This is a genomic window from Pseudomonas fluorescens (genome assembly GCF_001307275.1).
Lineage (GTDB): Bacteria > Pseudomonadota > Gammaproteobacteria > Pseudomonadales > Pseudomonadaceae > Aquipseudomonas > Aquipseudomonas fluorescens_AA.
Window position 1 is genome coordinate 2,984,974 of the sequence record NZ_CP012831.1, and the last position, 55,571, is coordinate 3,040,544.

Sequence of the window (55,571 nt, forward strand, 5' to 3'; positions counted from 1 at the left end):
CTCGCGATTGGGCATGACCGTTGAAAACCGTATCGGCTGGACCACCGCTATCGCGAGCAAGCTTTGCTCCCACGGGTCAACTGACAGTGGCTGTCATCACCGGATGATTTCACGCTTGGGCAAATACGGCGGCAGGTACAGCCCCAGGTACGCATCGAACACCCGCATGCCTTCTTCGGCCATGCGCGGGGTGATCTGGCCGTGCTGCTGTATCGAGCGGGCGTAGACGCGATCGCCCAGCTCCATGGCCAGGGCGAACACATCGACGTCGCCGGGCAGGGGCGGCAGGGCGAAATGGTGGTCGAACACCTTGTGCATCAAGTCACTCAGCTCGAGGTCGTGTTGGCGGTCGGCCTGGGTGACTTCGGTCAGGCCGTGCTGGGCCAGGATCAACTGGCGCGCGGCGGCGTCCTGGTTGTAGATGGCGAGCATGCGCTGCTCCACCAGCCGTGACAGGTCGTGCCAATGGTTCAGCGCCGCATGATCGATCGGTGCCTGCAGGCCAGCGCGAAAAGCGGCGTGGACGTCGGCGGTCAGGGCTTCGAGCAGGGCCGGGACGCTGGCGAAGAAGTGGTACACGGAAGAGGGCGGGATCCCGGCGCGCTCGGCGACGCTGTAGATCGACAGGCTGGCCACGCCTTCGGCGGCAAGCAGCGTACGGGCGGCATCGAGAATGGTGTCGATCCGGGCCTGGCTGCGTGCGCGGGGTTTGCGGGGTGTGGCGATGCGTGTCATGAAGCTCTCCTGCGGGGCTGCCGGGCATTGTACGAGTCGGGTCCGGTGTTGTCTCCCGGCCCTCATCGCGGGCAAGCCTTGCTCCCACAGAGCAATACTCAGTGAATCAGACCAAACGATCACAAAGCCCCGGTTGGAGCTGAGCTTGCTCCCACATTGGGTTTGTGGTGATTTCAAGTCAGCACCGCAAATCCCCTGTGGGAGCTGAGCTGGCTCGCGATCCGCCGAAGGCGGCCATCCCCCCAAATACAAAAAAACGCCGCAGCCCCGAAGGCCTGCGGCGTTTCTTTTTTTACCGCAACCGCTTACACGGTATGCAGGTACCAGTTGTACTCGAGGTCGGAGATGGAGTGTTCGAACTCCTCCAGCTCGCTCTCCTTGCAGGCCACGAAGATATCGATGTATTTCGGATCGATGTACTTGGCCATGACTTCACTGTCGTCGAGCTCGCGCAGGGCATCGCGCAAGTTGTTCGGCAGGCTTTGCTCGTTTTGCTCGTAGCTGTTGCCTTCCACCGGCGCACCGGGCTCGATCTTGTTGACCAGGCCATGGTGCACGCCCGCCAACACGGCCGCCATCAGCAGGTAGGGGTTGGCATCGGCGCCGGCGACGCGGTGTTCCAGGCGCACGGCATCGGCCGAGCCGGTCGGCACGCGCAAGGCCACGGTGCGGTTGTCCAGGCCCCAGGTCGGCGAGTTCGGCACGTAGAACTGTGCGCCGAAACGACGGTAGGAGTTGACGTTCGGGCAGAGGAAAGCCATCTGCGCGGGCAGGGTCTCGAGCACACCGCCGATCGCGTGACGCAGTGCGGCGTTCTGCTCGGGATCCTCGCTGGCAAAGATATTCTTGCCGTCTTTATCCAGAATCGAAATGTGGACGTGCAACCCATTGCCCGCCTGGCCCGGATACGGCTTGGCCATGAAGGTGGTGTCCATTTCATGGTCGTAGGCGATGTTCTTGATCAGGCGCTTGAGCAGGACCGCATAGTCGCAAGCCTTGATCGGATCGGCCACGTGGTGCAGGTTCACTTCGAACTGCGCCGGGGCACTTTCCTTGACGATGGCGTCGGCGGGAATGCCTTGCTCCTTGGCCCCTTCCAGAATGTCCTGGAGGCAATCGACGTATTCGTCGAGGTCATCGATCAGGTAGACCTGTGTCGAATGCGGGCGTTTGCCGGAAATCGGCGAGCGAGGCGGTTGTGGGCGTCCATTCACGTTCTCCTGGTCGATCAGGTAGAACTCCAGCTCGAATGCGGCGCAGATGGTCAGGCCCAGTTCATCGAACTTGGTCACGACTTGGCGCAGGACTTCACGGGGATCGGCGAAGAAAGGTTCGCCTTCGAGTTCGTGCATGGTCATCAACAGTTGCGCAGTCGGGCGCTTCTGCCAAGGCTCGTTGCACAGGGTGTCAGGGATTGGATAACAGATTCGGTCAGCATCACCGATGTCCAGGCCCAGGCCGGTGCTTTCCACCGTAGAGCCATTGATATCCAGGGCAAATAAAGAGGCCGGCAGGTTGATGCCTTTCTCGTAAACCTTGTGGAGGCTGGTGCGTTCTATGCGCTTGCCGCGCACCACACCATTCATATCCGCAATCAGAAGGTCAACGTACAGAACCTCAGGATGTTCCTTAAGGAACGCGTTCGCTTCGTTAAGCTGAACGGCACGCGGGGGTACCGACATGATGCAACACCTTTGTTGTTAAAAATATCAATCATTGATCTCTTCGAAAGCCAGTCAACCCGAACGGCATGCCGAAGTCAAGCAGGGCCTTTTTTGCCCTAAAAAAGCACCTGCAGGGCTTTTTTGAGGCAATTTAGGGCGTTTTTTTCCCTTTAGGGGCCTTGGCGCCCGCAGGCTTGAGCGGGCCGTGTTGTATTTTTTACGGGGGTGTTGTGTAAAAAAATGAACAAGGCTAAGCTCGATTCAAACCCATAACAGCAATAATACCGGGGTGCTTCATGTCTCGCCTGCCGTTAATCGGCGTCACCACCTGCTCCAGGCAGATGGGTCTGCATGCTTATCACACCAGCGGCGATAAATATGCCCGGGCTGTCGCGACAGCCGCCAAGGGCTTGCCAGTGCTGGTCCCGTCCCTGGCGGATCTGTTCCCACCGTCCGATATTCTGGACGCCCTGGACGGCATTCTTCTGACCGGCTCTCCTTCCAATGTAGAACCTTTTCATTATCAGGGCCCAGCCAGCGCGCCGGGCACTGCCCATGATCCTGCACGGGACGCCACCACCCTGCCGCTGATCCGCGCCGCTGTCGAGGCGGGCGTCCCGGTGCTGGGCATTTGTCGTGGTTTCCAGGAGATGAACGTAGCCTTTGGCGGCAGCCTGCATCAGAAAGTTCATGAAGTCGGAACGTTCATCGATCATCGTGAAGACGATACTCAAGCGGTGGAGGTCCAATATGGTCCTGCCCACGCCGTGGACATCCAGCCTGGCGGCATACTGGCAGGCCTGGGGCTGCCCCAGTCGATTGAGGTCAACTCGATCCATAGCCAGGGCATCGAGCGCCTGGCGCCTGGGCTGCGGGCCGAAGCGGTGGCGCCCGATGGCCTGATCGAGGCTGTTTCGGTGCCAGAAGGCAAGGCTTTTGCTTTAGGTGTGCAATGGCACCCTGAATGGGAGGTAAGCTCTAACCCGCACTACCTTGCGATTTTCCAGGCATTTGGCGATGCCTGCCGAGCAAGGGCAACACAACGCGACGCAGATGCGTCAAACAACGCCTGACAACTAATAGCAGTCAGGAAACTCACGCCTAGAGGCATTTATGAGTAACAACCTCGACCAGCTCACCGATTGGTTGAAAGACCACAAGATCACAGAAGTCGAATGCATGATTGGCGACCTGACCGGTATCACCCGGGGCAAGATCTCGCCGACCAACAAGTTCATCGCCGAGAAAGGCATGCGCCTGCCCGAGAGCGTTCTGCTCCAGACCGTTACGGGCGACTATGTCGAAGACGACATCTATTACGAACTGCTCGACCCGGCTGACATCGACATGATCTGCCGCCCGGACGAGAACGCCGTGTTCCTTGTGCCCTGGGCCATCGAGCCCACCGCCCAGGTCATCCACGACGCCTACGACAAGCAGGGCAACCCCATCGAGCTGTCGCCGCGCAACGTGCTCAAGAAAGTGCTCAAGCTCTATGCCGACAAAGGTTGGCAGCCTATCGTGGCGCCGGAAATGGAGTTCTACCTGACCAAGCGCAGCGACGACCCGGACTTTCCGCTGCAACCGCCCATTGGCCGCTCCGGCCGCCCGGAAACCGGTCGCCAGTCTTTCTCGATCGAAGCGGCCAACGAATTCGATCCGCTGTTCGAAGACGTCTACGACTGGTGCGAACTGCAGGAGCTGGACCTTGATACCCTGATCCACGAGGACGGCACGGCGCAGATGGAAATCAATTTCCGTCACGGCGATGCCCTTTCCCTGGCCGACCAGATCCTGGTGTTCAAGCGCACCATGCGCGAGGCGGCACTCAAGCACGACGTGGCCGCCACCTTCATGGCCAAGCCCATGACCGGCGAGCCGGGCAGTGCGATGCACCTGCACCAGAGCATTATCGACAAGGAAACCGGCAAGAACGTCTTCTCCAATGAAGACGGGACCATGAGCGATCTGTTCCTGCACCACATCGGTGGCTTGCAGAAGTTCATCCCCGAGCTGTTGCCGCTGTTCGCTCCCAACGTCAACTCGTTCCGCCGCTTCCTGCCGGACACCTCGGCACCGGTGAACGTGGAGTGGGGCGAAGAGAACCGCACCGTGGGCCTGCGCGTGCCGGATGCCGGGCCGCAGAACCGTCGGGTGGAAAACCGTTTGCCGGGCGCCGACGCCAACCCGTACCTGGCGATTGCCGCCAGCCTGCTGTGTGGCTTCATCGGCATGGTCGAAGGCATCGACCCGAGCGCGCCGGTGGTGGGCCGTGGCTACGAGCGCCGCAACCTGCGTTTGCCGCTGACCATCGAAGACGCCCTGGAACGCATGGAAAACAGCACCACCATCGAGAAGTACCTGGGCAAGAAATTCATCACAGGCTACGTCGCGGTCAAGCGGGCCGAGCATGAAAACTTCAAGCGCGTCATCAGTTCGTGGGAGCGGGAATTCCTGCTCTTTGCCGTCTGAAGCGCCGGGCGAGGCTGCTTCAGGCAGCTTCGCCCCCACCGATAACAGGAGAATTCGCATGACCCGCAATAACCCGCAAACCCGTGAATGGCAGGCCCTGAGCAACGATCATCACTTGGCGCCGTTCAGCGATTTCAAGCAGCTCAAAGAGAAAGGCCCGCGCATCATCACCCACGCCAAGGGCGTCTACCTCTGGGACAGTGAAGGCAACAAGATCCTCGACGGCATGGCCGGCCTCTGGTGTGTGGCCGTCGGTTATGGCCGTGAGGAACTGGCCGACGCCGCCAGCCAGCAGATGCGTGAACTGCCGTACTACAACCTGTTCTTCCAGACGGCCCACCCGCCGGTGCTGGAATTGTCCAAAGCCATCGCCGACATCGCCCCTGAAGGCATGAACCACGTGTTCTTCACCGGCTCCGGCTCCGAGGGCAACGACACCATGCTGCGCATGGTCCGCCACTATTGGGCGATCAAGGGCCAGCCGAACAAGAAAGTCATCATCAGCCGCAAGAACGGTTATCACGGTTCGACCGTCGCGGGCGCGAGCCTGGGCGGCATGACCTATATGCACGAGCAGGGCGACCTGCCGATCCCGGGCATTGTCCACATCGCCCAGCCTTACTGGTTCGGTGAAGGCGGCGACATGAGCCCCGAAGAGTTCGGCGTGTGGGCGGCCAACCAGTTGGAAGAAAAGATCCTGGAGATCGGCGTGGACAACGTCGGGGCCTTCATCGCCGAGCCGATCCAGGGCGCCGGTGGCGTGATCGTGCCGCCGGACAGCTACTGGCCGCGCATGAAGGAAATCCTCGCCAAGTACGACATTCTGTTCGTGGCCGACGAAGTGATCTGTGGCTTCGGCCGCACCGGTGAGTGGTTCGGTACCGACCATTACGGGTTGAAACCGCACATGATGACCATCGCCAAGGGCCTGACCTCCGGCTATATCCCCATGGGTGGGCTGATCGTGCGCGACGACGTGGTCGCGGTGCTCAACGAAGGCGGTGACTTCAACCACGGGTTTACCTACTCCGGTCACCCGGTGGCCGCGGCGGTGGCCCTGGAAAACATCCGCATCCTGCGCGACGAGAAGATCATCGAGCGTGTCCACAGCGAAACGGCACCCTATTTGCAGAAGCGTTTGCGGGAACTGAACGATCATCCGCTGGTGGGTGAAGTACGCGGGGTCGGTTTGCTGGGGGCGATCGAACTGGTCCAGGACAAGGCCACGCGCAAACGCTACGAAGGCAAGGGCGTGGGCATGATCTGCCGGCAGTTCTGCTTCGATAACGGGCTGATCATGCGCGCGGTGGGCGACACCATGATCATTGCGCCGCCGCTGGTGATCAGCAAGGCCGAGATCGATGAATTGGTGACCAAGGCGCGGCATTGCCTGGACCTGACGCTCAGTGCGTTGCAGGGCTAAGTGCTAGGCTCTGAGCGAGGTGCCTGCAAGGGCCTCGCCCAGCGTGAACAAAAGGCTGGGCCTGTGTTGAAAGCCTGCCCTGTAACTTGCCAGACTACCGCCTGTTCAAGTTGCCCGCGAGCCGGCTACTGAACGTGGCTAAAAAGAATAACTGGAGCATCAATCCATGAAGGCATTAGGTATGAAGATAGCTGGCAAGACCCTCCTCGCCATGTCCCTGATGGGCGTGATGGCGGGCGCCGTCCAGGCGGACGACAAAGTGCTGCATGTCTACAACTGGTCCGACTACATTGCGCCGGACACCGTCGCCAAGTTCGAGAAAGAAACGGGGATCAAAGTCGTCTACGACGTGTTCGACAGCAACGAAACCCTGGAAGCCAAGTTGCTGGCCGGCAAGTCCGGTTATGACATCGTGGTGCCGTCGAACAACTTCCTGGCCAAGCAGATCAAGGCCGGGGTCTACCAGGAGCTGGACAAGTCCAAGCTGCCGAACTGGAAGAACCTGGACACCGACCTGCTCAAGGCTGTCGGCGATGCCAGCGACCAGGGCAACAAACACGCCTTCCCTTACATGTGGGGCACCATCGGCATCGGTTACAACCCCGAGAAGGTCAAGGCCGCATTGGGCGTCGACAAGATCGATTCCTGGGACACCCTGCTCAAGCCCGAGAACATCGCCAAGCTCAAGAGCTGCGGCGTGAGCTTCCTCGATTCGCCAACCGAAATGATTCCGGTGGCCCTGCATTACCTTGGCTACCCGACCGACAGCCAGGACAAGAAGCAACTGGCCGAGGCTGAAGCACTGTTCCTCAAGTTGCGTCCATCGATCGGTTACTTCCACTCTTCCAAATACATTTCCGACCTGGCCAACGGCAACATCTGCGTCGCCGTGGGCTACTCGGGTGATATCGAGCAATCCAAGAGCCGTGCTGCCGAGGCTGGCGGCAAAGTGAAAGTGGCCTACACCATTCCCAAGGAAGGTGCCGGTTCGTTCTACGACATGGTCGCCATTCCCAAGGATGCCGAAAATGTCGAGGCCGCTTATAAATGGATGAATTTCATCATGCAGCCGGAAATCATGGCGCAGATCACCGACAACGTGCGTTTCCCTAACGGCAACAAGGCCGCCACCGCGTTGGTGGACAAGGAAATCTCCGGTGACCCGAGCATTTACCCATCGGACGAAGTGAAGGCCAAGCTGTACGCCATCAGCGATCTGCCGCCAGCGACCCAGCGGATCCTGACCCGCAGCTGGACCAAGATCAAATCCGGTAAATAAGCCGGTCTGAAGCATCCTCCTGTTGTCGCTGGCATCGCTGCGGCGGCAACAGGAGCAACTCAATAACTAAAAGTTTTGCTGGATCGGTTTATCGAGGGTAAGTTGCGCGCCGGTTTTGTTGCAGGGTCCATCGTGGCCAAGTAACGGGGGCAACTTGGGCCCAACTATTTAAGAGGACCTCCACGTGCCAGTCTTTTCTTTGTTACGCAACGCCTTGCTGGTCGGCGCCGGCCTGACGCTCGCCGTCAGTGTCCAGGCCGCTTCCACCGTGCATATTTATAATTGGTCGGACTACATTGGCGAGACCACCCTGGCGGATTTCGAAAAAGCCACTGGCATCAAGCCGGTGTATGACGTGTTCGACTCCAACGAAACCCTGGAAGGCAAGTTGCTGGCCGGACGTACCGGTTACGACGTGGTCGTGCCGTCCAACCACTTCCTGGGCAAGCAGATCAAGGCCGGGGCGTTCCAGAAGCTCGACAAGGCGCAGTTGCCCAACTACGCCAACCTCGACCCTGTGCTGCTCAAGCGCCTGGAAAAGAACGACCCGGGCAACCAGTACGCCGTGCCTTACCTCTGGGGCACCAACGGCATCGGCTATAACGTCGAGAAGATCAAGGCGGTCCTGGGCGTCGAGAAGATCGATTCGTGGGCGATGCTGTTCGAACCGGAAAACATCAAGAAGCTGTCCAGCTGCGGTGTTTCGTTCCTCGACTCGGGCGACGAAATGATCCCGGCGATGCTCAATTACCTGGGCCTGAACCCCAACAGCGAAGACCCCGAAGACTACAAGAAGGCCGAGGCGCAGCTGCTCAAGATCCGGCCTTACGTGACTTATTTCAATTCCTCCAAATACATCTCCGACCTGGCCAATGGCGAGATCTGCGTGGCGGCCGGTTTCTCCGGCGACATCTTCCAGGCCCGGGCTCGTGCCAGCGAGGCCGGCAAGGGCGTCAACATCGCCTATGTGATTCCCAAGGAAGGCGGCAATCTCTGGTTCGACATGCTGGCGATCCCGCGTGACGCCACCAACGTCAAGCAAGCGCATGCCTTCATCAACTATGTGCTCAAGCCTGAGGTCATCGCCCAGGTCAGTGACGTTGTCGGTTATGCCAACCCGAACCCGAAGGCTGGCGAGCTGATGGACCAGAAAGTACGCACCGATGAAGCGGTTTATCCACCGCAAGCGGTCGTCGACAAGCTCTACGTCAACTCCGAGTTGCCGCCCAAGATCCAACGACTCATGACCCGCAGCTGGACCAAGGTCAAGTCGGGTAAATAACCTCAACACTCTTGTTCGTCCGCGTGGGGCGAACTGCAAATTCTGTGGGAGTTTCGTAAATGGCAGTTGCCTCCGGCGCCTATAAGAAAGCCCTCGAGGGCGACCAGACACCCAAGCAGGTGCTGGTCAAAATCGACCGGGTCACGAAGAAGTTCGACGAGACGATTGCCGTGGACGACGTGTCCCTGGAAATCAAGAAAGGCGAGATCTTCGCCTTGCTCGGCGGTTCGGGATCGGGCAAATCCACCTTGCTGCGCATGCTGGCCGGTTTCGAGCGGCCCACCGAGGGGCGGATTTTCCTCGACGGTGTGGACATCACCGACATGCCGCCCTATGAGCGGCCGATCAACATGATGTTCCAGTCCTACGCCCTGTTCCCGCACATGACCGTGGCGCAGAACATCGCCTTCGGTCTGCAACAGGACAAGATCCCGAAGGCCGAGATCGATGCCCGCGTGGCGGAGATGCTCAAGCTGGTGCAGATGAGCCAATACGCCAAGCGCAAGCCGCACCAGCTCTCCGGCGGCCAGCGCCAGCGTGTGGCCCTGGCCCGTTCCCTGGCCAAGCGCCCGAAGCTGTTGCTGCTCGACGAGCCGATGGGCGCGCTGGATAAGAAACTGCGCTCGCAGATGCAACTGGAGCTGGTGGAAATCATCGAGCGGGTTGGCGTGACCTGCGTCATGGTGACCCACGATCAGGAAGAGGCCATGACCATGGCCGAACGTATCGCGATCATGCACCTGGGCTGGATCGCCCAGATCGGCAGCCCGATCGACATCTACGAGACCCCGACCAGCCGGCTGGTCTGCGAGTTCATCGGCAACGTCAACATCTTCGAGACCGAAGTGGTGGACGACGCCGAAGGCCACGCGGTGCTGACCTGCAAGGACCTGGACCGCAATATCTACGTCGGCCACGGCATCAGCACCTCGGTGCAGGACAAGTCGGTGACCTACGCCATTCGCCCGGAAAAGCTGCTGGTCACTTCCGAGCCGCCGACCTGCGAGCACAACTGGTCCAGCGGCAAGGTCCATGACATCGCCTACCTGGGCGGCCACTCGGTGTTCTACGTCGAGCTGCCGAGCGGCAAGCTGGTGCAGTCCTTCGTCGCCAACGCCGAACGCCGTGGCCAGCGCCCGACCTGGGGCGACCAGGTGTTCGTCTGGTGGGAAGACGACAGCGGCGTGGTGCTTCGCTCATGAACATGCGCAAACTCAAACGCCGACTCGATCGAATAACGCCCGGTGGCCGCCAACTGGTCATCGGGGTGCCCTTCATCTGGCTGTTCCTGTTCTTCATGCTGCCGTTCTTCATCGTCCTGAAGATCAGCTTTGCCGAAGCCGACGTGGCCATCCCGCCGTACACCGAGATCTACAGCTACGTCGACCAGAAGCTGCAGGTGCTGCTCAACCTCGCCAACTACGCGATGCTGAGCGAGGACGAGTTGTACATCGCCGCCTACCTTGGTTCGCTGAAAATGGCCCTGATCAGCACGCTCTTGTGCCTGCTGATCGGCTACCCGATGGCCTATGGCATCGCCAATGCCCGCAAAGAGATGCAGACGGTGCTGGTGCTGCTGATCATGATGCCGACCTGGACCGCGATCCTGATCCGCGTCTACGCGTGGATGGGCATCCTCAGCAACAACGGCTTGCTCAACGGCTTTTTGCTGAGCATGGGTTGGATCAGCGAACCGCTGCAGATCCTCAACACCAACCTGGCGGTGTATATCGGGGTCGTCTACTCCTATCTGCCGTTCATGATCCTGCCGTTGTACGCCAACCTGGTGAAACATGACGCCAGCCTGTTGGAAGCCGCGTCGGACCTGGGGTCGAGCACCTTCAACAGCTTCTGGAAAATCACCGTGCCGCTGTCCAAGAACGGCATCGTCGCCGGCTGCATGCTGGTGTTCATCCCCGTGGTGGGCGAGTTCGTCATCCCGGAACTGCTGGGCGGCCCGGAAACCCTGATGATCGGCAAAGTGCTGTGGCAGGAATTCTTCAATAACCGAGACTGGCCGGTGGCATCCGCCCTGGCGGTGGTGATGCTGGCAATCCTGATCGTGCCCATCATCCTGTTCAACCGCAGTCAGGCCAAAGAAATGGAGGGCAAGGAATGAAGCGCTTCAGTTTTTCAAGCCTGATGCTGGTGCTGGGTTTGCTGTTCATCTACGCACCGATGCTGATCCTGGTGATCTATTCGTTCAACGCCTCGAAACTGGTGACGGTGTGGGGTGGCTGGTCGATCAAGTGGTACGTCGGCCTGCTGGACAACAGTCAGTTGATGGGCTCGGTGGTGCGCTCGCTGGAAATCGCCTGCTACACGGCGATTGCCGCGGTGGCCCTGGGGACGCTGGCGGCCTTCGTGTTGACCCGCATCACCCACTTCAAGGGCCGCACGCTGTTCGGCGGCCTGGTCACCGCGCCGCTGGTGATGCCGGAAGTCATCACCGGTCTGTCGCTGTTGCTGCTGTTCGTCGCCATGGCGCAGATGATTGGCTGGCCCCAGGAGCGTGGCATCGTCACGATCTGGATCGCCCACACCACGTTCTGCGCGGCCTATGTGGCGGTGGTGGTCTCGGCACGTTTGCGTGAGCTGGACCTGTCCATCGAAGAGGCGGCCATGGACCTGGGTGCCCGGCCGTGGAAGGTATTCTTTTTGATCACCATCCCGATGATCGCGCCGTCACTGGCGGCGGGGGGCATGATGTCGTTCGCGTTGTCCCTGGATGACCTGGTGCTGGCGAGCTTCGTCTCCGGCCCCGGCTCGACCACCTTGCCAATGGAAGTCTTCTCGGCCGTGCGCCTGGGGGTAAAACCGGAAATCAACGCCGTGGCGAGCCTGATCCTGCTGGCGGTGTCGCTGGTGACCTTCCTGGTCTGGTACTTCAGCCGCCGCGCCGAAGAGAACCGCAAGCGCGCGATCCAGCAAGCCATCGAAGAAAGCGCTGCCGACTCCTGGAAACAACCGGAAGTCCGCCGGGCCGAGACCGCACCGGTCTAACCCGACGCAGCTCTACCTGTGGGAGCGAGCTTGCTCGCGATAGCGGTGTGACAGTCGACGAAGATGTTGAATGTCAGTCCGCCTTCGCGAGCAAGCTCGCTCCCACAGTTTTTTGGGGCGCCTACAAATCCGCAGTCGAACGCAGACCCCATTGTGGGAGCGAGCTTGCTCGCGATAGCGGTGTGACAGTCGACGAAGATGTTGAATGTCAGTCCGCCTTCGCGAGCAAGCTCGCTCCCACAGTTTTTTGGGGCGTCTACAAATCCGCAGTCGAACGCAGATCCCATTGTGGGAGCGAGCCTGCTCGCGATAGCGGTGTGACAGTGGACGAAGATGTTGAATGTCAGTCCGCCTTCGCGAGCAAGCTCGCTCCCACAGTTTTTTGGGGCGTCTACAAATCCGCAGTCGAACGCAGACCCCATTGTGGGAGCGAGCCTGCTCGCGATAGCGGTGTGACAGTCGACGAAGATGTTGAATGTCAGTCCGCCTTCGCGAGCAAGCTCGCTCCCACAGTTTTTTGGGGCGTCTACAAATCCGCAGTCGAACGCAGATCCCATTGTGGGAGCGAGCCTGCTCGCGATAGCGGTGTGACAGTGGACGAAGATGTTGAATGTCAGTCCGCCTTCGCGAGCAAGCTCGCTCCCACAGTTTTTTGGGGCGGCTACAAATCCGCAGTCGAACGCAGATCCCATTGTGGGAGCGAGCTTGCTTGCGATAGCGGTGAGACAGTCGACGAAGATGTTGAATGTCAGTCCGCCTTCGCGAGCAAGCTCGCTCCCACAGTTTTTTGGGGCGTCTACAAATCCGCAGTCGAACGCAGACCCCATTGTGGGAGCGAGCTTGCTCGCGATAGCGGTGAGACAGTCGACGAAGATGTTGAATGTCAGTCCGCCTTCGCGAGCAAGCTCGCTCCCACAGTTTTTTGGGGCGCCTATAAATCCGCAGCCGAACGCAGACCCCATTGTGGGAGCGAGCTTGCTCGCGATAGCGGTTCAGTTAGCGCCGCTCACTTCTTCAATGCGTCATGGGCCTCCAGGGCTCGCAGGGAATAGATGTACGCCGCGCCGGCATTCAATGACACGGCGGTGGCCAGGGTGGCGGCGATTTCTTCGCGGGTGGCGCCGGCCTTGATGGCGGCGTCGGTGTGTACGCCAATGCAGCCGTCGCAGCGGGTGGTGATGGCCACGGCGATGGAGATCAGCTCGCGGGTCTTGGCATCGAGCACGTTGTTTTCAGCCGCAGCTTCGTCCAGGGCCATGTAGGCCTTGACCATCTTCGGATTGCTTTTGCCCAGGGCGCCAAAGGCGCTTTTGATGGTGGGCAGCAGTTCGGACCAGTTATTGAACATAGCGTTGACTCCTGTGAAAGAGGCGGGGAGGTGAGCCCCTGTAGTCTTGACCATCCGTGACGATCAAGCCCGGTTCAGCGGTGAAAAAGATCGGCACGCACGGTTCAGGGCGCCCGGGCCGGCAGCAGCTTCAGGGTTGTGCGGGTATTGGCGACCACTTCTTCCTCGGCCAGGTGCGCCTGGTAATAGACCCCTTCGATGTACGCCTCGGCCTGATCCTCGTAATGCTTGTCGAACGGCACGCCGCTCTGGCCGACGGGGTTGATGGTGACGCTATGGCTGGGGTCGGCGAAGTCGATGATGCGCCGGGTCGAAGGCCCGTAGGTCACCGGCCACGGCGCCGGGCCGATTCTGGCGGAGAGGTTGTTGGGCACTTCATGGGTACCTGGGGCCGCAAATGGCCCAACGTTGAAGACACGGTCCAGCGGCTTTTGCTGACCCAGCGGATGACCATGGGTCAGGGTGTGAGCCTTGCCCCATTGCCATTGCGTGGCATCGTCGCCCAGGGTGGCCCGCAGGTGCGCCAGGCTTTTCTTCCAGGCGACGCTCACCGTGTCTGCACGGGTTTCCGTGCCCAGCGTCGTGCGGTCATCCCACCACGGTGAATCCTTCGATGCCGCCAGGCGTGGCAGGGCCGCGTCGATCACCCGGGTCGACAGCGCGGTTTCGAAGAATCCGTCACCCAGTTCATCGTGCAGGGCGGCGTCGGCCAGGTTGAACAGGAACTGGTTGAACAGCGTGGCGCTGATGGAGTCCAGCGGGTAATCGCCCGGCCATTGGGCCAGTTGTTCCACCCATTTGCGTTCCTGCGGGTCGCTGACCACTTCACGCAGCACCGGCAACAACGGCGCGAGCACGCGAGGGCCGTAGGCGGTGGTGGTGCCCAGTTGCAGTTTCTGGGTGGTTAGGATGTCCCATTTCGCCTGCTTGTCGTTGAGCTGCTGGTTGAGTTGCTGACCGCGGTCGGCGGGGTTGTAGTAACCGGGGATTTCGATGCCGCTGGCCGGCACGGGTTGGAAGTTGGCCGAGACGATGTAGCCCCGCGCCGGGTTCTCTTCCTGCGGGTTGCTGCTGAACGGGTAGAAGCCTTCCTTTTCCGACTCCGGGCTGCTGCCATCGAGGATGAACGCGGGTTTCACGCCGGCGGGGCGCTTGGGCAGTTGCGCGGCGGCCCACCAGCCGATATCGCCCTTGGCATTGGCCCACACCACGTTCAGCCCCGGCGCGTGGATCTGGGCCGAGGCGCCACGGGCCTTGGCCAGGGTATCGGCGCGGTTGAGCTGGTAAAAGGCGTCGAGGATCGGGTTGCGACTTTCCAGGAACCCCCACCACATGGCGACCGGGGTCTTGCCGGCGTTCGCACCGAGGACATCGTTGACGATCGGGCCGTGGGGCGACTGGCGCAGCACCAGCGTCACCGGTGCCTGGCCCTTGACCGCGATCTGCTGTTCGCTGCGGGTCATCTCCACCCATTGGCCGCGATACCAGACCTGCTCGGGATTGTCCGGGTTGACCTTCTCGGCGATCAGGTCCAGGTCGTCGTTCTGGAACATGGTGATGCTCCAGCCGAAATCCTTGTTCATGCCCAGCGTGGCGAAGGGCATCAAGGCCTGATAGTGCCCGTAGAGTTCGAAACCCGGCGCGGACAGGTGCGCCTCGTACCACACCGACGGCGTGGAAAAACGGATATGCGGGTCGCCCGCCAGCAACGGCTTGCCGCTGTGGGTACGGCTGCCGGCAAGCGCCCAGGCGTTACTGCCCTCGAACTGCGGCAGGCCGTTTTCCGCCAGGGCCTGTTCGCTCAGGCGGGCCAGGGCATTGAGGTCTTTCCAGTCGGCGGCGGCGAGGGCCAGGCCGCGCTTGGGACCGTCGGCCAGCACGCCCTGGGGCTGCCAGTCGAGGTCGAAGATGTTCAGGTACTCGGCGCCCAGTTGATCGCGCACGTAGGTCAGCAGCGGTTCGGTTCGGAACGCCGCCGCGAAGCTGTAGGCCATGTAGCCGGTGATGCTCACGGTGTCTTCAGCCGTAAAGGGGCGCTTGGGAATGCCCAGCACATCGAACTCCACGGGCCGGGTGTGGCTGTCCTGGTAGGCGTTGATCCCATCCAGGTAGGCCTGCATGGCGACCCAGGCCGGGGATTGCGGGTCTTGTTCGGTCACATAGGCCGCGGCGCGTTCGCGAATGCGCAGGCTGCGCATCAGTTTGTCGGTGTCCAGCAGCTTCGGTCCCAGCACCTCGGCCAGTTCGCCCCGGGCGAGACGACGCATGATCTCCATCTGGAACAGCCGGTCCTGGGCATGGACATAGCCGAGGGCGCGGTACAAGTCGGTTTCGTTCTCGGCGCGGATATGCGGCACACCACGTTCGTCGTAGCGCACCGTCACCGAGCCCTGCAGCCCTTGCACCTGCATCGTGCCCTGGCGGGTGGGCTGCTTGCTGTAGAGGTAGCCGCCCGCAACGATGATCGCGGTGACGATCAATGACAGGAAGGCGATGAGGGTGCGTTTCATGGTGATTCCTTATTCTGATGACAGCGGTTCCATGGTCTCGCTGTTGATTCCCTGTTTAGCATGCCATTGCTTTCCTGCGCATCGCCCCTCGGAGGGATTACTTATTCTTTGGCAGATGTGTCCTTGTCCCACGGACAATAACAACCCACCGCCATCGTATGGGTCGCATTGACCGTCCGACCAGCGCTCAACGCCTCGAGAATCGGCTCGATGAAGCTGTTGCTCGAATTGCAGGTCAGGCCTTCACTGTAAGGGCCGAAGTACGCCAGCTGGCCGCTGCGATCCCAGATCGCCACCGCTGGGCTGGCAGGAATCTGGCTTGAACCCGGAAGCGCCGGCAGGGTTTTCAGGCTGTTCAAGGTGGCCGGCAGTTGACCTTGGCTGCCGGCTTTTTGCACGGCATAAAACTCAACGCCTTGCGGTACATACTTATCGATCAGTTCGGCAAGGTGCTGCTGGTTGCCAACGTTGCACGGGCACGCCGGGTCCCAGAAATGCACCAGGCGGATCGCGCCAGGGCCGGCCAGGTCGGCGGGCAGGCGCAGAGGGTCGCCGGAAAACACCGCGGTGTGTTGACTGAAGGCCCGCAGGAAACGGCCCTGGAACCAGTCGTAGGCCACCCACAAGACGACGGCGCACCCGAGGGCAAGCAGGCTGGCAAGCAAGGTCGTGCGGTGGGTCGGGCGCATGGAGTCGATCCTCTGAAGCCGCGTAGCTTGCCATGCTTGCCGCGACAGATGAATATCGCAGGCCTGTAAAGTCTGTTTCGCGCGATGCGCCCATGCCTGGAAACCTTGATGCCTGCCACTTTCGACCCCGATCTCCTGCGTGCCAGCCTGCAACCGCTGGCCCAGTGGCAAGCCCTGTCCGAGCAAGCCCAGGCTTACCAGCGGTTCTATGGGCTGGATTTTCCCCAGCGCAGTGTGCGCAAAGGGTTGGGGCGCTTCGAGGTGGGCGGGTATGAGGTCGTCAGTCAGGTCTGGTGGCCGGAAAAGGCCGTGGCGACGTTGTTTGTGTTCCACGGTTACTACGACCACATGGGGTTGTACCGGCACTTGATCGAGTGGGCCCTGGAGCAGAAGTTCGCGGTGATCGCCTGCGACCTGCCGGGCCATGGCCTGTCCAGCGGCGAACGCGCCAGTATCGAGGATTTCGCCGAGTACCAGGCCACCTTGCAGGGGCTGTTGGCCGAGGCCGCGACGCTGGACCTGCCGCACCCCTGGCACCTGTGCGGGCAGAGCACCGGCGGGGCGATCGTGGTCGATCACGTGCTCAACCACGGCGCACAGAGTCCAGCCCAGGGCCAGGTCATCCTGCTGTCACCCCTGGTACGGCCACGGGCCTGGGGCTGGTCGCGCCTGAGTTATTACTTGCTCAAGCCGTTTGTGACGGGTATCGCCCGGCGTTTCAGTGAGAACTCCACCGACCCGCAGTTCCTGCCATTCCTGCAAGCCGACCCGCTGCAACCGCTGCGCCTGCCTACTGCCTGGGTGGGGGCATTGGCGCGATGGATCAAGCGTATCGAAGCGGCCCCGAGCAGCCCGCGCCAGCCCTTGATCGTGCAGGGGCAGGCGGACATGACGGTGGATTGGGTGCACAACCTGCAAGTGCTGCGCGGCAAGTTCGACCGGCCGCAGGTGTTGATGTTGCCTGAAGGGCGGCATCACCTGGCGAACGAAGCGCAGGCTTTGCGGCAGGAGATGTTTGGGTTCTTGAGTAAGCGGATGAGTCGGTTTCGGGGTTGACCTGGATATAGCTATCGCGAGCAGGCTCGCTCCCACAGGGGGATTGGGTGAAATCGAATATTGCGACCGGCCACGATCCAATGTGGGAGCGAGCCTGCTCGCGATGGCGTAATCCCAGGCACTGGAGTTCTATCTACTGCCCCAGATTCTGCCCCACCGCCAACCCCGCCCGGATCGCCGCCAAAGCCGCCTGGTAATAAGCCTGGCCCTCGGCCGATTCGGCGAAGGTGGCGAACTCTTCCAGCTCGGTATCCGACAAGTCACGGTAGACGTACAGCAGGGTGTTGTTCAGGTCCGCGCCGATCTGCTCCATCAAATTTATATGATTTTGTTTAAAGTAAGAGAAATAAATAATATGGGGATAAATAAGGACGGCTCATGGTTTGGGTTGCCTTGAGTTCTGGTTTCAGATTTTACCTGTCGTTGAGTGGCTTGTTTTTCCAGCGAAAGTGAATGGATTGGCTTGGTGTTAAATATTTTGGCGAGATTCTGAATCTCCAAAAGATCGATTGGTTATCATGATGGCGGTATGTATTTCGGATGAATCTAGCGACCTGTAATTTCTGTCAGTAGATCGGGCTGTAAATTCGAGCTAGTTTGCTCGTGTCTAACCAATAAGTTTTTAAAATGGTTTGGTTGGGCTGCGTTAATAAAGCAATTTCTTTATATGTTTAATTGAGGGAATTTGCTATGCAAAATGATGCCGAAACCCTAGGCGATAACCAGCCGGCCACTGGCTCTTTCCCTGGAACCTACAAGTTATATAGTTTTGCGGATCCTTCTAAGGTACTTGGGATGCGTACGGATGAAGGAGTGCGCTATGTCGTGTTGGTTTCTGACTCCAACGACTGGCGAAATCTCTGGAGAATTGAGCATGTTACCGATAAGGGATATGTTGTCCGTCAAGGAACGGAGTCCCTTTTTATGAATTTAATGGATGATGGTGGTGTTCATTGTGTATTTGCTAGCTCCTCGGATAGTAACTTCTGGAATCTTAGAAGTTTGGCTGGTGGGGATGTGTATCATATCCAAAATCTCCGATGGTCCAGTAAATTTCTCTCTATACCATTTCCGCATCTACCGGGCACGGAGCCCCGTATTGTCGGCGAGTCCTATAATGAGCAAAACCATATGTGGCATAAATTCAGAGTGATAAGGGTGTGATGTTAGATGGCAGAGTCGAGCTTTCGGAGTGTTGCGAAGTTACGCCGCAGCAGCCATCAGCCGCCCGTTCGTTATGCTAGTTATTCAACCCACTTGCGCTGACAAAGATGACGGCGGTGACACCGGTGATAGGAAGGCAGCGAGGAAGCGTCTTTATCGGGTGACAGTGGTCCCATGAGCTCGCTGTTGGCCCCCTGTTTTCCTCGGAGTTATTAACTGGAGGGTCTTGGCCCAGAGGACAATAACAACCCACCGCCATCGTATGGGTCGCTCGTGCAGGGGCAGGCGGACATGACGGTGGATTGGGTGCACAACCTGCAAGTGCTGCGTGGCAAGTTCGACCGGCCGCAGGTGTTGATGTTGCCGCAGGGGCGGCATCACCTGGCCAATGAGGCCTTGGCGTTGCGGCAGGAGATGTTTGGGTTTCTGACCAAGCGGATGAGTCGGGTTCGGCGGTGACCGGGCGATTGCTATCGCGAGCAAGCTCGCTCCCACATTGGACCTTTGGTGCTCGCGAAACCTGAGTTCACTCAAGCCCCTTGTGGGAGCGAGCTCGCTCGCGATAGCGGTGCTGAACTATTGCCCGAGCGTCTGCCCCACCGCCAACCCCGCCCGAATCGCCGCCAAAGCCGCCTGGTAATAAGCCTGGCCCTCGGTCGATTCGGCGAAGGTGGCGAACTCTTCCAGCTCGGTGTCCGTCAGGTCGCGGTAGACGTAGAGCAGGGTGTTGTTCAGGTCCGCGCCGATCTGCTCCATCAGTCGCTGGCGCTGGCCGTTGAGCATGCCTTGGGCCTGGCCGGCCCCCAGCAGGCCGGGGATCATCGAACTCAGGCTGTCGGCCGCCACGCCGGCGATCGCCAGGCTGACTTCGGCGCCGGCTTCGCGGGCGGGCAGGGCCTGGGCCAGGTGGCCGATGATCAACAGGCGGTTGTCGCTGGCTTGCATCTTCGGCAGGCCCTTGGCGTTTTTCGCCAATTGATCGCGCCGGGTCGCCAGCAACTCGGCCGCCACGACCTTGCGGCCCAGGGGCGACTGGAAAAAGGCCAGGGCCGGGTTCGGGTCTCGAAGCTTGCTGCGTATTTGTGCCTCGGCCCGCTGGTCCATGGCCTGGGGGGCGAAACGTTGATTGCTGTTGTTGACCAGGGCCTGGAACACCGCCGGCGGCAGGCTGCTCTGATAGCGCTGCTGGGCGGCGCTCAAGGCATCATTGAAATGCGCCCGCTGTTCCGGCCAGCCGGCGACCTTGTACAACTGGTCGTAGCTGTCTGCCCAGGCGGGCAAAACGCAGAACATCAACAGTGAGAAAAGCAAACGGCGCATAGGGACTCCTGTCAGCAGCCGACTATTCTCCGTGGGGTGTGGGGTCTTGTCGAGAATTCGTATCAAGTTCGTACGGTGGTGCTATCCAACGCAGCGAACCCGCTGCGTGGCGCTGTCGGTTTTGCAGGCACAGGCATACTATGCGCGCCATGCAAATACCTTCTGATCACCCGCTGCTGTTACGTATCGTCGACGACCTGGCCGAGCGCGGCTGGTCGCAGCAGAACCTCTTCCTGCCGGACGCGCTGACCCGTGCCCTGGCGGCCGAATGCCGTCAGCGTGCCGCCGAGGGCGAGCTGGCTCCGGCAGCGGTCGGGCGCGGGCCGTTCTCGGAGATTCGCGAAGGCATTCGGGGTGATCGCATCCAGTGGATCGAACCCGGCCAGGCACCAGCCTGCGACCGTTACCTGGGGTTGATGGACAGCCTGCGCGAGGCGATGAATCGCGGGCTGTTCCTGGGGCTGGAGGATTTCGAAAGCCATTTCGCCCTGTACCCGCCCGGTGCGTTTTACCTCAAGCATGTCGACCGCTTTCGCGATGACGACCGACGCGCGGTGTCTGCGGTGCTCTACCTCAATGACGATTGGCTGCCGGAGCACGGCGGCCAGTTGCGCATGTATCTGGAGGATGGCGTGGAGCGTGATGTGGTGCCCATCGGCGGTTGCCTGGTGGTGTTCCTGTCGGGGGATATCCCCCACGAAGTACTGCCGGCCACCCGGGATCGCCTGTCCTTGACGGGGTGGTTCCGACGCCGCGGCAACGAGTTGTTCTGACGATGGAAAAGATCCTGGTCAGTCGCTGCCTGCTCGGCCATCGCGTGCGCTACGACGGCGGTGCCAGCGGGCCGTTCGATCAGCTTCAGCACTGGCTCGACGAAGGCCGGATCGTGGCGCTGTGCCCGGAAGTCGCCGGCGGCCTGCCCACGCCCCGGGCGGCGGCGGAGATTCCCGGCGGGCAGGGTGGGCAAGTGCTCGACGGCCACGCCGCGGTGATCACCACCGACGGTGAAGATGTCAGTGCGCAGTTTTTGTCGGGCGCGTATCAAGCGCTGGAACAGGTGCGAGAACACGGCATCCGTATCGCCGTGCTCAAGGCCAACAGCCCGTCGTGCGGCAATCTGCTGACCTATGACGGGACGTTCAGTGGTGTGAAGGTCGGTGGCGAAGGCGTGACGGCGGCGTTGCTCAAGCGCCATGGGGTGCAAGTGTTCAGTGAGCTGGAGTTGGCTGAAGCGGCGGCGGCCCTCAAGGCCTTGAACAACGATTGATGGATTGCTTTTGTGGCGAGGGAGCTTGCTCCCGCTGGGCCACGAAGTGGCCCCGAAATGCTGAAGCGCGGTAGGCCTGACACACCAAGGTGTCAGGTTTTGGGGTTGCTTCGCAACCCAGCGGGAGCAAGCTCCCTCGCCACAGGGTTCTGTGTACTTGGCACAAGGTTTTGTGTCGTTCAGAGCTGCTCGGCCAACTGCTCGATCAGCTCCTGGCGTTCTGCCTGGCTCAACCGCGCCTGGGGATTGAGGGATGACCATTGTGGATGCGCCCGGGCCTTGTTCAGGGCGTCGGGCAGCTTGCCCTCGCGCCAGGTCTTGTCCTGGGGCGTGGCGATGCGGATGCTGTCCATCGCCGCGTGGCCGCGCAGGTTGAGGGCTTGCAGCAATTGTCGTTGGCGCAGGGCCAGCAGGCGCAGCACGCCATCGTCCACCGTCAGTTCCCGTTGCCCCTTGAGCTTGCCCATCAGCCGGTTGCCGTAGCTGCGGGCGGTTTGCAGGGTGCCGCCGACAATGGCCCCGGCCAGGGCGGCGGCACCGAGGGTCAGGCCGCCCACCAGCAAGTCCACGCCAGCGCCGGCCGCCGCGCCTGCCGCGATTCCGCCGCCGACGCGTACGCCCAGTTGCTTGAGGGTCTCGGGGTTGAACAAATCATCGCCCCAGCGTCCGTCGAGCAGCGGCAGGTCGCTGGCGGCCGCGTCCTGGGGGCGGAACGCGTAGAGCTTGAGCAGGGCTTCGACGCAGCGCTGTTCGCGCTGACGCACCGCGTTGCGCAGCTCACTGATGGCCTCGCGTTCCAGCTCGGCATCACTGGCCACGCTGCGTCGGCAGGCGGCGCAGTCGATCAGCAATTCGGCGATCAAGCGCGCCGCGCTCTGCTGGCGGGCCAGGCGTTGGGCCTGTTGGTCGGCGACCAGTCGCTCCAGTTGCCCGCGGGCGCTTTCCAGCAACACCGCGAGGCTTTCATACAGGCGCCGCTCGCCGTCCTCGGGCGGGGCGACGCTGTCAAAACGCACCAGGGCGTGCAGCCCCAATCGCGCCAGGGCTTCGCGCCAGTCGGGCTCGCGATGGTGGGCGCTGCTGACGAAATTCAACACCGGCAGCAGCGGTTTGCCACAACTGGCGAGGACTTCCAATTCATCGCGGTACTTGGCCAGCACCGGCTCACGGGCATCGATCACATACAGCCCGGCGTCGCTGGCGAGCAATTGTCGCAGCACCTTGGCTTCCTGTTCGAAGCGTTGCCGCGCCTCGCTGCCCTCGAGGAAGCGAGCCAGGCGCGCCGGGCCGTCCAGGCGTTCGCCAGGGCGTTCCAGGCGCTCGAGGTAATCGAGCAGGGCGATGGCGTCTTCCAGGCCAGGCGTGTCGTACAGCTCCAGCAGTGCTTCGCCATCCACCGACAACCGTGCGCCCTCGACGTGCCGGGTGGTGCTCGGACGGTGGGACACCTCACCGAAGCCGACGTCCCGAGTCAGGGTGCGTAGCAGGGAGGTCTTGCCGACGTTGGTATGGCCGACCACGGCCAGCTTCAACGGCTTCATGGATTCAGTCATGGCCGGTCTCCAGCCAGTTCAAGGGCATGCAGTCGGCGAAGGGTAGCTGCAACTGCTGCAGCGCGTTGTGCCAGTCGCCCAGGCGTTCGGCGTCCAGGGCTTCGCCGGGCGGCGCCTGCAACAGCCAGACGCGGGTGGCGCTGGCGCTGCGGGCCAGCTCGGCGATCAGCGCCAGGCTGCCCCGGTCCGGTGAACGGCGCGGGTCACAGGCAATGGCCAGGCGTGCGGGTGGAAAGCGCGACAGTTGCTCCAGGAGTTTGTGGCGCGACTCGCGGCTGTCGAGAATGCCGGCGCTTTTCACGGTTTCGGGCAGTTTGGGCGGCCAGGGTCGATCGTCCAGTTCGATCGCCACCAGCAGCGCGCCGTCGCTGTCCATCGCGCCGACGGCACTTTCGATGGGGTGCAACTGCGCGGGTGCGGCGTCGTTGACGCCCAGGCGCTCGCTGCTGGGCATCAGCCGTTCACGCAATTGGGCGTAGCCCGGCAGGTTCAAATCCAGGTGCAATGTGGCGCGACCGCGTCGCCAGCGCCACAGGCACAGCAACGCCAGGCCCAGGCGCGGCAGCACGCCATAGACCAGCAGCACGCCGACCAGCCAGGCGGCCCAGGCCTGGCGGGCGCTCTCGATGGCCAGGGCGCCGTCGCCGCTGGCGCGGATCATCTCCACCGTCGGCACACTGAAGCCCAACAGGGCAGGCAACGCGCCGAGGCCACGGGTCATGGCGACGAAGGTCTCGCTGCCGAGGAGGGTGGTTTCCCAGACAAAGCCATAGCGCCGGGTCGCCATCAGCATCAGTAGGATGACCAGCGCGCTGAGCATCGCCAGCAACCACACGCCGTTGACCAGCGCACCGAGGGCCCAGCGGTTGAGCTTGTGCCGTTGCAGCAACAGAAGCAGGGCCGGTGCCAGTTGGGCGGCCTTGGCATCCCGGGCGAGTTTTTCGCTGAGCCACAGCCACAGGCGCCCCAGCGCTGCACCTTGCTCGCCCGCGAAGATCAGTCCCAGGACCCAACCGACGAGCAGGATCAGGTTCAGCCCCAAAAGACTGCCCAGGGCCCAGAACACATTGACCGGGGCCTGGCCGTCGCCGAGGGCGGCGAACCCGAGGCCGGCGCCGCTGATGATGGCGAGCACCGCCAGCACGATCAGCGCCAGGCGTGCCCCTTGCAGCCAATGGCGCAGGGCTTGGCTGAGGCCATCGCGCTCGGCCAGCCAGCGGGCGCGGTGGCGGATGCGGGTGCAAAGATCGCCGCCTGCCGCGCGGGCCAGGCGATTGGCTTCCTGGTCCTCGAGGGGGCCGGCGTGTTCTTCACGCAGGCGGATCGTCTCGGTCAACCAGAGGTTCTGCAGTGCTGTCACGGGGGCTTCCGTTGCTCGAATGAGGGTTGAGCATAACCGCTGTGATGCCTGTCGGGGTACGCCGGGCCTCTGGTATCCTCGCGGCCATGAACAAAACTCTCCCCTTAAGCCTGATCGCAGCCCTCGGTGAAAACCGCGTGATCGGCGTCGACAACAGCATGCCCTGGCACCTGCCGGGGGATTTCAAATACTTCAAGGCCACCACCTTGGGCAAGCCGATCATCATGGGACGCAAGACCTGGGATTCCCTCGGCCGACCGCTGCCCGGGCGCTTGAACATCGTGGTCAGTCGCCAGCCGGACCTGGTGCTGGAAGGTGCGGAAGTGTTTTCCACCCTGGAGGCCGCAGTGGCGCGGGCCGAGGCCTGGGCACTGGAGCAGGGCGTCGATGAGCTGATGTTGATCGGCGGCGCCCAGCTGTACGCCCAGGCCCTGGCGCAGGCGGATCGACTGTACCTGACCCGCGTGGCGCTGAGCCCGGAGGGGGATGCCTGGTTTCCGGAATTTGATTCGAGCCAGTGGGAATTGGTCTCGAACCAGCCGAACCCGGCGGAAGGGGACAAGCCGGCCTACAGCTTTGAGGTGTGGGAGAAGCTGTAAGCCCTGTGGGTGCAGCCTGTGGGAGCAAGGCTTGCCCGCGATGAAAGCGACGCGGTCTTCCATGGACCGAGGCGCCCGGATCGCGAGCAAGCTTTGCTCCCACAGGTGTCAGGCAGTCAAGCGTGCACCAACTCCCCATGCTCCTCGGCATCGAGCAAGGCCTTGTCAGTCTGCTGCATCACCTGGCTGGTAATCGCCCCGGCGGTGATCGAGCCACTGACGTTCAACGCCGTACGGCCCATGTCGATCAATGGCTCGACGGAAATCAGCAAGGCGACCAGCGCGACCGGCAAGCCCATGGCCGGCAGCACGATCAGCGCGGCGAACGTCGCGCCGCCACCGACCCCGGCTACCCCGGCTGAACTCAACGTCACGATCGCCACCAGCGTCGCGATCCAGACCGGATCCAGCGGGTTGATGCCCACGGTCGGTGCGACCATCACCGCGAGCATGGCCGGATAAAGGCCGGCGCAACCGTTCTGGCCGATGGTAGCGCCGAACGAGGCGCTGAAGCTGGCAATCGCCCGTGGGATGCCGAGGCGGCTGGTCTGGGCTTCGATGCTCAACGGGATGGTGGCCGCGCTGGAGCGGCTGGTGAAGGCGAAGGTCAGCACCGGCCAGATCTTGCGGAAGAAGCGCAACGGGTTGATCCCGGCCGCGGACACCAACAGGCCATGGACCACGAACATCAGGCCCAGCCCGAGGTACGACACCACGACAAAACTGCCGAGCTTGATGATGTCCTGCAGGTTGGAGCCGGCCACCACCTTGGTCATCAGCGCCAGCACACCGTACGGCGTCAGCTTCATCACCAGGCGCACCAGGCGCGTCACCCAGCTTTGCAGGGTGTCGATGGCGTTGATCACTTTCTGGCCTTTCTCCACGTCATCCTTGAGCAACTGCAACGCCGCGACACCGAGGAACGCGGCGAAGATCACCACGCTGATGATCGACGTCGGCTTGGCCCGCGCCAGGTCGGCAAAGGGGTTTTGCGGAATGAACGAAAGCAGCAGTTGCGGGATGTTCAGGTCGGCGACCTTGCCGGCGTAGTCGCTCTGGATCACTTGCAGGCGTGCCAGTTCCTGAGTGCCGGCCACCAGGCCTTCGGCGGTGAGGCCGAACAGGTTGGTCAGGCCGATGCCGATCAGCGCGGCGATGGCGGTGGTGAACAGCAGCGTGCCAATGGTCAGGAAGCTGATCTTGCCCAGGGACGAGGCGTTGTGCAGGCGGGCCACGGCGCTGAGGATCGAAGCGAAGACCAGCGGGATCACGATCATTTGCAACAATTGTACGTAGCCGTTGCCCACCAGGTCGAACCAGCCGATCGAGGCCTTGAGGACCGGATTGCCGGCGCCATAAATCGTGTGCAGGGCGATACCGAACACCACGCCCAGCACCAGTGCCAGCAGCACTTTCTTGGCCAGGCTCCAGGTGCTATGACGGGTTTGCGCCAGGCCGAACAGCAAGGCGAGGAATACCAGCAGATTGAGGATCAGCGGCAGATTCATCAAGAGAGCTCCATCAGACTTGTGCCAGTCGCCTGAAGCCGCGACTGCGAACCGGGGAGCCTAACAGCCTGATAACTAATGAATTAATACTAAAAAAGCATGTAGATTGTCGTTTATGGAATAAGGCAATGACGTTTACGGATACGCGGCTGGCGTGATCACGATGTAAGCGGTCGCCCACAGGCGAGGACTGTCACAAGCATTTGTTAGCGTCGGATTCTTTGAACCCGGGAGAAATGCCGATGAAACTCGCACCTCGTTTTCTCGCTGTCGCCTTGAGTCTTGGCCTCGCTGGCCAGGTGCTCGCCACCGAACTCAAGCACTGGCCGGCGGAACAGGCCAAGGCCCTGGACGCGATGATCGCGGCCAACGCCAACAAGGGTAACTACGCGGTGTTCGACATGGACAACACCAGTTACCGCTACGACCTTGAGGAATCGTTGTTGCCGTTCATGGAGAACAAGGGCCTCATCACCCGGGAAAGCCTGGACCCGTCCTTGAAGCTGATGCCGTTCAAGGACACGGCCGACCACAAGGAAAGCCTGTTCAGTTACTACTACCGCCTGTGCGAAGTGGATGACATGGTCTGCTATCCGTGGGTGGCCCAGGTGTTCTCGGGCTTTACGCTCAAGGAACTCAAGGGCTATGTCGATGAGCTGATGGCGTCCGGCAAGCCGGTGCCGACCACCTATTACGATGGCGACAAGGTGGTCCAGTACAACGTCAACCCGCCGAAAGTCTTCACCGGCCAGGCCGAGCTGTACAACAAGTTGATGGAAAACGGCATCGAGGTCTATGTCATGACCGCCGCTTCCGAAGAGCTGGTACGCATGGTCGCCGCGGACCCGAAATACGGCTACAACCTCAAGCCGCAGAACGTGATCGGCGTGACCACGTTGCTCAAGGACCGCAAGACCGGCGAACTGACCACCGCCCGCAAGCAGATCACCGCGGGCAAATATGACGAGAAGGCCAACCTCGGCCTGGAATACACGCCGTACCTGTGGACCCCGGCGACCTGGATGGCCGGCAAGCACGCGGCGATCCTGACGTACATCGACGAATGGAAAAAACCGGTGCTGGTGGCCGGTGACACGCCAAGCAGCGACGGCTACATGCTGTTTCACGATGTGGACGTGGCCAAGGGCGGGATTCACCTGTGGGTCAACCGCAAGGACAAATACATGACCCAGATTAACGGGATGATGGCCAAGCACGCCGCCGCCCAGGCCAAGGAAGGGTTGCCGGTTACCGCGGACAAGAACTGGGTGATCGTCAAGCCGGAAGATATCCAGTAAGCCCCACACCCTGTGGGAGCGAGCTTGCTCGCGATGGCGTCGGATCAGTAGCATCCTTGTTGGCTGACACACCACCATCGCGAGCAAGCTCGCTCCCACATTGATTGTCGGTGTTCTCAGGATTTGCGCTCATCGCTAAAAAAATGCCCCGCACTTGGCGGGGCATTTTTTATTGCGACTAACGACGCTTACAGGCCGTCAAGCATCGCCTTGTTACGCACCGCACCCTTGTCGGCGCTGGTGGCGAGCAGGGCGTAGGCCTTGAGGGCCGTGGTGACTTTGCGCGGACGCACTTCCACCGGCTTCCAGCCCTTGTTGTCCTGTTCGATGCGGCGCCCGGCCAGTTCTTCGTCGCTGATCAACAGGTTGATCGAGCGGTTCGGAATGTCGATCAGGACCTTGTCGCCATCGCGCACCAGGCCGATGGCACCGCCAGCCGCCGCTTCCGGCGAAGCGTGGCCGATGGACAGGCCCGAGGTGCCGCCGGAGAACCGGCCATCGGTCAGCAAGGCGCAGGCTTTGCCCAGGCCTTTGGACTTCAGGTAGGACGTCGGGTAGAGCATTTCCTGCATGCCCGGGCCGCCTTTCGGACCTTCGTAGCGAATGATCACGATGTCGCCGGCCTTCACTTCGTCGGCGAGGATGCCGCGTACGGCGCTGTCCTGGCTTTCGAAAATCTTCGCGTTGCCTTCGAACACATGGATCGACTCGTCGACGCCGGCGGTCTTCACCACGCAGCCATCCAGGGCGATGTTGCCGTAGAGCACGGCCAGGCCGCCCTCCTGGGAGTACGCGTGCTCGACGCTACGGATGCAGCCGTTTTCACGGTCGTCGTCCAGCGTATCCCAGCGGGTCGACTGGCTGAACGCGGTTTGCGTCGGGATGCCCGCCGGGCCGGCCTTGAAGAAGTGATGCACGGCCTCGTCGGTGGTCTGGGTGATGTCCCACTTGGCGATGGCCTCGGCCATGCTCTTGCTGTGCACGGTCGGCAGGTCGGTGTGCAACAGGCCGCCACGGGCCAGGGAACCGAGGATGCTGAAGATCCCGCCGGCACGGTGCACGTCTTCCATGTGGTACTTCTGGATGTTCGGCGCGACCTTGCACAGTTGCGGCACGTGACGGGACAGGCGGTCGATGTCGCGCAGGTCGAAATCGATCTCGGCTTCCTGGGCCGCGGCCAGCAAGTGCAGGATGGTGTTGGTGGAACCGCCCATGGCGATGTCCAGGGTCATGGCGTTTTCGAACGCCTTGAAGTTGGCGATGTTGCGCGGCAACACCGACTCGTCGTTTTCGCCGTAGTAGCGCTTGCACAGCTCGACGATGGTCCGGCCGGCCTGCAGGAACAACTGCTCGCGATCGCTGTGGGTGGCCAGGGTCGAGCCGTTGCCCGGCAGGGCCAGGCCCAGGGCTTCGGTCAGGCAGTTCATCGAGTTGGCGGTGAACATGCCGGAGCACGAACCGCAGGTCGGGCAGGCGCTGCGCTCGTATTCGGCAACCTTCTCGTCAGAGGCGCTGGAGTCGGCGGCGATCACCATGGCATCGACCAGGTCGAGGCCGTGGCTGGCGAGCTTGGTCTTGCCGGCTTCCATCGGGCCGCCGGAAACGAAGATCACCGGGATGTTCAGGCGCAGGGCGGCCATGAGCATGCCCGGGGTGATCTTGTCGCAGTTGGAAATGCACACGATGGCGTCGGCGCAGTGGGCGTTGACCATGTACTCGACGGAGTCGGCGATGATCTCGCGGCTCGGCAGCGAATAGAGCATGCCGTCGTGGCCCATGGCGATGCCGTCGTCCACGGCGATGGTGTTGAATTCCTTGGCAACGCCGCCGACGCGTTCGATTTCCCGGGCAACCAGTTGGCCGAGGTCCTTGAGGTGGACGTGGCCGGGTACGAACTGGGTGAAGGAGTTGGCAATGGCGATGATCGGCTTCTTGAAGTCGTCATCCTTCATCCCCGTGGCGCGCCACAAGGCACGGGCGCCGGCCATGTTGCGGCCATGGGTGGATGTTTTCGAGCGGTAATCAGGCATGGAGCACTCCGGGCGGCTAATCAGGTACTTATCAGGTATCAATGGGGAAGTGAGCTTCTGTCGACGTCTGGAGCACCCGGGTTTGGCCGTGTGTCCGGAAGTGGCCGATGACTTTGCAGGATCGCTGCGCGCCTCGGCATGAGCTCATAAACCCGCCGGGGATGAATGGCGATGAATGCCACGATTCTACACCGCTGGCGCCAGGATGAAATGACGCAAAGCGCTGATCGGGCGCCAATGTCGTGCACGGGATGACGACTGGCAGGGTTCAGCCGGCCAACAGCCCCCTGTCACGCTGCCGGACCAGGGCATTGAGCGCCAGCCCCAGCAGGCTGAGCAAGACCAGGCACAGGGCCAGGGTGAGTTGCAAGTCCAGCGGGGTGAGGCTGATCGCGGCACTGGTAAGCCCGCCGACGATGAAGATCAGCACGCTGCCGGCGGAGGCGGATGTGCCGGCCCGCCCGGGAAATCTGTTCATGGCTTGGGTGTGGGCGGCTGCGCGGGCAATGGTCGTCCCGGTGGTGCACACGATCATGGGCAGCAACAGGGTGGTGACTGACAACCCCAGTTGATTGGCAAGCCCCAGCATCAGGAGGCCTGCGGCGAGGATCAGGGCCAGCCCGGTGATGATTTGCGTCTGTGGATCGATTCGATTGCTCAGCACGGACGCTACCGCGCCCCCGCCGATGTAGGCCAGCCCATAGCCCAGCAGCGCCAGGGAAAAAGCCTCGGGGGAGAGGCGCAACTGGTCGATCAGGACCAGCGGCGATATGACGATGAACGAAAAGTGGCAGGAAAAAGCCAGCGCCGAGGTTAACCAATAGGCCATGAAGCTGAAGTCGCCGCAGACCTTTCGATAGGAGGCGATGAAATCCAGGCGCCTGGGTTGGCTGTCTGCCACAGGGCATTGAAGTAAACGACAGGCGCTGATGAATGCACCGATTGCCAGGGCAATGAACACCAGGAAGCTGCCTCGCCAGCCCATCCAGCTTTGCAGCCCGGTGCCGGCCAGGGGCGAAACGGAAATGAAAATCCCCCCGCAGGTGACCAGAAAGATCCGCAGGCGCTGCTGTTCCCGGCCGGTGAACAGGTCTTGGATCAGCGCTTGGGACAGCACGAAGCAACCGCACCCCAAGGCCTGGACGACACGCAAGAACAGAAAGGCCCCGTAACCGTCGGCGAGCAAGCAACCGGCGGCTCCAACGGCGGAAACGGCGATTCCGATCAACAGCAGGTTTTTCCGACCCATGACGTCGGAGAGCGGGCCGACCAGCAGTTGGGAAAGGGCAATCCCCACCGCGAACAGGCTGACAGACAGGGCAATGTCCGCGGATGAGCGTTCGAAATGCTCGGACAGGGCGGGGAACGAGGGCAGCACGACATCGATGGGAAAGACGCCGAGCAGTGTCAGCGTCAGCAACAAGCCGACGGTGGCTGGTTTGCGGGCAGCCAGGCGATTTTGCGGATCAGTCATTGACGAGGTCCAAGGCGTACCTGAGGGGCGCTTTCAATCCTAATGCGTCATGCCCGCCAGGCGCGGGGAGATTGAGTAGGAAGGCTCTGGTAATTGCGTGGGAGTTCTCCTGCGGACTTATTCAGACGCGCAAAAAAAAATCGCAGCCGAGGCCGCGATCAGAATGCGATTCGAGTGCGCGGGGCGCAGCGCTGCGGCACTGGCCCCGCCCGGTGTCAGCTGTTGGGCAACAACCGGCAGGTGATGCTCTTGATGTAGCGGGTCTCGGCGATGGCCGGGTGTACCGGGTGGTCTGGCCCCTGGCCGCCGCGTTCGAGCAGTTGGATGTTGCGGTCCAGATGACGGGCGCTGGTCAGCAGGATGTTTTGCAGGTCGTCTTCGGGCAGGTGCATCGAGCACGACGCGCTGACCAGGATGCCGTCCTTGCTGAGCAGGCGCATGGCTTGCTCGTTGAGACGGCGATAGGCGCCTTCGCCGTTCTTCAGGTCCTTCTTGCGCTTGATGAAGGCCGGTGGGTCGGCCACGATCACGTCGAAACGTTCTTCGCTGGCCTTGAGCTCCTTCAGGGCCTCGAACACGTCGCCTTCGATGCAGGTCAGCTTCTCGGCGAAGCCGTTCAACGCGGCGTTGCGCTCGACACCGTCGAGGGCGAAGGCCGAGGCATCGACGCAGAATACTTCACTGGCGCCGAACGCCGCGGCTTGCACGCCCCAGCCGCCGATGTAGCTGAACAGGTCCAGCACGCGCTTGCCCTTGGCGTACGGGGCCAGGCGGGCGCGGTTCATGCGGTGGTCGTAGAACCAGCCGGTTTTCTGGCCTTCCATGACCGGCGCTTCGAATTTCACACCGTTCTCTTCCAGGGCCACCCATTCCGGCACCAGGCCGAACACGGTCTCGACGTAGCGGTTCAGGCCCTCGGCGTCACGGGCCGCGGAGTCGTTCTTGAACAGGATGCCGCTGGGCTTGAGCACCTGGGTCAGGGCGGCGATCACGTCGTCCTTGTGGGCTTCCATGGTGGCCGAGGCGATCTGCACCACCAGGATGTCGCCGAAACGGTCGACCACCAGGCCTGGCAACAGGTCGGAGTCACCGTAGACCAGGCGATAGAACGGCTTGTCGAACAGCCGCTCGCGCAGGGACAACGCCACGTTGAGGCGATGCACCAGCAGGGACTTGTCCAGTGGCAGCTTCACGTCACGGGACAGCAGCCGGGCGCAGATCAGGTTGTTGGGGCTCATCGCAACGATGCCCAACGGCTTGCCGCCGGCGGCTTCGAGGACGGCCTGGTCGCCGGCCTTGAAGCCGTGCAGGGGCGTCGCGGCCACATCGATTTCGTTGCTGTAGACCCACAGGTGGCCGGCGCGCAGGCGACGGTCGGCGTTGGCTTTGAGGCGCAGGCTAGGCAGGGACATGACGTCGCTCCGGAAAAAAGAGCGGGAGTATACCGTGTTGCAAGGGTTGACGGGCTTGAAGGACGATCGGTGGCCCGGCGGTGTATCGGATCCATCTTTAAGGGTTAGAATCCCCGCCTGACCCGGAGTGTGTACTCATGTCCAAAGAACTTTCCGCCGAACAGATCCAACAGTCCCTGCAAGGGATCAGTGTGCCGCCCCAGCCGCAGATCATGGTGGATCTGCAGATGGAGCAGTACATGCCCGACCCGGACCTGGAGACCATCGCCAAGTTGATCTCCCAGGACCCGGGTCTCTCGGGAGCCTTGCTCAAGATCGTCAACTCGCCGTATTACGGGCTGCGCAACAAGATCACCTCGATCCAGCGCGCGGTGAACCTGCTGGGCAGCCGTTCGATCATCAACCTGATCAATGCGCAGTCGATCAAGGGCGAACTGCACGACGATGCCATCGTGACCCTGAACCGTTTCTGGGATACGGCCCAGGACGTGGCGATGACCTGCCTGACCCTGGCCAAGCGCGTCGGCCTGGAGAACGGTGACGAAGCCTATGCCTTGGGGTTGTTCCACGACTGCGGCGTGCCGTTGATGCTCAAGCAGTTCCCCAACTACATGAGTGTGCTGGAGGAGGCCTACGCCAATGCCAGCGCCGAGTGCCGGGTGGTGGACACCGAGAACCGCGTGTTCAACACCAACCATGCGGTGGTCGGTTACTACACCTCCAAATCCTGGCGCCTGCCGGATCACGTCAGCCAGGCGATCGCCAACCACCACAATGCCCTGGCGGTCTTCAGCGACGACTCTTCACGCAACAACAGCCAGTTGAAAAACCTGCTGGCGATCCTGAAGATGTCCGAGAACATCTGTGCGTCCCACAGGGTGCTCGGCAACCAGGCCGAAGACCACGAGTGGGATAGCGTCGGGAGCCTGGTGCTCGACTACATCGGTTTGTCGGAATACGACTTCCAGACCCAGAAACAGGAAATTCGCGACCTCGCCTCTCGTTGAGTGCGTGGCGTCGCCTGACGCGAGAACCTCATGCCAGAACTGCCGGAAGTCGAAACCACCCGTCGCGGCATCGCGCCCCATCTTGAAGGCCAGCGGGTCAGTCGCGTGGTGGTCCGTGACCGCCGCCTGCGCTGGCCGATCCCGGAAGATCTCGACGTGCGGCTCTCGGGCCAGCGCATCGTGCAGGTGGAGCGGCGGGCCAAGTACCTGCTGATCAATGCCGAGGTCGGCACGTTGATCAGCCATCTGGGCATGTCCGGCAACCTGCGGCTGGTGGAGGTCGGCATGCCGGCCCTCAAGCATGAGCACGTGGACATCGAGCTGGAGTCCGGCCTGGCCTTGCGCTACACCGACCCTCGGCGCTTCGGCGCGATGCTCTGGAGCCTCGACCCGCTCAATCACGAGCTGTTGATTCGCCTCGGCCCCGAGCCACTGACCGACCTGTTCGATGGCGAACGGCTGTTCCAGCTGTCTCGGGGGCGTTCCATGGCGGTCAAGCCGTTCATCATGGACAACGCGGTGGTGGTGGGCGTGGGCAATATCTACGCGACCGAGGCGCTGTTCGCCGCCGGGATCGACCCGCGTCGGGCTGCCGGAGGCATTTCCCGGGGGCGTTACCTGAAGCTGGCGATCGAGATCAAGCGCATCCTCGCCCATGCCATCGAGCGCGGCGGCACCACGTTGCGGGATTTCATCGGTGGGGACGGCCAGCCCGGCTATTTCCAGCAGGAGCTGTTCGTCTACGGCCGGGGCGGTGAGTTGTGCAAGGTCTGTGGCACGGGGCTGCGGGAAATCCGCCTGGGCCAGCGCGCCAGTGTCTGGTGCCCACGCTGCCAGAGTTGATTCGTCCGACGGTCTATAGTCAGTAGTCATATTGATTTAGCCGAAGGATCGCCCGATGAAACCGCTTCGACCTGTCGTTCTAGCGCTGCTGCTGAGTGTCGGTTTGCCTGCCCTGGCAAACAGCGGCAGCGGCGACCCGCGCTACACCATCCAGAATCCGCCGGCCTTCGCCATGCTCGGTGACCTGCTGATCGCCCGCCCGCTGCTGCTCGCCGCTACGGTGATCGGGGCTGGGGCATTCGTGGTGTCGTTGCCCTTTACCGCGCTGGGCGGCGGGGTCGGCGATGCGGGGAAGGCGTTGGTGGTGGACCCGGCCAGGGCCACGTTCGTGCGGTGCCTGGGGTGTGTGGGGGAGGGGTTTGAGCGGCAGGAGTGAGGCGGGCAGCTGGAGCTTGGGTGTTGCTGCTGGCCTCATCGCGAGCAAGCTCGCTCCCACAGGGATCTGCTGTGTTTAGTGCCTGAAGCAAAGCGCCTGTGGGAGCGAGCTTGCTCGCGATGGGGCCTGTGGGGCCGCCTAAAAGCTCAATCCTTGCCAGTAATCTTGCGATATTTCGCCATCAACTGCTCTTCAGTCTCCGGATGAGCCTCGTCCAGCGGGATGCAATCCACCGGGCAAACCTGCTGGCACTGGGGTTCGTCGTAGTGGCCGACGCACTGGGTGCACAGGTTCGGGTCGATGACGTAGATCTCCTCGCCTTGGGAAATGGCCTCGTTCGGGCATTCGGGTTCGCAGACGTCGCAATTGATGCAGTCGTCGGTGATGATCAGGGACATGCAGGCTCCTGCCGGGGCGTTGGGCCCGGGCATCTGAAAACGTATGGGCGCAATTGTGCCGCATTGGCGAGCGCAGTGCACGCGGGCGCGATGGACTGCGTTGCGCTGCGAGGTGGCTCGCAGCGCCTGCCGGTCATTTCTTGAAGCGCAGGGTCAGCGCATCGGCCACGGCCGGGTGGACAAACTTGGTGATATCACCGCCCAACGCCGCAATTTCCCGGACCAGGGTCGAGGAAATGAAGGAGTAGCGCTCCGACGGCGTCAGGAACAGGCTCTCGACGTCCGGTGCCAATTGGCGGTTCATGTTGGCCAGTTGGAACTCGTACTCGAAGTCCGAGACCGCACGCAGGCCGCGCAGGAACACATTGGCGTTCTTTTCCTTGGCGAAGTGGGCCAACAGCGTCGAGAAGCCGACCACTTCCACGTTGGGCAGGTGCTTGGTGACCTCGCGGGCCAGCTCCACACGTTGCTCCAGCGGGAACAGCGGGTTCTTCTTCGGGCTGGCGGCGACGGCAATGATCACGTGGTCGAACAGGCGCGCGGCGCGTTCGACCAGATCGCCATGGCCCTTGGTAATAGGGTCGAAGGTACCTGGGTACAACACTCGGTTCATCGCGTCGTCCTGGCGGGAGTCCGTTGGGGAGTCGGATGGTATCGCAGCCTTCTCGGTCGGCCAAGTCGGCTGTTGGATAAGAAAGCACTATAGACGCTGCGAATAATCCGGATATTCATGGGTTTTTCAGGCGTTCGGCCAGGGCTGTCGCCAATTGTGCGGTCAGCCCGTACACCGATAATTGCGGGTTGGCGCCGATGCTGGTGGGGAACAGCGAGCCGTCATGGATCGACAGGTTGCCCAGTTGGTGATGGCGACCCAGGCTGTCGGTGACGGCGGTTTTCGGGTCTTCACCCATGGCGCAGCCACCCATCACGTGGGCACTGCCCAGGCGCGTGCGGTACAAGGCCAGGTCGAGTCCGTCGATCAGCGTGCGGGCCTCGGCCAGGGTCTTCACGTAGCGGGCGTCGCTGTGCAGGGGCATGACCGCCTTGGCGCCGCCGGCGAACTGTATTTCGGCCATGCTGTGGAAGGCCCGGCGCAAGCCGTCCCAGGTATACGGCGAAACGGGGTAGTCGAGCACCGGCGTGCCGTCGCTGCGCAACTCGACGCGGCCGCCGGGGCTGTCCGGGTGAAAACCGTCGCGCAGCAGCGCCAGCATGGCGTGAGTGTGAGGCAGCCGGGACATGTGCAAGGCGTTCTCGGGGCCGAACCCGCCCAACAGCGTGGCGGCGAGCGCCGGGTGCAAGGGCGGGACTTCGAGCTTGTAGGACATCTTGCCGGTGGTTCCGTCCTGCCATTGGAAGTGATCCGAATAAATCGATTGTGGCGCACCGTAGAACGGGTTGATGACCTCGTCGAATTGCCCGGCGGACATGTTCACCAAGTGCAGGAAGGTGCGTTTGCCCACACGTTCGTGCGGGTCTGGCGCAGCGGAGCGCAACAGCAGGCCGGGGCTGTTGATGCCGCCGCCCGCCAGCACGTAGTGCCGTGCCTTGACGGTGATGCGCCGCCCGGTGGGCGCCACGCAGCGCTCGTCCATGGCCTGGCACTCGAGGCCGGCAACGGCATCGTTCTTGATCGTCAGGCGTTCGGCCCGCGCCAGGTAAAGCAGCGCGCCACCCTTGTCCAGGGTGGCCGGGATGGTGGTGACCAGCATCGACTGCTTGGCGTTGGTCGGGCAGCCCATGCCGCAATAGCCCAGGTTCCAGCAGCCGCGCACGTTACGCGGGATGACGTGCCAGGCGTAGCCCAATTGTTCACAGCCTTTGCGGATCACGTCGTTGTTGGCGTTGGGCGGAACCAGCCACGGCGCCACGCCCAGGCGTTGTTCCATCTGTGCAAACCAGGGCGCCATTTCAGCACGGCCGTGGCCCTTGACGTTGTGCTCGGCAGCCCAGTGATCGAGGGTCTGGTCGGGCGTGCGGAAGCTGGAGGTCCAATTGATCAGCGTGGTGCCACCGACGGCCCGGCCCTGGAGGATGGTGATGGCGCCGTCCTTGCTCATGCGCCCGAGGCCTTCCTGGTACAGGCTGCTGTAGGCCTGGTCTTCGAGCAGCTTGAAGTCATGGCTGGTCTTGAGCGGCCCTTCCTCGATCAGCAACACCCGGTAGCCGGCAGCACTGAGGATTTCCGCCGTGGTGCCGCCACCGGCACCGCTGCCGATGATTGCCACGTCGGCTTCCAGGGTCAGGTCCTCGGTCAACTGCGCGCCGTTGTAGGTGGTCCAGCCACGGGCCAGGCCTTCGCGGAAGGGATCGGGTACGGGCATGTTCTGGGCTCTCTTATTGTTTTGAGGTAGCGATAGACCCCTTGTGGGAGCGAGCTTGCTCGCGATAGCGGTATATCAGTCAATCGATAGGTGGCTGATGTGACGCTATCGCGAGCAAGCTCGCTCCCACAGGGGTTGGTTCTGGTTTTCAAACCGTTGGCGGCCCCGGATACCCGCAATGCGCCCAGGCTTCGGATTGGGTGTACCAGGCCATCATCACCAATTGCAGCAACGAGCAGTGACCTTGCTGTAGCAGATCCAGCGAACTGTTTTCCCACCGCGCGAGGAACTGGCGGATGTCATCGGCGCTGGCGTTTTCCCACGCCCCCCAGACCCCGGTCAGTGGCCCGCGGGTAACGCCCAGCGTGAGCACATCGAACAGCTGGTGCAGGAGCTTGAGCATGGCGGGGGACAAGTGGGCCAGGCTTCTGTCGAGGCTGCCCAGGGTCGCGTCAATGGCGGCAGGGATCTGCCCGACGGCCACTGCGCCGTCCAGCATCACAGGGATGACGGCGCGTAAAAACGCCAGGTCGCTGTCGCGCAGGGCCGTCAGGCCGGCGGCCGGCTGGCTTGGCGAGCAGCCGCTCAGGCTGGCGCCCAGCCCGACGGTGGCCAGGAAGGCGCTGGCGCCGAGGCTGAATTTCAGCAGGCCGCGCCGTGACAGCGCGGGGGTATCGGTGAGGCTGGCGTTCATGATTGTGATTACCCGGGCAGACACGCGTCAGCGGACAAACAGCTTCTGAATCAGTTTCTGCAAGGGTTTGCCGTAGGGCGGATAAATCAGCTTCGCCGCGTTGAATCGCTGTTTGGTCAGCACGCCCTTGGCTTTGCTGAAGGTCAGGAAGCCCTCATGCCCGTGGTAATGCCCCATTCCCGAGGGCCCGATGCCGCCGAACGGCATGTCATCCTGGGCGACATGCAACAGCGTGTCGTTCAGGCAGACGCCGCCGGAATGGGTTTCGTGGAGCACGCGATGCTGTTCGGCCTTGTTGTAGCCGAAGTAGTAGAGCGCCAGCGGGCGGGGTCGCTGATTGATGTAGGCAAACGCCTGGTCCAGATGGTCATAGGGCACGATGGGCAGCAGTGGGCCGAAGATCTCGTCTTGCATGACGGTCATCTCATCGTTGACGTTGAGCAGCAGGCTGTGGGCCGTGCGGCGACCCTGGCCTTGCTCGAACAGCTCGATCAGCAACGCGCCCTTGCCGGTGGCGTCGCTGATGTAGCCATTGAGCCGCGCCAGTTGTCGTTCGTTGATGATGGCGGTGTAGTCCGGGTTGTCCGCCAGGGTCGGATAAAACCCGCGAACCGCCTCGCGATACGCTTCGACGAATTCACCGACGCGGTTCTGCGGCACCAGCACATAGTCCGGGGCGACACAGGTTTGCCCGGCATTCAGGGTTTTGCCGAAGGCAATGCGTTCGGCGGCGTCCTTGATGGGTACATCGACCGACACGATGGCCGGCGATTTCCCACCCAGCTCCAGGGTGACCGGGGTCAGGTTTTCAGCAGCGGCCCGCATGACATGCTTGCCGATGCTGGTGGCGCCGGTGAACAACAGGTGATCGAAGGGCAACTTGGAAAACGCCATGCCGACCTCCGCCTCGCCGAGCACCACGCACACCAGGTCCTGGGGGAAGACCCGGGCGAGCAGTTGCTTGAGCAGCAAGCCGGTCGCCGGTGTCGATTCGCTCAGCTTGAGCATCACCCGGTTGCCCGCCGCCAACGCCCCGACCAACGGCCCGATGGCCAGGAACAGCGGGTAGTTCCACGGCACGATGACCCCGACCACCCCCAACGGCTGATAGATCACTTTGGCTGAGGCCGGTTGAAAGGCCATGCCCACCTTGCGTCGGGAGGGTTTCATCCAGCCCTGGAGGTGCCGGCTGGCGTAATGGATGCCGTGCAGGCTGGGCATCAGCTCGGCCAACAGTGTCTCGTCGGCGCTGCGGTGGCTGAAATCCTGGCTGATGGCGTCGATCAAGGCTTGCCGTTCGTTGCTCAATACCTCGCGCAGTGCCTTGAGCCATTGTCGGCGCTGTTCAGCCGGTGGCATCGGATGGGCGGCGTAGGCCTGGCGCTGGGCATCGAAGAGCGACCGCAGCTCGTCCAGTTGTTGTTGAGACTCGTGCAGGTAGGCAACGTCGGCAGGCATCGTCAGGCACCGGATATTATTAGAGTGGGTGTTTTCTAGAGCTTATACTCTAGAAAGTCAATGGCATCCGCAACGGCTGTGGGTTTTTCCTGTGACCGATAGGTCGTAAGATGCCGATCAATGCCTTCGTCGAATTAAAGCCCAAACCATGGCCCCACGAATGAAAACCAGCGAGCGCATCGTGCAAAACAGCCTCGAGCTGTTCAACCAACAGGGTGAGCGCAGCGTCAGCACCAATCACATCGCCGCCCACATGGACATGTCCCCGGGCAACCTCTATTACCACTTCCCCAACAAGCAGGCGATCATCGCCGTGCTGTTCAGTGAATACGAGAACCTGGTGGACAGTTTCCTGCGTCCGCCCCAGGGCCGGGCGGCCACGGTGGATGACAAGCGCTTCTACCTGCAGGAGCTGCTGGCGGCCATGTGGCGCTATCGCTTCCTGCATCGGGACCTGGAGCATCTGCTCGACAGCGATCCGGACCTTGCGGCCCGCTATCGTCGGTTTTCCCAGCGCTGCCTGATCCACGGCACCGCGATCTACGAAGGTTTCGTTGCCGCCGGCATCCTGAAGATGGACCGGGTGCAGATCGAGTCCCTGACCCTCAACGCCTGGATCATTCTCACGTCCTGGGTGCGGTTCCTGTGCACCACGCGGGAAAATTTCAGTCACCTGAGTGAGCAGGCCATCAAGCGCGGCGTCTATCAGGTACTGGTGCTGGAAGCCGGTTTCGTGACCGATCAGGCCCGCGAAGCGGTGGATGCACTGTTCAAGGAATATTACGTCCCCCTGGCCCAGACCCTGGAGGAAGGGCAGTAGGATCGATCCCCGACTTAGCCACAGGAGCTCACCATGCCCATCGCGCAACTCATCAGCCCCGAAGCCCTCGAACAGCGGCGATCACGGCCCGGGCTGGTCATCCTCGATTGTCGTTTTGCCCTGGAAGATCCGGATTACGGTCAACGCAGTTATGCCGAGGGCCACATTGCCGGGGCGTCGTTCGCGGACCTTGAGCGCGACCTGAGCGGGCCGGTGACCAGAGGCGTGACCGGGCGCCATCCGCTGCCCGAGCCCGAGGCCTTGATCGAGCGCCTCAGGGCTTGGGGGCTCGATAACGACAGCGACGTCGTGCTGTACGACGACGGCCCTGGCGCTTATGCCGCGCGGGCCTGGTGGTTGCTGGCCTGGCTGGGCAAGCGTGATGGCGTGTCCATCCTCGACGGTGGGCTCAAGGCCTGGCATGCCGCTGGCTTGCCGTTGAGCCTGGATCCGCCGCAGCACAGCCGTGGAAGTTTCACGGGGGCGCCGGATGCGAGCTTGTTGATCAATGCGCAAGCGCTGCAACAACGCCTCGGCGAATCGGCCATGACCCTGCTGGATGCCCGGGCGTTGCCGCGCTTCAAGGGCGAAGTCGAGCCGATCGACCCGGTGGCCGGGCATATCCCGGGCGCCCAGTGCGCAGCGTTCACCGACAATCTGGGCGCCGATGGACGCTTCTTGCCGGCCGCCCAGCTCAAGCAACGCTTCGCCGAAAAACTGGGCGAGCGCTCGCCCACCGAACTGGTGGCGTACTGCGGCTCCGGCGTGACGGCGTGCCATAACCTGTTCGCCTTGTGCCTGGCAGGGTATCCCTTGGGAAGGCTGTATGCCGGCTCGTGGAGTGAGTGGATCAATGATCCCCAGCGGGGCGTGGCGAAGGGCGAATAGCTCACCCCAAAAAACCAATGTGGGAGCGAGCTTGCTCGCGATGACGGTGTGCCAGGCAATTTCAATGTCGCTGTCCCGCCGCTATCGCGAGCAAGCTCGCTCCCACAGGGGATTCCCTGGCGAACGCTGAACCGGTGAATACCCCAAAAAAATTGTGGGAGCGAGCTTGCTCGCGATGACGGTGTGCCAGGCAACTTCAATGTCGCTGTCCCGCCGCTATCGCGAGCAAGCTCGCTCCCACGGGGATTGCTGGCGAACGCTGAACCGGTGAATACCCCAAAAAAATTGTGGGAGCGAGCTTGCTCGCGATGACGGTGTGCCAGGCAATTTCAATGTCGCTGTCCCGCCGCTATCGCGAGCAAGCTCGCTCCCACAGAGGATTCTTGGCGAACGCTGAACCGGCGCAGGGGATTTGTGTTGTCTGCGAATCGTCAGCCGCGCCTCAGGCTGGCCAGCCAATCGGGAATCCGTCGCTCCAGGTAATACCCTGGGCGGCGCAGGGTTCCGTCGACAAACCCGACATGCCCGCCCCGGGCGTGCAGTTCAAGTCGGGTCGAGGTGGATAACTCGCCGGGCTCGGGCAGGCTGTGGGGAAACACAAAAGGATCGTCGGCGGCCTGGATGACCAGGGTCGGCGTGCTGATGCTCGCCATGAAATAACGGCTGGAGGCGCGGCGGTAGTAGTCCGCGGCATCGGAGAACCCGTGCAGCGGCGCGGTCACCCGGCCGTCAAAGTCCCAGAAGGTGCGCATGTTTTCCAGCGGGCCAAGGGCCGCCAGGGTCGCCAGGCCTTCGTGGCGTCCGTCGTGCTGGAACTGGCGTTGCTTGTTGCGCACATAGGCCACCATTTGTCGCATGAAGTGCGCTTGGTAGAACTTGGAAAATCCCTGGCCGATGCGATCGGCGCACTGGTCGAGGCGAAACGGTACCGAGACCGCCACCGCTCCTTGCAACTGGCTGTCGCGGCCGGCTTCGCCCAAGTGCTTGAGCAACACATTGCCGCCCAGTGAATAACCCACCGCAAACAGCGGCGCCAAGGGCCGCCTGGCGCGCAAGTGAGTGATGGCGGCGGCCAGGTCTTCGCTGACGCCCGAATGATAGCTGCGGGGCAACAGGTTCGGCTCGCCCGAGCAGCCGCGCCAGTTCAAGGCCGCGCTGGCCCAGCCCTGGCGACCGAGCGCCTGCTGCAACCCGGCCACGTAAGGCGAGTTGGAAGAGCCGGTCAGCCCGTGCAGCACCAGCACCAGTGGTGCCTCGGCGCTGTGGGGGCCGTGCCAGTCGAGGTCGAGGAAATCACCGTCTTCCAGCCACAGGCGCTCGCGTTGACGCTCGATGTGGGTGGTCTGGCGCCACAAGGGGCCCCACAAGGTTTGCAGGTGCGGGTTGCCAAGGCCCGGGGCAGGGACGAAACGTTCAGATGCGGCGGACATCATTATTGTTCTCGATGCACTGGTCAGCCGTTCAGCCAATGTCCTTTGGCAAACGCTGCCACAACGCGTAGTACACCCGTCCGGATTTCTGCTCGCGGTGCAAGCGCCAGTTGCCCGGCAAGCCCAGGGTGGACGGGGCAGTCTCGCTTTCAGTGTAGACCCAGGCATCCTCGGCCAGCCAGTGACGCTCCTCGAGCAAGGCGCAGACCGTCGGCAACAGGTTCTGGTTGAAAGGAGGGTCCAGGAACACCAGGTCGAAAGGCGTTGCCGGTTGGCTGTCCAGGTAGCGCAGCGCGTCGGCGGTCTGCACCTGACCGACGGTGCAACGCAGGGTGCCCAGGTGTTCCTTGAGGCTGGAGACCGCCAGGTTGCTGGCATCCAGCGCCTGGCCCATGGCGGCGCCACGGGACAGGGCCTCGAGAAACAGTGCGCCGCTGCCGGCGAACGGGTCGAGTACCCGAGCGCCTGCCACATAGGGCGCGAGCCAGTTGAACAGGGTTTCCCGCACGCGGTCCGGGGTGGGGCGCAACCCCGGGGCATCCGGGAAGCTCAGGCGCCGGCTGCGCCATTCGCCGCCGATGATGCGCAACTGGTTCACACCGTTGTGCACGGGTTTCTTGCTGGAATTCGATGGGCGGGCCATTAGTGCTCCGGAACCCCGAGCGGCTGCTCGGCAGGTTTGTCAGTAGGGGGCGGCAACGGCTTTTGCGGCACGCTCGGGCCGGCGGTGACGATGACCATTTTGTCAGTGCTCAGGTGTTTGTTCAGCGCGGCCTTGACCTGCTCGACCGTCAGTTCCTGGGACTGGCGCATGAAATCTTCCAGGTAGCTGAGCGGCAAGTCATAGAACCCCATGGCGCCGAGCTGACCGACGATGTCGGCATTGCTGGCGGTGGACAGCGGGAAGCTGCCCGCCAACTCACGCTTGGCGTCATCGAGTTCTTTCTGGGTCGGACCGTTCTTGAGGTAGTCGGCGAACACGTCCTGCACCAGTTTCAAGGTGCCCTCGCTCATCTCTGCACGGGTCTGCAGGTTGATCATGAACGGGCCGCGGGCCTGCATCGCCGTAAAGCCGGAATACACGCCGTAGGTCAGGCCGCGTTTTTCGCGGACTTCAGTCATCAGCCGCGTGCCGAAGCCACCGCCGCCGAGGATCTGGTTGCCCAGGGACACCGCGGCATAGTCCGGATCGTCGCGGTCGATGCCCAATTGCGCGAGCATCAGGTTGGTCTGCTTGGACGGGAACTCGATGTGGCCGATGCTCGCCTTCGGTTCCACCGGTGCCGGGGTTTTCGCCAGGGCCGGGCCTTTGGGCAGCGCGGCGGACACCTGGTTGGCAATCGCTTCGGCTTCGGCGCGGGACAAGTCCCCCACCAGTGCGATCACTGCGTTGCCGGCGGCATAGGCCTTGGCGTGGAAAGCCCGGGCCTGGGCCAGGGTGATCGGTGGGATACTGTCGGCGGTGCCGTCGCTGGAGTGGGCATAAGGATGCTCGCCGTAGAGGCGCTTCATCAGTTCCAGGCCCGCCAGTTTGCCGGGGTTCTGCTTCTGGTACTCGAAACCGGCGAGCATCTGGTTCTTGATCCGGGCGAAGGAGTCGGCGGGGAAGGTCGGTTTGCCGACGACTTCGGCGAACAGCTTCAATGCCGGCTCACGCTTGTCGGCTGCGCTGAGACTGCGCAGGGACGCCACGGCCATGTCCCGATAGGCGCCGTTGCCAAAGTCCGCGCCGAGGCTTTCGAAGCCTTGGGCGATGGCGCTGACGTCCTTGCCGGCCACGCCTTCGTTGAGCATGGCGTTGGTCAGCAGAGCGAGGCCGGGGGCGTCGCCGTCCTGGCTGCTGCCGGCGGCGAAGGTCAGGCGCAGGTCGAACATCGGCAATTCCCGGGCTTCGACGAACAGCACCTTGGCGCCGCCAGCGGTTGTCCAGGTTTGCACGTCGAGCTGGCGCCGACTGGGGGCCTTGTCGTTCAGTTCGGCCAGGGATTGCAGCTTGTTGCCGGACTTGGCCTTGTCCAATGCCTGGCTGGCGTTGGAGTCGCTGGACGGCGACAGGTAAAAGGCCAGGGCGCCGGCCAGGGCGATCAATACCAGGCCGATCGGCACCAGGCGCGATGATTTGCGCTCATTCATGAGCTTTCTCCTCGGGCAGGACGTGCGCAACGCTCAGGCGCGAGCGGGTGAAATACAGCTGGGCTGCCTTCTGGATGTCTTGCGGGGTCACGCTTTGCAGTTCGGCGAGTTCGGTGTCCATCAGCTTCCAGGACAAGCCGACGGTTTCCAGCTGGCCGATGGCGGTGGCCTGGCTGGTGATCGAGTCGCGCTCATACACCAGGCCGGCGATGACCTGGGCGCGCACGCGTTCCAGTTCGTCGGCGGTCGGGGCGGTGGTTTTCAACTGCTCAAGCAAGCGCCACAAACCTGCTTCTGCCTGGGCGAGGGTTTTGTTTTTCTGCGTGTTGGGCGTCGCCGACAAGGTGAACAACGAGTCGCCGCGGGTGAAGGCGTCGTAGCTCGACGAGCCGCCGGACACCAATTCTTCGCCGCGCTCCAGTTGGGTCGGGATCCGGCCGCTGTAGCCGCCATCCAGCAGGGCCGAGATCAGCCGCAACGCGTTGACCGACGCCTTGTCCGTCGCGGTGGCGATGCTCGGCACGTTGAAGGCCAGCATCACGCTGGGCAGTTGGGTCTGCACATGCAAGGTGATCTGGCGTTCGCCGGGTTCGGCCAGTTCCAAGGGGATTTTCGCGACCGGCACCGCGCGCCGGGCAATCGGGCCGAAATAACGCTGGGCCAGGGATTTGACCTCCTCCGGCGTCACGTCGCCAACCACCACCAGGGTCGCGTTGTTCGGGGTGTACCAGGACTCGTACCAGTGACGCAGTTCCTCGACGGTCATCCGGTCCAGGTCGGCCATCCAGCCGATGGTCGGCGTGTGGTAGCCGCTGGCCGGGTAAGCCATGGCCTGGAAGCGCTCGTAGGCCTTGGACATGGGCTTGTCGTCGGTGCGCATGCGGCGCTCTTCCTTGATCACCTCGATTTCGCGGCTGAATTCCTCCGGCGGCAGGCGCAGGCTGGCCATGCGGTCGGCTTCCAGTTCGAAGGCCACGCCCAGGCGGTCGCGGGCCAGCACCTGGTAGTAGGCGGTGAAGTCGTCGCTGGTGAAGGCGTTCTCTTCGGCACCGAGGTCGCGCAGGATCAGCGACGCTTCGCCGGGGCCGACTTTTTCACTGCCCTTGAACATCATGTGCTCAAGGGCGTGGGACAAACCGGTCTGGCCTGGCGTTTCGTAGCTGGAACCGACCTTGTACCAGACCTGGGACACCACCACCGGCGCACGATGGTCTTCGCGCACGACGACCTTCAGGCCGTTGTCGAGGGTGAATTCATGGGTGGGTTGTGGGTCGGCAGCCAGGGCTGAAAGAGGCAGACAAACTGTGCTGAGCAGCAGGCCTGCGGCGCGGCGGGCAAGAGCATTCATTCGTGTTTAAACCTGTTGGGTTGCCTGCTAGGTCTTAGCCTCGGCAGGCGAGGAGGTGCTAGGATACTGATCCGTTTTACTGGCGGCCACGCCTATCGGGCCTTTTATCGGCCCGGGGTTGTCTGGGTTCTGCGGAGAAACCCCGGGTTTGCTCGTTGATCCCGGCGTTTTCGCAGATGATGCCGTACCAGTCCTTCGAAAAAATCGACTTTGAGGCGTCCTGGGACGCTTCGACAAAATGTTGCGCGTGAACAAGCTGGATGAAACGCAGTCTGTTCAGCATTGAATATTTATCACCGAGGCGCCCTCGTGGCGCGTCGCTACCGTGAGATAGCCGTCCTCCATGTTTGGTTCCAACGACGACAAGAAGACCCCAGCCGCGGCTGGCGAGAAAAAAGGCCTGTTCGGATGGCTGCGCAAGAAGCCGCAGGATACCGTCGTCGAACAGCCGCAAGCGCTGCCTGAGCCCGCCGCCGAGGCAGTGGCCGAAGAGGCCGCGCCCATTGTCCTGCCGATCGCCGAGCCGGTGCTGCAACCGGTCGAGCCTGAGCCCGTTGCCGAGCCGATGGCCGAGCAGCCGCTGACCCCGCCCGCCGAACAAACGCCCTGGCTGACCTTGCCGGTGGCGGAAGAGCCCGTCGCGCTGGTCGAGGAAACGGCGCCTCATATCACCCCGCCGATTCCAGCGCCGACACAGGTTGTCGAGGCGCCAGTCGTCGAAGCTGTCATTGAACCGCCAGCCGCCGTCGTTGCACCCGTGGTTGCGCCTGCCGCACCCGAGCCGGTACCTGCCGTGCTGGAAACCATGGCCCCCGTCGAGCCCGTCCGTAGCGCTGAGGAAAACAAGGTCGGCTTCTTCGCCCGCCTCAAGCAGGGCTTGTCCAAGACCAGCGCCAGCATCGGCGAAGGCATGGCCAGCCTGTTCCTGGGCAAGAAAGTCATCGACGACGAATTGCTCGAGGACATCGAAACCCGCCTGCTGACCGCCGATGTCGGCGTCGAGGCCACCTCGGTGATCATCCAGAGCCTGACCCAGAAGGTCGCACGCAAGCAGCTGACCGACGCCGACGCCCTGTACAAATCCCTGCAGGGCGAGCTGACCAGCCTGCTCAAGCCGGTGGAAAAGCCGCTGGTGATCGCCTCGCAGAACAAGCCGTTCGTGATCCTGGTCGTTGGTGTCAATGGCGCCGGCAAGACCACCACCATCGGCAAGCTGGCCAAGAAGCTGCAACTCGAAGGCAAGAAAGTCATGCTCGCCGCCGGCGACACCTTCCGCGCCGCCGCGGTCGAACAACTGCAAGTGTGGGGCGAGCGCAACAAGATCCCGGTGATCGCCCAGCACACCGGCGCCGACTCCGCTTCGGTGATCTTCGACGCCGTGCAGGCGGCCAAGGCCCGTGGCATCGATGTACTGATCGCCGACACGGCCGGTCGCCTGCACACCAAAGACAACCTGATGGAAGAATTGAAGAAGGTGCGCCGGGTGATCGGCAAGCTCGACGCCGACGCGCCCCACGAAGTGCTGCTGGTGCTGGACGCCGGTACCGGCCAGAACGCCATCAACCAGGCCAAGCAATTCAACCAGACCGTCGAACTGACCGGGCTGGCCCTGACCAAGCTCGACGGCACCGCCAAGGGCGGGGTGATTTTCGCCCTGGCCAAGCAGTTCGGCCTGCCCATTCGCTACATCGGCGTGGGCGAAGGCATCGACGACTTGCGCACCTTTGAAGCCGAGCCCTTTGTCCAGGCACTGTTTGCCGAACGGGAGCATTCATGATTCGTTTCGAACAGGTCGGTAAACGCTATCCGAACGGTCACGTCGGCTTGCATGAGCTGAGCTTTCGGGTCCGTCGGGGCGAGTTTCTGTTCGTCACCGGCCATTCCGGCGCCGGTAAAAGCACCTTGCTGCGCCTGTTGCTGGCGATGGAGCGGCCTTCCACCGGCAAACTGCTGCTGGCCGGCCAGGACCTGAGCACCATCAGCAATGCCCAGATCCCCTACCTGCGGCGGCAGATCGGCGTGGTGTTCCAGAATCACCAGTTGCTGTTCGACCGCACGGTGTTCAACAACGTGGCGTTGCCGTTGCAGATCCTTGGCCTGTCCAAGGCCGAGATCATCAAGCGCGTGGACTCGGCCCTGGAGCGTGTGGCCCTGTCGGACAAGACCGACCTGTACCCGGGCGACCTCTCCACCGGCCAGCAACAGCGTGTCGGCATCGCTCGTGCCATCGTCCATCGCCCGGCCTTGCTGCTGGCGGACGAGCCCACCGGTAACCTCGACCCGCGCCTGGCGGCGGAAATCATGGGCGTGTTCGAAGACATCAACCGCCTGGGCACCAGTGTGCTGATCGCCAGTCACGACCTGGCCCTGATCGCCCGCATGCGTCACCGCATGCTCACCTTGCAACGCGGTCGATTGATCGGTGACGGGGAGGCTGGCGCATGAGTGCTACTCGCAGCCCGAAAGTGGCCGAACGCGTGGCCCCGAAGGCCTCCGATCCGCAGCCGCAAAAGAAAAAGCGCGACGATGACGACGGCCCGGACTTCGCCACGCTGCTGCGCGCCTGGATCGAAAGCCATCGCGCCAGCCTGCTGGACAGCCTGCGGCGTCTGGGCAAGCAGCCCATCGGCAGCTTCTTTACCTGCATGGTGATGGCGGTTGCCTTGAGCCTGCCCATGGGCCTGTCATTATTGCTGAATAATGTGGAGCGCCTGGGCGGTTCCTGGCAGCGCGCGGCGCAGATTTCCCTCTACCTGCAGATGGACGCCAGTCCCGCCGAAGGCCAGGCATTGGGTGAGCAGATCAAGGCGATGCCGGGAGTGGCCGAAGCCGAGTACATCGGCCGCGAGCAGGCGCTGGAAGAGTTCCAGCAACAGTCCGGACTGGGCGACGCGCTCAAGGAACTGCCGGAGAACCCGCTGCCGGGCGTGGTGCTGGTGACGCCGAACGAGGTCGACAAGCCCGCCCTTGAAGCATTAAGACAAAGACTTTCCGAGTTGCCGAAGGTACAACAGGCGCAACTTGATCTAGTCTGGGTCGAGCGTCTTGCGGCGATCCTCAAGCTCGGCGACCGGTTTGTCTTCGGTCTGACGGTGCTGCTGGTTTCTGCATTACTTTTGGTGATAGGCAATACCATTCGTCTTCATATTGAAAACCGCCGCACCGAGATAGAAGTGATTAAACTCGTCGGCGGTACGGACAGTTATGTACGCAGGCCCTTCCTTTATATGGGGGCGCTGTATGGCTTCGGTGCGGGGATTCTGTCCTGGGGCGTATTGGCGTTTGGCCTGGACTGGCTGAACGATGCGGTAGTGGGGCTGGCCGGTTTGTACGGCAGTGATTTCGCGCTGGCCGGAGTGCCAGTCGCCGACGGTCTGTCGCTCTTGCTTGGCGCGGTGCTGTTGGGTTATATCGGTGCATGGATTGCGGTCGCACGCCACTTGCGTGAGCTTGCGCCAAAATAGTGTTTTTTTGCGCGTATTGACCTTTCGGTTTTTGTGGGAACTTGTCTTTGGGTTCCCGGTCAATTTTCGCAGTGCTGAACTGCACGAGTTATGTGAGTCGGAGGTTTTTTCGTATGACCACTTCTTTGCAACCTGCTTATGCTCTGGTCCCGGGTGCGAACCTGGAGGCCTATGTGCACACGGTGAACAGCATCCCCTTGCTGACGCCCGAGCAGGAGCGTGAACTGGCCGAGAGTCTCTATTATGAGCAGGATCTTGAGGCGGCTCGGCAGATGGTGCTCGCCCACCTGCGTTTTGTCGTACATATCGCCCGCAGCTATTCCGGCTACGGGCTGGCCCAGGCCGACCTGATCCAGGAAGGCAACGTCGGCCTGATGAAGGCGGTCAAGCGCTTCAACCCGGAAATGGGTGTGCGCCTGGTGTCGTTCGCCGTGCACTGGATCAAGGCGGAAATCCACGAGTTCATCCTGCGCAACTGGCGCATCGTGAAAGTCGCGACCACCAAGGCCCAACGCAAGCTGTTCTTCAACCTGCGCAGCCAGAAGAAGCGTCTGGCCTGGCTGAACAACGAAGAAGTCCACCGCGTGGCTGAAAGCCTGGGCGTAGAACCCCGGGAAGTGCGCGAGATGGAAAGCCGCCTGACCGGCCATGACATGGCCTTCGACCCGGCCGCCGAAGCGGACGACGACAGCGCTTTCCAATCGCCGGCCAACTACCTGGAAGACCACCGGTATGACCCGGCGCGTCAACTGGAAGACGCCGACTGGAGCGACAACTCCAACACCAACCTGCACGAAGCCCTGGAAGTGCTGGACGAACGCAGCCGCGACATCCTCTACCAGCGCTGGCTGGCCGAGGAAAAAGCCACGCTGCACGACCTGGCGCAGAAGTACAACGTGTCGGCCGAGCGGATTCGCCAGCTCGAGAAGAGCGCGATGAACAAGCTCAAGGTGTCGATTGCGGCTTGACCTGCGATAGCAGCCATGAAAAACGCCCCGATCAGTGATGATCGGGGCGTTTTTGTTTGTGCCAATGATTTGAATTCACTGCTGATTCTGTGGGAGCGAGCTTGCTCGCGATGAGGCCATTGCATTCAACATCAGTGTTGGTTGTCGAACCGTCATCGCGAGCAAGCTCGCTCCCACAGGGTTTTTCAGTGTCTGGGCTACTGCGCCCAGGGCGCTCGCCGCGAACGATCGAGCTCCAGCAGGTAGCTGTCGCCCCCCAGCTGGCTCATCTGCTGACGAATCCAGCCTGCCCGCCGTAGCACATAGGGGCTCGGCCGGCTGGCGCTCCACTTCCGCGGGTTGGGCAATACCGCCGCCAGCAGGCTGGCCTGTTGCCGGGACAAGGCGTCGGCGCTGGTGCGGAAGTGGTGGCGTGCTGCGGCTTCCGCCCCGAACACACCGTCATCCCACTCGACGCTGTTGAGGTACACCTCAAGGATCCGCTGCTTGGGCCAGAGCACCTCGATCAGCGCGGTGAACCAGGCCTCCAGGCCTTTGCGCAGCCAACTGCGGCCCGACCACAGGAACAGGTTCTTGGACACTTGCTGGCTGAGGGTGCTGGCGCCGCGAATCGAACCGCCACGCCCATTGTGAGCGAAGGCGGCCTGGATCGCGCCAATGTCGAAGCCCCAGTGCTCGGGGAATTTCTGATCTTCACCAGCGATCACCGCCACCTTGAGGCTGTCGGAAATCCGGTCCCAAGGTTGCCAGGTGCGTTGCAGATCGATCGGCTCACCGCCGAACCAGGATTCAACCTTGCGCTCGATCATCAGTGCGGTGAACGGCGGCGGCACCACGCGAAACAGCAGCACCAGCACGACGCTGCCGACGGCGAACCAGAGCAGGGCTTTAAGGAATCGTCGAAACAATAAACGCAGCATAGAGATGGCTTGGCCGAACCCGTCGAGCGGGCCATTATACAGACCCTGTCCACCGAGTCTGACTGGAGTTCCCATGTTGCGTAGCTTTCTGATGCTGGCGGCTTTTTTCGGTTTTACGGGCGTGGCGCTGGGGGCATTTGCCGCCCATGGCCTGAAAAATCGCCTGAGCGCCGATTACCTGGCGATTTTCCACACCGGCGTCACCTACCAACTGGTGCACACCCTGGCGTTGCTGGGCGTTGCGTTGCTGGCCACGCACATTCCCGGACGCGTCGTCACCTGGGCCGGGATTGCGTTTGTCATCGGCATCCTGTTGTTCTCCGGCAGCCTGTACCTGTTGACCCTGACCGGCATCAGCAAGCTGGGCATCATCACCCCGTTGGGTGGCGTGGCGTTCCTGATCGGCTGGTTGTGCCTGGGGCTTGCCGCCTGGCGGCTGGGCTGACCGGGCAGTCCATTTCATGACGAATGGCTTGGGTCGCCCTGACTGATCGGGCTAGAATGCCAGCCCCTAAAAATGATGGCGGCATCCGGCATGCGCATTCAGTTGAACGGCGAACCCCTTGAACTGCCCGACGGTGAAACCGTTGCGGCCCTGCTGACCCGTCTGGAACTCGCTGGACGTCGCGTCGCGGTGGAGCTCAATCTGGATATCGTCCCGCGCAGCCAGCACGCCGAAACCACGTTGAACGACGGCGATTCGGTCGAAGTGGTCCACGCCATCGGTGGCGGCTAGCCGCCTCGGTTTCGCAGCATTTCGCAAGAACCTCACCCCAACAGAGGATTTCCCATGAGCATCGTTCGTAGCGACAAGCCCTTCGTCCTGGCCGGTCGTACCTACCAGTCGCGCTTGCTGGTAGGCACCGGCAAATACCGCGACATGGAAGAAACCCGCCTGGCCATCGAGGCCTCGGGCGCCGAGATCGTGACCGTCGCCGTGCGCCGGACCAACATCGGCCAGAACCCGGGCGAACCGAACCTGCTGGATATCCTGCCGCCGGATCGCTACACCATCCTGCCGAACACCGCCGGTTGCTTCGACGCCATCGAGGCCGTGCGCACCTGCCGCCTGGCCCGTGAACTGCTCGATGGCCACAACCTGGTGAAGCTGGAAGTGCTGGCGGACCAGAAAACCCTGTTCCCCAACGTGATCGAGACCCTCAAGGCCGCCGAAACCCTGGTCAAGGAAGGTTTCGACGTGATGGTCTACACCAGCGATGACCCGATCATTGCCCGTCAGCTGGCGGAAATCGGCTGCATCGCGGTCATGCCGCTGGCCGGCCTGATCGGCACTGGCCTGGGGATCTGCAACCCGTACAACCTGCAGATCATCCTGGAAGAAGCCAAGATCCCGGTGTTGGTGGATGCCGGTGTCGGCACCGCCTCCGACGCCACTATCGCCATGGAGCTGGGCTGCGAAGCGGTGCTGATGAACTCGGCCATCGCCCACGCCCAGCAGCCAGTCCTGATGGCCGAAGCCATGAAGCACGCCATCGTCGCCGGTCGCCTGGCGTACCTGGCCGGCCGCATGCCGAAAAAACTTTACGCCAGCGCCTCCTCGCCGCTGGATGGTCTGATCAAGTAAGAGCCATTGATGACTGAATCGAACGACACGCCGGTCCTGCCGGAAGAAGGCGAAGAGCGCCAGCACCGCCGCATCAAGAGTTTCGTGATGCGCGCCGGGCGCATGACTGAAGGCCAGCAGCGCGGCCTGGAGCAGGGCGCGCCGCTGTTTGTCCTGCCCCTGGCCGATGCACCGGTGGATTTTGACCAGGTGTTCGGCCGCTCGGCCCCGCGCTCGCTGGAAATCGGCTTCGGCATGGGCCACTCGTTGCTGGAAATGGCCGCCGCTTCGCCGGAGCAGGATTTCATCGGGGTGGAAGTCCACCGTCCCGGCGTGGGTGCGCTGCTCAACGGCGTGCTGACCCAAGGGCTGACCAACCTGCGGGTCTACGATTGCGACGCCATCGAAGTGCTCAACCGCTGCGTGGCCGACAACAGTCTCGACCGGCTGATGCTGTTCTTCCCGGACCCTTGGCACAAAAGCCGGCACCACAAGCGCCGTATCGTCCAGGCGTCGTTCGCTGAACTGGTGCGCAGCAAGTTGAAGGTCGGCGGTGTGCTGCACATGGCCACCGACTGGGAACCCTACGCCGAGTACATGCTGGAAGTGATGAACGTCGCCCCGGGCTATCGCAACCTGGCCGAAGACGGCAAGTGCGTGCCACGCCCGGCCGAACGGCCGATCACCAAGTTCGAACGCCGTGGCGAACGGCTGGGGCATGGGGTTTGGGATTTGAAGTTCGAGAAGGTGGCGTAAGCATCAGAAGATCCTGTTGAAACAGGATCCCTTGTGGGAGCGAGCTTGCTCGCGATGAGGGCATGACATCCAACATCAATGTTGACTGTTATACCGCCATCGCGAGCAAGCTCGCTCCCACATTTGTTTTGTGTAATGGTCGAAATCAGCGCCGATCCGCCACCACGCCAATCAACACCAGCACCACCAACAACACCGGCGCCAGGCTGTAGTTGTTGAACTGGCTCAAGCCCCTGACGATCCATGGCGTGGCATAGATCAGCGCGGCACCGCTGCCGATCATGCACAGCAGGGCGATCAAGGGGACGCGCAAGGCGCCGGCGATGCTGCCCAGGCGTTGGTCGACCCAGCCCTTGATGTCGGCACCAAACAGCACCAGCAGGCAACCTACCAATGCCAGGGAGATTTCCGACAGGTTGCTGCGGCTCCAGCGGGACACGGTGGCCAGCAGGTCGAGTACCAGATCCATTCGATTTCCTTGTGTTGATCAGCTCAGAAATGTCTGCAGCAAGTCATTGAGAAACAGCTGTCCGCGCTCGGTGGCCGCCAGACGTGTCGGTTCGACCTGCAACAACCCGCTTTGTTCGGCCTCGCGCCGGCCTTCGGCCAGGCTTTGCAGGGGCAACCCGGTGCGTTCCGGGTACAGCCGCGCGTCCACGCCTGCGGTCAGGCGCAGGGCGTTCATCAGGAACTCGAACGGCAGTTCTTCATTGGCCAGGGTTTTCTCGCCAGCCTGGAAGCTTTTGGCCGGATTGAGATAGTCCTTGGGCAGTCGGGTCTTCCAGGTGCGCACGATGCGCCCGTCCGGATGGCTGAGCTTGCCGTGGGCGCCGGCGCCGATGCCGATGAAGTCGCCGAAGCTCCAGTAGTTGAGGTTATGCCGCGCCGCCCGACCGGGCTGGGCGTAGGCCGAGACTTCGTATTGGGCGTAGCCGTGTTCGGCCAGCAAGGCCTGCCCGGCTTCCTGGATATCCCACAGCGTGTCGTCTTCGGGCAAGGTCGGCGGTTGGTTCCAGAACACCGTGTTCGGCTCCAACGTCAGCTGGTACCAGGACAGGTGAGTCGGCTTCAAGGCAATGGCCTGGCGCAGGTCGCTCAAGGCGTCGTCGAGGGACTGGTCGGGCAGCCCATGCATCAGGTCCAGGTTGAAGTTGTCGAACCCGGCCTGGCGGGCCATGCCGGCGGCGCGCACCGCCTCGTCACCGTTATGGATCCGCCCCAGGGCTTCGAGCTTGGCCTGCTGGAAGCTCTGGATGCCGATGGACAGGCGGTTGATGCCCAAGGCCCGGTAAGCGACGAATTTTTCTTGCTCGAACGTGCCGGGGTTGGCTTCCAGGGTGATTTCGATGTCCTGGGCGAAGGGTATCCGCGCCTCGACCCCCTTGAGCAATCGGCTCAGGGCCTGGGCACTGAACAGGCTTGGCGTACCGCCGCCGAAGAAGATCGAGCTCAGTTCGCGGCCATGAACCCCGTGCAGGTCCTGATCGAGATCGGCCAGCAAAGCGTCGACGTATTCCTCCTCCGGCAGCTGCGGGCTGGCGGTATGGGAGTTGAAGTCGCAATAGGGGCATTTGCGTACACACCACGGGATGTGGATGTACAGCGCCAGGGGCGGCAGCACCGGGAGCGGCGCCCGCGGGGTTTGTGCACCGCCATGGATCAGGGGTGCGGGGGCGTCGTCGGTCATTGCAGGCCCAGGCGTTGACGCAGCAGGGCCATGGCGCGGGCGCGGTG

52 protein-coding genes and 2 pseudogenes (1 of these 54 running past the window's edge) are annotated in these 55,571 nt (G+C 62.3%); 28 read left to right on the plus strand and 26 right to left on the minus strand.

Features of this window, described 5'->3' with window-relative positions:
- Positions 1–96: 96 nt before the first annotated feature.
- Positions 97–735, minus strand: coding sequence for a TetR/AcrR family transcriptional regulator (locus AO356_RS13150; protein ID WP_060740153.1), 639 nt, complete (start codon positions 733–735; stop codon positions 97–99).
- 305 nt (positions 736–1,040) lie between these two features.
- Positions 1,041–2,417 (minus strand): glutamine synthetase family protein, encoded by a 1,377-nt coding sequence (locus AO356_RS13155; protein ID WP_025216023.1) that lies wholly within the window; start codon positions 2,415–2,417, stop codon positions 1,041–1,043.
- Positions 2,418–2,695: 278 nt separating this feature from the next.
- On the opposite strand from AO356_RS13155, the gene AO356_RS13160 reads away from it, so the two are divergent.
- From AO356_RS13160 to AO356_RS13195, 8 genes are all read left to right on the plus strand, one after another.
- Complete coding sequence (locus tag AO356_RS13160) at positions 2,696–3,472, plus strand: gamma-glutamyl-gamma-aminobutyrate hydrolase family protein (protein WP_060740154.1); 777 nt, start codon at positions 2,696–2,698, stop codon at positions 3,470–3,472.
- A 40-nt stretch (positions 3,473–3,512) separates the two neighbouring features.
- Positions 3,513–4,871: a glutamine synthetase family protein gene (locus AO356_RS13165; RefSeq protein WP_060740155.1), complete on the plus strand. Its 1,359-nt coding sequence runs from the start codon at positions 3,513–3,515 to the stop codon at positions 4,869–4,871.
- Between the two features lie 58 nt (positions 4,872–4,929).
- A complete protein-coding gene (locus tag AO356_RS13170; protein ID WP_060740156.1) occupies positions 4,930–6,294 on the plus strand; it encodes an aspartate aminotransferase family protein in 1,365 nt (454 codons plus the stop codon).
- Positions 6,295–6,475: 181 nt separating this feature from the next.
- Positions 6,476–7,573: a polyamine ABC transporter substrate-binding protein gene (locus tag AO356_RS13175; RefSeq protein WP_060740157.1), complete on the plus strand. Its 1,098-nt coding sequence runs from the start codon at positions 6,476–6,478 to the stop codon at positions 7,571–7,573.
- 184 nt (positions 7,574–7,757) lie between these two features.
- Positions 7,758–8,855: a polyamine ABC transporter substrate-binding protein gene (locus tag AO356_RS13180; protein WP_060740158.1), complete on the plus strand. Its 1,098-nt coding sequence runs from the start codon at positions 7,758–7,760 to the stop codon at positions 8,853–8,855.
- A 59-nt stretch (positions 8,856–8,914) separates the two neighbouring features.
- Positions 8,915–10,057, plus strand: a complete 1,143-nt coding sequence (locus AO356_RS13185) for an ABC transporter ATP-binding protein (protein ID WP_060740159.1) — start codon at positions 8,915–8,917, stop codon at positions 10,055–10,057.
- Positions 10,054–10,974, plus strand: coding sequence for an ABC transporter permease subunit (locus AO356_RS13190; protein ID WP_060740160.1), 921 nt, complete (start codon positions 10,054–10,056; stop codon positions 10,972–10,974). Before AO356_RS13185 ends, AO356_RS13190 begins: the two co-directional genes overlap by 4 nt.
- The gene (locus tag AO356_RS13195; RefSeq protein ID WP_060740161.1) at positions 10,971–11,858 is read left to right on the plus strand and encodes an ABC transporter permease subunit; all 888 of its coding nucleotides are present in this window, start codon (positions 10,971–10,973) and stop codon (positions 11,856–11,858) included. The genes AO356_RS13190 and AO356_RS13195 overlap by 4 nt, the downstream gene beginning before the upstream one ends.
- A gap of 1,006 nt (positions 11,859–12,864) precedes the next feature.
- Here AO356_RS13195 and AO356_RS13205 read toward each other — a convergent pair.
- The 3 genes from AO356_RS13205 to AO356_RS13215 form a co-directional block, all read right to left on the minus strand.
- On the minus strand, positions 12,865–13,206 hold the full coding sequence (locus tag AO356_RS13205; RefSeq protein WP_014340738.1) for a carboxymuconolactone decarboxylase family protein: 342 nt from the start codon (positions 13,204–13,206) through the stop codon (positions 12,865–12,867).
- A gap of 104 nt (positions 13,207–13,310) precedes the next feature.
- On the minus strand, positions 13,311–15,716 hold the full coding sequence (locus AO356_RS13210) for a penicillin acylase family protein (protein ID WP_060740163.1): 2,406 nt from the start codon (positions 15,714–15,716) through the stop codon (positions 13,311–13,313).
- Between the two features lie 101 nt (positions 15,717–15,817).
- On the minus strand, positions 15,818–16,405 hold the full coding sequence (locus AO356_RS13215) for a DUF6436 domain-containing protein (RefSeq protein ID WP_060740164.1): 588 nt from the start codon (positions 16,403–16,405) through the stop codon (positions 15,818–15,820).
- Between the two features lie 108 nt (positions 16,406–16,513).
- On the opposite strand from AO356_RS13215, the gene AO356_RS13220 reads away from it, so the two are divergent.
- Positions 16,514–17,461 (plus strand): alpha/beta hydrolase, encoded by a 948-nt coding sequence (locus AO356_RS13220; protein ID WP_060740165.1) that lies wholly within the window; start codon positions 16,514–16,516, stop codon positions 17,459–17,461.
- Between the two features lie 133 nt (positions 17,462–17,594).
- Here AO356_RS13220 and AO356_RS13225 read toward each other — a convergent pair.
- Positions 17,595–17,777: pseudogene (locus tag AO356_RS13225) on the minus strand (hypothetical protein); the annotation flags it as partial.
- A gap of 374 nt (positions 17,778–18,151) precedes the next feature.
- On the opposite strand from AO356_RS13225, the gene AO356_RS32570 reads away from it, so the two are divergent.
- On the plus strand, positions 18,152–18,625 hold the full coding sequence (locus AO356_RS32570; protein WP_152032421.1) for a hypothetical protein: 474 nt from the start codon (positions 18,152–18,154) through the stop codon (positions 18,623–18,625).
- Between the two features lie 270 nt (positions 18,626–18,895).
- A pseudogene (locus AO356_RS30915) lies at positions 18,896–19,084 on the plus strand (alpha/beta hydrolase); the annotation flags it as partial.
- A gap of 117 nt (positions 19,085–19,201) precedes the next feature.
- On the opposite strand, the gene AO356_RS13230 reads toward AO356_RS30915, so the two are convergent.
- The gene (locus AO356_RS13230; RefSeq protein ID WP_060740167.1) at positions 19,202–19,945 is read right to left on the minus strand and encodes a DUF2059 domain-containing protein; all 744 of its coding nucleotides are present in this window, start codon (positions 19,943–19,945) and stop codon (positions 19,202–19,204) included.
- 140 nt (positions 19,946–20,085) lie between these two features.
- Between AO356_RS13230 and AO356_RS13235 the strand changes: the two genes are divergently transcribed.
- Together AO356_RS13235 and AO356_RS13240 are read left to right on the plus strand one after the other, a co-directional pair.
- The gene (locus tag AO356_RS13235) at positions 20,086–20,718 is read left to right on the plus strand and encodes a 2OG-Fe(II) oxygenase (RefSeq protein WP_060740168.1); all 633 of its coding nucleotides are present in this window, start codon (positions 20,086–20,088) and stop codon (positions 20,716–20,718) included.
- Positions 20,719–20,720: 2 nt separating this feature from the next.
- Complete coding sequence (locus tag AO356_RS13240) at positions 20,721–21,212, plus strand: DUF523 domain-containing protein (RefSeq protein ID WP_060740169.1); 492 nt, start codon at positions 20,721–20,723, stop codon at positions 21,210–21,212.
- A gap of 179 nt (positions 21,213–21,391) precedes the next feature.
- Here AO356_RS13240 and AO356_RS13245 read toward each other — a convergent pair whose 3' ends face one another.
- Together AO356_RS13245 and AO356_RS13250 are read right to left on the minus strand one after the other, a co-directional pair.
- A complete protein-coding gene (locus AO356_RS13245; protein WP_060740170.1) occupies positions 21,392–22,765 on the minus strand; it encodes a GTPase/DUF3482 domain-containing protein in 1,374 nt (457 codons plus the stop codon).
- Positions 22,758–24,125 carry a DUF2868 domain-containing protein gene (locus AO356_RS13250; protein WP_060740171.1) on the minus strand — a complete coding sequence of 456 codons (1,368 nt, stop codon included), beginning with the start codon at positions 24,123–24,125 and terminating at the stop codon, positions 22,758–22,760. The genes AO356_RS13245 and AO356_RS13250 overlap by 8 nt, the downstream gene beginning before the upstream one ends.
- Positions 24,126–24,211: 86 nt before the next feature.
- Between AO356_RS13250 and AO356_RS13255 the strand changes: the two genes are divergently transcribed.
- Positions 24,212–24,724, plus strand: a complete 513-nt coding sequence (locus tag AO356_RS13255) for a dihydrofolate reductase (RefSeq protein WP_060743114.1) — start codon at positions 24,212–24,214, stop codon at positions 24,722–24,724.
- A 116-nt stretch (positions 24,725–24,840) separates the two neighbouring features.
- Here AO356_RS13255 and AO356_RS13260 read toward each other — a convergent pair whose 3' ends face one another.
- Entirely contained in the window at positions 24,841–26,232 is a 1,392-nt protein-coding gene (locus AO356_RS13260; RefSeq protein WP_060740172.1) for an L-cystine transporter, read from the minus strand.
- Positions 26,233–26,474: 242 nt separating this feature from the next.
- Here AO356_RS13260 and AO356_RS13265 point away from each other — a divergent pair, with 242 nt between their 5' ends.
- Positions 26,475–27,530: a phosphorylcholine phosphatase gene (locus tag AO356_RS13265; protein WP_060740173.1), complete on the plus strand. Its 1,056-nt coding sequence runs from the start codon at positions 26,475–26,477 to the stop codon at positions 27,528–27,530.
- A 188-nt stretch (positions 27,531–27,718) separates the two neighbouring features.
- On the opposite strand, the gene ilvD is transcribed toward AO356_RS13265, so the two are convergent.
- The 3 genes from ilvD to AO356_RS13280 form a co-directional block, all read right to left on the minus strand.
- Complete coding sequence (ilvD, locus tag AO356_RS13270) at positions 27,719–29,560, minus strand: dihydroxy-acid dehydratase (RefSeq protein WP_060740174.1); 1,842 nt, start codon at positions 29,558–29,560, stop codon at positions 27,719–27,721.
- 268 nt (positions 29,561–29,828) lie between these two features.
- Complete coding sequence (locus tag AO356_RS13275; protein ID WP_060740175.1) at positions 29,829–31,034, minus strand: MFS transporter; 1,206 nt, start codon at positions 31,032–31,034, stop codon at positions 29,829–29,831.
- A 215-nt stretch (positions 31,035–31,249) separates the two neighbouring features.
- Positions 31,250–32,446, minus strand: a complete 1,197-nt coding sequence (locus AO356_RS13280; protein ID WP_060740176.1) for a class I SAM-dependent rRNA methyltransferase — start codon at positions 32,444–32,446, stop codon at positions 31,250–31,252.
- 191 nt (positions 32,447–32,637) lie between these two features.
- Here AO356_RS13280 and AO356_RS13285 point away from each other — a divergent pair, with 191 nt between their 5' ends.
- The 3 genes from AO356_RS13285 to AO356_RS13295 are packed head-to-tail and all read left to right on the plus strand — an operon-like array spanning position 32,638 to position 34,672.
- Entirely contained in the window at positions 32,638–33,453 is an 816-nt protein-coding gene (locus AO356_RS13285) for an HDOD domain-containing protein (protein WP_162491253.1), read from the plus strand.
- Positions 33,454–33,483: 30 nt separating this feature from the next.
- Complete coding sequence (gene mutM / locus AO356_RS13290; RefSeq protein ID WP_060740178.1) at positions 33,484–34,296, plus strand: bifunctional DNA-formamidopyrimidine glycosylase/DNA-(apurinic or apyrimidinic site) lyase; 813 nt, start codon at positions 33,484–33,486, stop codon at positions 34,294–34,296.
- A 55-nt stretch (positions 34,297–34,351) separates the two neighbouring features.
- Complete coding sequence (locus AO356_RS13295; RefSeq protein ID WP_060740179.1) at positions 34,352–34,672, plus strand: hypothetical protein; 321 nt, start codon at positions 34,352–34,354, stop codon at positions 34,670–34,672.
- A gap of 146 nt (positions 34,673–34,818) precedes the next feature.
- Here the strand turns inward: AO356_RS13295 and AO356_RS13300 are convergent, their stop codons facing one another.
- From AO356_RS13300 to AO356_RS13320, 5 genes are all read right to left on the minus strand, one after another.
- Positions 34,819–35,070 (minus strand): YfhL family 4Fe-4S dicluster ferredoxin, encoded by a 252-nt coding sequence (locus AO356_RS13300; RefSeq protein WP_060740180.1) that lies wholly within the window; start codon positions 35,068–35,070, stop codon positions 34,819–34,821.
- A gap of 133 nt (positions 35,071–35,203) precedes the next feature.
- Complete coding sequence (gene coaD, locus AO356_RS13305) at positions 35,204–35,683, minus strand: pantetheine-phosphate adenylyltransferase (protein WP_003177462.1); 480 nt, start codon at positions 35,681–35,683, stop codon at positions 35,204–35,206.
- Positions 35,684–35,798: 115 nt separating this feature from the next.
- Complete coding sequence (locus AO356_RS13310) at positions 35,799–37,394, minus strand: GMC family oxidoreductase (protein WP_060740181.1); 1,596 nt, start codon at positions 37,392–37,394, stop codon at positions 35,799–35,801.
- Between the two features lie 148 nt (positions 37,395–37,542).
- The gene (locus AO356_RS13315) at positions 37,543–38,088 is read right to left on the minus strand and encodes a hypothetical protein (RefSeq protein WP_060740182.1); all 546 of its coding nucleotides are present in this window, start codon (positions 38,086–38,088) and stop codon (positions 37,543–37,545) included.
- A gap of 27 nt (positions 38,089–38,115) precedes the next feature.
- Positions 38,116–39,546 (minus strand): coniferyl aldehyde dehydrogenase, encoded by a 1,431-nt coding sequence (locus tag AO356_RS13320; RefSeq protein WP_060740183.1) that lies wholly within the window; start codon positions 39,544–39,546, stop codon positions 38,116–38,118.
- A 148-nt stretch (positions 39,547–39,694) separates the two neighbouring features.
- Here AO356_RS13320 and AO356_RS13325 point away from each other — a divergent pair, with 148 nt between their 5' ends.
- Together AO356_RS13325 and AO356_RS13330 are read left to right on the plus strand one after the other, a co-directional pair.
- Entirely contained in the window at positions 39,695–40,366 is a 672-nt protein-coding gene (locus AO356_RS13325) for a TetR/AcrR family transcriptional regulator (protein ID WP_060740184.1), read from the plus strand.
- Positions 40,367–40,399: 33 nt separating this feature from the next.
- Positions 40,400–41,254, plus strand: a complete 855-nt coding sequence (locus AO356_RS13330; protein ID WP_060740185.1) for a sulfurtransferase — start codon at positions 40,400–40,402, stop codon at positions 41,252–41,254.
- A gap of 431 nt (positions 41,255–41,685) precedes the next feature.
- On the opposite strand, the gene AO356_RS13335 is transcribed toward AO356_RS13330, so the two are convergent.
- The 4 genes from AO356_RS13335 to AO356_RS13350 are packed head-to-tail and all read right to left on the minus strand — an operon-like array spanning position 41,686 to position 46,165.
- A complete protein-coding gene (locus AO356_RS13335) occupies positions 41,686–42,684 on the minus strand; it encodes a hydrolase (protein ID WP_060743115.1) in 999 nt (332 codons plus the stop codon).
- Positions 42,685–42,715: 31 nt separating this feature from the next.
- A complete protein-coding gene (rsmD, locus tag AO356_RS13340; protein ID WP_060740186.1) occupies positions 42,716–43,327 on the minus strand; it encodes a 16S rRNA (guanine(966)-N(2))-methyltransferase RsmD in 612 nt (203 codons plus the stop codon).
- Positions 43,327–44,817 (minus strand): M16 family metallopeptidase, encoded by a 1,491-nt coding sequence (locus tag AO356_RS13345; protein WP_060740187.1) that lies wholly within the window; start codon positions 44,815–44,817, stop codon positions 43,327–43,329. Before AO356_RS13345 ends, rsmD begins: the two co-directional genes overlap by 1 nt.
- Positions 44,810–46,165 carry a M16 family metallopeptidase gene (locus AO356_RS13350; RefSeq protein WP_060740188.1) on the minus strand — a complete coding sequence of 452 codons (1,356 nt, stop codon included), beginning with the start codon at positions 46,163–46,165 and terminating at the stop codon, positions 44,810–44,812. Before AO356_RS13350 ends, AO356_RS13345 begins: the two co-directional genes overlap by 8 nt.
- Before the next feature lie 343 nt (positions 46,166–46,508).
- Here AO356_RS13350 and ftsY point away from each other — a divergent pair, with 343 nt between their 5' ends.
- The 4 genes from ftsY (at position 46,509) to rpoH (ending at position 50,597) form a co-directional block, all read left to right on the plus strand.
- A complete protein-coding gene (gene ftsY, locus AO356_RS13360) occupies positions 46,509–47,942 on the plus strand; it encodes a signal recognition particle-docking protein FtsY (protein WP_060740189.1) in 1,434 nt (477 codons plus the stop codon).
- On the plus strand, positions 47,939–48,610 hold the full coding sequence (ftsE, locus tag AO356_RS13365; RefSeq protein ID WP_060740190.1) for a cell division ATP-binding protein FtsE: 672 nt from the start codon (positions 47,939–47,941) through the stop codon (positions 48,608–48,610). The genes ftsY and ftsE overlap by 4 nt, the downstream gene beginning before the upstream one ends.
- Complete coding sequence (gene ftsX, locus AO356_RS13370; protein WP_060740191.1) at positions 48,607–49,629, plus strand: permease-like cell division protein FtsX; 1,023 nt, start codon at positions 48,607–48,609, stop codon at positions 49,627–49,629. Before ftsE ends, ftsX begins: the two co-directional genes overlap by 4 nt.
- Before the next feature lie 113 nt (positions 49,630–49,742).
- The gene (gene rpoH / locus AO356_RS13375; RefSeq protein WP_003177476.1) at positions 49,743–50,597 is read left to right on the plus strand and encodes an RNA polymerase sigma factor RpoH; all 855 of its coding nucleotides are present in this window, start codon (positions 49,743–49,745) and stop codon (positions 50,595–50,597) included.
- 197 nt (positions 50,598–50,794) lie between these two features.
- Here rpoH and mtgA read toward each other — a convergent pair whose 3' ends face one another.
- On the minus strand, positions 50,795–51,517 hold the full coding sequence (mtgA, locus tag AO356_RS13380; protein WP_060740192.1) for a monofunctional biosynthetic peptidoglycan transglycosylase: 723 nt from the start codon (positions 51,515–51,517) through the stop codon (positions 50,795–50,797).
- Between the two features lie 73 nt (positions 51,518–51,590).
- Between mtgA and AO356_RS13385 the strand changes: the two genes are divergently transcribed.
- From AO356_RS13385 to trmB, 4 genes are all read left to right on the plus strand, one after another.
- A complete protein-coding gene (locus AO356_RS13385) occupies positions 51,591–51,962 on the plus strand; it encodes a DUF423 domain-containing protein (protein ID WP_060740193.1) in 372 nt (123 codons plus the stop codon).
- Between the two features lie 90 nt (positions 51,963–52,052).
- Entirely contained in the window at positions 52,053–52,253 is a 201-nt protein-coding gene (thiS, locus tag AO356_RS13390) for a sulfur carrier protein ThiS (RefSeq protein WP_060740194.1), read from the plus strand.
- 54 nt (positions 52,254–52,307) lie between these two features.
- The gene (locus tag AO356_RS13395; RefSeq protein ID WP_060740195.1) at positions 52,308–53,102 is read left to right on the plus strand and encodes a thiazole synthase; all 795 of its coding nucleotides are present in this window, start codon (positions 52,308–52,310) and stop codon (positions 53,100–53,102) included.
- A 9-nt stretch (positions 53,103–53,111) separates the two neighbouring features.
- A complete protein-coding gene (trmB, locus tag AO356_RS13400) occupies positions 53,112–53,837 on the plus strand; it encodes a tRNA (guanosine(46)-N7)-methyltransferase TrmB (RefSeq protein WP_014340682.1) in 726 nt (241 codons plus the stop codon).
- A 145-nt stretch (positions 53,838–53,982) separates the two neighbouring features.
- Here trmB and AO356_RS13405 read toward each other — a convergent pair whose 3' ends face one another.
- The 3 genes in view from AO356_RS13405 to rdgB are tightly spaced (at most 18 nt apart) and all read right to left on the minus strand, a layout consistent with a single transcriptional unit that may run on beyond the window.
- Positions 53,983–54,306: a DUF3392 domain-containing protein gene (locus AO356_RS13405; RefSeq protein ID WP_060740196.1), complete on the minus strand. Its 324-nt coding sequence runs from the start codon at positions 54,304–54,306 to the stop codon at positions 53,983–53,985.
- An 18-nt stretch (positions 54,307–54,324) separates the two neighbouring features.
- Positions 54,325–55,524: a radical SAM family heme chaperone HemW gene (hemW, locus tag AO356_RS13410; protein WP_060740197.1), complete on the minus strand. Its 1,200-nt coding sequence runs from the start codon at positions 55,522–55,524 to the stop codon at positions 54,325–54,327.
- Positions 55,521–55,571 carry the 3' end of an RdgB/HAM1 family non-canonical purine NTP pyrophosphatase gene (rdgB, locus tag AO356_RS13415; RefSeq protein WP_060740198.1) on the minus strand. The gene runs 546 nt beyond the window's last position, so only the last 51 of its 597 coding nucleotides appear in the window; its start codon lies off the right edge, out of view; its stop codon occupies positions 55,521–55,523. The genes hemW and rdgB overlap by 4 nt, the downstream gene beginning before the upstream one ends.

Excerpts from the sequence above, each read along its gene's own strand:
- mtgA (WP_060740192.1), bottom strand. The coding sequence starts at position 51,517 with ATGCTGCGTTTATTGTTTCGACGATTCCTTAAAGCCCTGCTCTGGTTC.
- AO356_RS13395 (WP_060740195.1), top strand. The coding sequence starts at position 52,308 with ATGAGCATCGTTCGTAGCGACAAGCCCTTCGTCCTGGCCGGTCGTACC.
- ftsX (WP_060740191.1), top strand. The coding sequence starts at position 48,607 with ATGAGTGCTACTCGCAGCCCGAAAGTGGCCGAACGCGTGGCCCCGAAG.
- AO356_RS13345 (WP_060740187.1), bottom strand. The coding sequence starts at position 44,817 with ATGAATGAGCGCAAATCATCGCGCCTGGTGCCGATCGGCCTGGTATTG.
- AO356_RS13295 (WP_060740179.1), top strand. The coding sequence starts at position 34,352 with ATGAAACCGCTTCGACCTGTCGTTCTAGCGCTGCTGCTGAGTGTCGGT.
- AO356_RS13310 (WP_060740181.1), bottom strand. The coding sequence starts at position 37,394 with ATGCCCGTACCCGATCCCTTCCGCGAAGGCCTGGCCCGTGGCTGGACC.
- coaD (WP_003177462.1), bottom strand. The coding sequence starts at position 35,683 with ATGAACCGAGTGTTGTACCCAGGTACCTTCGACCCTATTACCAAGGGC.
- ilvD (WP_060740174.1), bottom strand. The coding sequence starts at position 29,560 with ATGCCTGATTACCGCTCGAAAACATCCACCCATGGCCGCAACATGGCC.
- AO356_RS13175 (WP_060740157.1), top strand. The coding sequence starts at position 6,476 with ATGAAGATAGCTGGCAAGACCCTCCTCGCCATGTCCCTGATGGGCGTG.
- AO356_RS13230 (WP_060740167.1), bottom strand. The coding sequence starts at position 19,945 with ATGCGCCGTTTGCTTTTCTCACTGTTGATGTTCTGCGTTTTGCCCGCC.
- AO356_RS13320 (WP_060740183.1), bottom strand. The coding sequence starts at position 39,546 with ATGCCTGCCGACGTTGCCTACCTGCACGAGTCTCAACAACAACTGGAC.
- AO356_RS13325 (WP_060740184.1), top strand. The coding sequence starts at position 39,695 with ATGGCCCCACGAATGAAAACCAGCGAGCGCATCGTGCAAAACAGCCTC.
- AO356_RS13300 (WP_060740180.1), bottom strand. The coding sequence starts at position 35,070 with ATGTCCCTGATCATCACCGACGACTGCATCAATTGCGACGTCTGCGAA.
- AO356_RS13165 (WP_060740155.1), top strand. The coding sequence starts at position 3,513 with ATGAGTAACAACCTCGACCAGCTCACCGATTGGTTGAAAGACCACAAG.
- AO356_RS13255 (WP_060743114.1), top strand. The coding sequence starts at position 24,212 with ATGAACAAAACTCTCCCCTTAAGCCTGATCGCAGCCCTCGGTGAAAAC.
- AO356_RS13385 (WP_060740193.1), top strand. The coding sequence starts at position 51,591 with ATGTTGCGTAGCTTTCTGATGCTGGCGGCTTTTTTCGGTTTTACGGGC.
- AO356_RS13245 (WP_060740170.1), bottom strand. The coding sequence starts at position 22,765 with ATGACTGAATCCATGAAGCCGTTGAAGCTGGCCGTGGTCGGCCATACC.
- AO356_RS13235 (WP_060740168.1), top strand. The coding sequence starts at position 20,086 with ATGCGCGCCATGCAAATACCTTCTGATCACCCGCTGCTGTTACGTATC.
- AO356_RS13215 (WP_060740164.1), bottom strand. The coding sequence starts at position 16,405 with ATGCGCCCGACCCACCGCACGACCTTGCTTGCCAGCCTGCTTGCCCTC.
- AO356_RS13210 (WP_060740163.1), bottom strand. The coding sequence starts at position 15,716 with ATGAAACGCACCCTCATCGCCTTCCTGTCATTGATCGTCACCGCGATC.
- AO356_RS13170 (WP_060740156.1), top strand. The coding sequence starts at position 4,930 with ATGACCCGCAATAACCCGCAAACCCGTGAATGGCAGGCCCTGAGCAAC.
- thiS (WP_060740194.1), top strand. The coding sequence starts at position 52,053 with ATGCGCATTCAGTTGAACGGCGAACCCCTTGAACTGCCCGACGGTGAA.
- AO356_RS32570 (WP_152032421.1), top strand. The coding sequence starts at position 18,152 with ATGCAAAATGATGCCGAAACCCTAGGCGATAACCAGCCGGCCACTGGC.
- AO356_RS13155 (WP_025216023.1), bottom strand. The coding sequence starts at position 2,417 with ATGTCGGTACCCCCGCGTGCCGTTCAGCTTAACGAAGCGAACGCGTTC.
- rpoH (WP_003177476.1), top strand. The coding sequence starts at position 49,743 with ATGACCACTTCTTTGCAACCTGCTTATGCTCTGGTCCCGGGTGCGAAC.
- AO356_RS13150 (WP_060740153.1), bottom strand. The coding sequence starts at position 735 with ATGACACGCATCGCCACACCCCGCAAACCCCGCGCACGCAGCCAGGCC.
- hemW (WP_060740197.1), bottom strand. The coding sequence starts at position 55,524 with ATGACCGACGACGCCCCCGCACCCCTGATCCATGGCGGTGCACAAACC.
- AO356_RS13190 (WP_060740160.1), top strand. The coding sequence starts at position 10,054 with ATGAACATGCGCAAACTCAAACGCCGACTCGATCGAATAACGCCCGGT.
- AO356_RS13315 (WP_060740182.1), bottom strand. The coding sequence starts at position 38,088 with ATGAACGCCAGCCTCACCGATACCCCCGCGCTGTCACGGCGCGGCCTG.
- rsmD (WP_060740186.1), bottom strand. The coding sequence starts at position 43,327 with ATGGCCCGCCCATCGAATTCCAGCAAGAAACCCGTGCACAACGGTGTG.
- AO356_RS13265 (WP_060740173.1), top strand. The coding sequence starts at position 26,475 with ATGAAACTCGCACCTCGTTTTCTCGCTGTCGCCTTGAGTCTTGGCCTC.
- AO356_RS13195 (WP_060740161.1), top strand. The coding sequence starts at position 10,971 with ATGAAGCGCTTCAGTTTTTCAAGCCTGATGCTGGTGCTGGGTTTGCTG.
- AO356_RS13335 (WP_060743115.1), bottom strand. The coding sequence starts at position 42,684 with ATGTCCGCCGCATCTGAACGTTTCGTCCCTGCCCCGGGCCTTGGCAAC.
- ftsE (WP_060740190.1), top strand. The coding sequence starts at position 47,939 with ATGATTCGTTTCGAACAGGTCGGTAAACGCTATCCGAACGGTCACGTC.
- AO356_RS13220 (WP_060740165.1), top strand. The coding sequence starts at position 16,514 with ATGCCTGCCACTTTCGACCCCGATCTCCTGCGTGCCAGCCTGCAACCG.
- AO356_RS13205 (WP_014340738.1), bottom strand. The coding sequence starts at position 13,206 with ATGTTCAATAACTGGTCCGAACTGCTGCCCACCATCAAAAGCGCCTTT.
- AO356_RS13160 (WP_060740154.1), top strand. The coding sequence starts at position 2,696 with ATGTCTCGCCTGCCGTTAATCGGCGTCACCACCTGCTCCAGGCAGATG.
- AO356_RS13280 (WP_060740176.1), bottom strand. The coding sequence starts at position 32,446 with ATGTCCCTGCCTAGCCTGCGCCTCAAAGCCAACGCCGACCGTCGCCTG.
- ftsY (WP_060740189.1), top strand. The coding sequence starts at position 46,509 with ATGTTTGGTTCCAACGACGACAAGAAGACCCCAGCCGCGGCTGGCGAG.
- mutM (WP_060740178.1), top strand. The coding sequence starts at position 33,484 with ATGCCAGAACTGCCGGAAGTCGAAACCACCCGTCGCGGCATCGCGCCC.
- AO356_RS13405 (WP_060740196.1), bottom strand. The coding sequence starts at position 54,306 with ATGGATCTGGTACTCGACCTGCTGGCCACCGTGTCCCGCTGGAGCCGC.
- AO356_RS13185 (WP_060740159.1), top strand. The coding sequence starts at position 8,915 with ATGGCAGTTGCCTCCGGCGCCTATAAGAAAGCCCTCGAGGGCGACCAG.
- trmB (WP_014340682.1), top strand. The coding sequence starts at position 53,112 with ATGACTGAATCGAACGACACGCCGGTCCTGCCGGAAGAAGGCGAAGAG.
- AO356_RS13240 (WP_060740169.1), top strand. The coding sequence starts at position 20,721 with ATGGAAAAGATCCTGGTCAGTCGCTGCCTGCTCGGCCATCGCGTGCGC.
- AO356_RS13350 (WP_060740188.1), bottom strand. The coding sequence starts at position 46,165 with ATGAATGCTCTTGCCCGCCGCGCCGCAGGCCTGCTGCTCAGCACAGTT.
- AO356_RS13260 (WP_060740172.1), bottom strand. The coding sequence starts at position 26,232 with ATGAATCTGCCGCTGATCCTCAATCTGCTGGTATTCCTCGCCTTGCTG.
- AO356_RS13275 (WP_060740175.1), bottom strand. The coding sequence starts at position 31,034 with ATGACTGATCCGCAAAATCGCCTGGCTGCCCGCAAACCAGCCACCGTC.
- AO356_RS13330 (WP_060740185.1), top strand. The coding sequence starts at position 40,400 with ATGCCCATCGCGCAACTCATCAGCCCCGAAGCCCTCGAACAGCGGCGA.